Annotated in this window: 56 protein-coding genes and 1 pseudogene; 20 read left to right on the top strand and 37 right to left on the bottom strand. The window is 72.6% G+C overall.

Annotated elements, in window-relative coordinates:
* Positions 1-95 precede the first annotated feature (95 nt).
* Entirely contained in the window at positions 96-608 is a 513-nt protein-coding gene (locus tag LN042_RS01615) for a nucleotidyltransferase domain-containing protein (RefSeq protein ID WP_230048078.1), read from the bottom strand.
* Positions 609-695: 87 nt separating this feature from the next.
* On the opposite strand from LN042_RS01615, the gene LN042_RS01610 reads away from it, so the two are divergent.
* Complete coding sequence (locus LN042_RS01610) at positions 696-1,178, top strand: carboxymuconolactone decarboxylase family protein (RefSeq protein ID WP_230047897.1); 483 nt, start codon at positions 696-698, stop codon at positions 1,176-1,178.
* Positions 1,179-1,397: 219 nt separating this feature from the next.
* On the opposite strand, the gene LN042_RS01605 is transcribed toward LN042_RS01610, so the two are convergent.
* Complete coding sequence (locus tag LN042_RS01605; protein WP_230047896.1) at positions 1,398-2,219, bottom strand: PhzF family phenazine biosynthesis protein; 822 nt, start codon at positions 2,217-2,219, stop codon at positions 1,398-1,400.
* A 78-nt stretch (positions 2,220-2,297) separates the two neighbouring features.
* Positions 2,298-2,906 (bottom strand): TetR/AcrR family transcriptional regulator, encoded by a 609-nt coding sequence (locus tag LN042_RS01600; RefSeq protein ID WP_230047895.1) that lies wholly within the window; start codon positions 2,904-2,906, stop codon positions 2,298-2,300.
* A 90-nt stretch (positions 2,907-2,996) separates the two neighbouring features.
* On the opposite strand from LN042_RS01600, the gene LN042_RS01595 reads away from it, so the two are divergent.
* The gene (locus tag LN042_RS01595; protein ID WP_230047894.1) at positions 2,997-3,425 is read left to right on the top strand and encodes a DUF4345 domain-containing protein; all 429 of its coding nucleotides are present in this window, start codon (positions 2,997-2,999) and stop codon (positions 3,423-3,425) included.
* Between the two features lie 81 nt (positions 3,426-3,506).
* On the opposite strand, the gene LN042_RS01590 is transcribed toward LN042_RS01595, so the two are convergent.
* Both LN042_RS01590 and LN042_RS01585 read right to left on the bottom strand, forming a co-directional pair.
* The gene (locus LN042_RS01590; protein WP_230047893.1) at positions 3,507-3,905 is read right to left on the bottom strand and encodes a Cif family virulence factor; all 399 of its coding nucleotides are present in this window, start codon (positions 3,903-3,905) and stop codon (positions 3,507-3,509) included.
* A gap of 243 nt (positions 3,906-4,148) precedes the next feature.
* Positions 4,149-4,751: a TetR/AcrR family transcriptional regulator gene (locus LN042_RS01585; RefSeq protein WP_230047892.1), complete on the bottom strand. Its 603-nt coding sequence runs from the start codon at positions 4,749-4,751 to the stop codon at positions 4,149-4,151.
* 107 nt (positions 4,752-4,858) lie between these two features.
* Here LN042_RS01585 and LN042_RS01580 point away from each other — a divergent pair, with 107 nt between their 5' ends.
* Entirely contained in the window at positions 4,859-5,998 is a 1,140-nt protein-coding gene (locus tag LN042_RS01580; protein ID WP_230047891.1) for an acyl-CoA dehydrogenase family protein, read from the top strand.
* Positions 5,999-6,048: 50 nt separating this feature from the next.
* A complete protein-coding gene (locus tag LN042_RS01575; RefSeq protein WP_230047890.1) occupies positions 6,049-6,810 on the top strand; it encodes an SDR family NAD(P)-dependent oxidoreductase in 762 nt (253 codons plus the stop codon).
* A gap of 62 nt (positions 6,811-6,872) precedes the next feature.
* Here LN042_RS01575 and LN042_RS01570 read toward each other — a convergent pair whose 3' ends face one another.
* The 8 genes and pseudogenes from LN042_RS01570 to LN042_RS01535 form a co-directional block, all read right to left on the bottom strand.
* Positions 6,873-8,396 carry a S53 family peptidase gene (locus LN042_RS01570; RefSeq protein WP_230047889.1) on the bottom strand — a complete coding sequence of 508 codons (1,524 nt, stop codon included), beginning with the start codon at positions 8,394-8,396 and terminating at the stop codon, positions 6,873-6,875.
* Positions 8,397-8,482: 86 nt separating this feature from the next.
* Positions 8,483-9,355 (bottom strand): NAD-dependent epimerase/dehydratase family protein, encoded by an 873-nt coding sequence (locus LN042_RS01565; protein ID WP_230047888.1) that lies wholly within the window; start codon positions 9,353-9,355, stop codon positions 8,483-8,485.
* Between the two features lie 168 nt (positions 9,356-9,523).
* Complete coding sequence (locus LN042_RS01560) at positions 9,524-10,012, bottom strand: GNAT family N-acetyltransferase (protein ID WP_230047887.1); 489 nt, start codon at positions 10,010-10,012, stop codon at positions 9,524-9,526.
* A gap of 193 nt (positions 10,013-10,205) precedes the next feature.
* A pseudogene (locus LN042_RS01555) lies at positions 10,206-10,364 on the bottom strand (SAM-dependent methyltransferase); the annotation flags it as partial.
* Positions 10,365-10,468: 104 nt separating this feature from the next.
* Entirely contained in the window at positions 10,469-11,188 is a 720-nt protein-coding gene (locus LN042_RS01550) for a dienelactone hydrolase family protein (protein WP_230047886.1), read from the bottom strand.
* A gap of 302 nt (positions 11,189-11,490) precedes the next feature.
* Positions 11,491-11,937: a MarR family winged helix-turn-helix transcriptional regulator gene (locus tag LN042_RS01545; protein ID WP_230047885.1), complete on the bottom strand. Its 447-nt coding sequence runs from the start codon at positions 11,935-11,937 to the stop codon at positions 11,491-11,493.
* Positions 11,934-12,416 (bottom strand): MarR family winged helix-turn-helix transcriptional regulator, encoded by a 483-nt coding sequence (locus LN042_RS01540; RefSeq protein ID WP_230047884.1) that lies wholly within the window; start codon positions 12,414-12,416, stop codon positions 11,934-11,936. Before LN042_RS01540 ends, LN042_RS01545 begins: the two co-directional genes overlap by 4 nt.
* Positions 12,417-12,731: 315 nt before the next feature.
* The gene (locus LN042_RS01535; RefSeq protein ID WP_230047883.1) at positions 12,732-14,660 is read right to left on the bottom strand and encodes an alkaline phosphatase family protein; all 1,929 of its coding nucleotides are present in this window, start codon (positions 14,658-14,660) and stop codon (positions 12,732-12,734) included.
* Between the two features lie 372 nt (positions 14,661-15,032).
* On the opposite strand from LN042_RS01535, the gene LN042_RS01530 reads away from it, so the two are divergent.
* A complete protein-coding gene (locus tag LN042_RS01530) occupies positions 15,033-15,872 on the top strand; it encodes an SAM-dependent methyltransferase (protein WP_230047882.1) in 840 nt (279 codons plus the stop codon).
* A gap of 91 nt (positions 15,873-15,963) precedes the next feature.
* Here LN042_RS01530 and LN042_RS01525 read toward each other — a convergent pair whose 3' ends face one another.
* Positions 15,964-16,548 (bottom strand): helix-turn-helix domain-containing protein, encoded by a 585-nt coding sequence (locus tag LN042_RS01525; protein WP_230047881.1) that lies wholly within the window; start codon positions 16,546-16,548, stop codon positions 15,964-15,966.
* 54 nt (positions 16,549-16,602) lie between these two features.
* Between LN042_RS01525 and LN042_RS01520 the strand changes: the two genes are divergently transcribed.
* Both LN042_RS01520 and LN042_RS01515 read left to right on the top strand, forming a co-directional pair.
* On the top strand, positions 16,603-17,310 hold the full coding sequence (locus tag LN042_RS01520) for an AzlC family ABC transporter permease (protein WP_230047880.1): 708 nt from the start codon (positions 16,603-16,605) through the stop codon (positions 17,308-17,310).
* Positions 17,307-17,630, top strand: a complete 324-nt coding sequence (locus LN042_RS01515; protein WP_230047879.1) for an AzlD domain-containing protein — start codon at positions 17,307-17,309, stop codon at positions 17,628-17,630. Before LN042_RS01520 ends, LN042_RS01515 begins: the two co-directional genes overlap by 4 nt.
* Before the next feature lie 68 nt (positions 17,631-17,698).
* On the opposite strand, the gene LN042_RS37105 is transcribed toward LN042_RS01515, so the two are convergent.
* Both LN042_RS37105 and LN042_RS01510 read right to left on the bottom strand, forming a co-directional pair.
* A complete protein-coding gene (locus tag LN042_RS37105) occupies positions 17,699-17,833 on the bottom strand; it encodes a hypothetical protein (RefSeq protein WP_283843515.1) in 135 nt (44 codons plus the stop codon).
* Positions 17,834-17,857: 24 nt separating this feature from the next.
* A complete protein-coding gene (locus tag LN042_RS01510; RefSeq protein WP_230047878.1) occupies positions 17,858-19,264 on the bottom strand; it encodes an MFS transporter in 1,407 nt (468 codons plus the stop codon).
* 170 nt (positions 19,265-19,434) lie between these two features.
* On the opposite strand from LN042_RS01510, the gene LN042_RS01505 reads away from it, so the two are divergent.
* The 5 genes from LN042_RS01505 (at position 19,435) to LN042_RS01485 (ending at position 25,577) form a co-directional block, all read left to right on the top strand.
* Positions 19,435-20,304, top strand: coding sequence for a LysR family transcriptional regulator (locus LN042_RS01505; protein WP_230047877.1), 870 nt, complete (start codon positions 19,435-19,437; stop codon positions 20,302-20,304).
* Between the two features lie 252 nt (positions 20,305-20,556).
* Positions 20,557-22,218, top strand: coding sequence for an APC family permease (locus LN042_RS01500; protein ID WP_230047876.1), 1,662 nt, complete (start codon positions 20,557-20,559; stop codon positions 22,216-22,218).
* 207 nt (positions 22,219-22,425) lie between these two features.
* A complete protein-coding gene (locus LN042_RS01495; protein WP_230047875.1) occupies positions 22,426-23,466 on the top strand; it encodes a permease in 1,041 nt (346 codons plus the stop codon).
* Positions 23,463-24,185: a TIGR03943 family putative permease subunit gene (locus LN042_RS01490; RefSeq protein WP_230047874.1), complete on the top strand. Its 723-nt coding sequence runs from the start codon at positions 23,463-23,465 to the stop codon at positions 24,183-24,185. The genes LN042_RS01495 and LN042_RS01490 overlap by 4 nt, the downstream gene beginning before the upstream one ends.
* Before the next feature lie 141 nt (positions 24,186-24,326).
* Positions 24,327-25,577, top strand: a complete 1,251-nt coding sequence (locus tag LN042_RS01485) for a polysaccharide deacetylase family protein (protein ID WP_230047873.1) — start codon at positions 24,327-24,329, stop codon at positions 25,575-25,577.
* A 117-nt stretch (positions 25,578-25,694) separates the two neighbouring features.
* Here the strand turns inward: LN042_RS01485 and LN042_RS01480 are convergent, their stop codons facing one another.
* The 7 genes from LN042_RS01480 to LN042_RS01450 form a co-directional block, all read right to left on the bottom strand.
* Positions 25,695-27,677 carry a transglycosylase domain-containing protein gene (locus LN042_RS01480; RefSeq protein WP_230047872.1) on the bottom strand — a complete coding sequence of 661 codons (1,983 nt, stop codon included), beginning with the start codon at positions 27,675-27,677 and terminating at the stop codon, positions 25,695-25,697.
* A 238-nt stretch (positions 27,678-27,915) separates the two neighbouring features.
* On the bottom strand, positions 27,916-28,563 hold the full coding sequence (locus LN042_RS01475; protein ID WP_230047871.1) for a hemerythrin domain-containing protein: 648 nt from the start codon (positions 28,561-28,563) through the stop codon (positions 27,916-27,918).
* Positions 28,564-28,680: 117 nt separating this feature from the next.
* Complete coding sequence (locus LN042_RS01470) at positions 28,681-28,947, bottom strand: metal-sensitive transcriptional regulator (RefSeq protein ID WP_101383903.1); 267 nt, start codon at positions 28,945-28,947, stop codon at positions 28,681-28,683.
* Positions 28,948-29,103: 156 nt separating this feature from the next.
* On the bottom strand, positions 29,104-30,819 hold the full coding sequence (locus LN042_RS01465; RefSeq protein ID WP_230047870.1) for a GMC family oxidoreductase: 1,716 nt from the start codon (positions 30,817-30,819) through the stop codon (positions 29,104-29,106).
* Positions 30,783-31,409, bottom strand: coding sequence for a gluconate 2-dehydrogenase subunit 3 family protein (locus LN042_RS01460; protein WP_230047869.1), 627 nt, complete (start codon positions 31,407-31,409; stop codon positions 30,783-30,785). The genes LN042_RS01465 and LN042_RS01460 overlap by 37 nt, the downstream gene beginning before the upstream one ends.
* Before the next feature lie 2 nt (positions 31,410-31,411).
* Positions 31,412-31,837, bottom strand: coding sequence for a hypothetical protein (locus tag LN042_RS01455; RefSeq protein WP_230047868.1), 426 nt, complete (start codon positions 31,835-31,837; stop codon positions 31,412-31,414).
* On the bottom strand, positions 31,834-33,618 hold the full coding sequence (locus tag LN042_RS01450) for a thiamine pyrophosphate-requiring protein (RefSeq protein WP_230047867.1): 1,785 nt from the start codon (positions 33,616-33,618) through the stop codon (positions 31,834-31,836). The genes LN042_RS01455 and LN042_RS01450 overlap by 4 nt, the downstream gene beginning before the upstream one ends.
* A gap of 118 nt (positions 33,619-33,736) precedes the next feature.
* Here LN042_RS01450 and LN042_RS01445 point away from each other — a divergent pair, with 118 nt between their 5' ends.
* Together LN042_RS01445 and LN042_RS01440 are read left to right on the top strand one after the other, a co-directional pair.
* Positions 33,737-34,348, top strand: coding sequence for an endonuclease (locus LN042_RS01445; protein WP_230047866.1), 612 nt, complete (start codon positions 33,737-33,739; stop codon positions 34,346-34,348).
* 61 nt (positions 34,349-34,409) lie between these two features.
* Entirely contained in the window at positions 34,410-35,351 is a 942-nt protein-coding gene (locus tag LN042_RS01440) for a TIGR03557 family F420-dependent LLM class oxidoreductase (RefSeq protein WP_230047865.1), read from the top strand.
* A gap of 90 nt (positions 35,352-35,441) precedes the next feature.
* Here the strand turns inward: LN042_RS01440 and LN042_RS01435 are convergent, their stop codons facing one another.
* Complete coding sequence (locus tag LN042_RS01435) at positions 35,442-37,208, bottom strand: glycoside hydrolase family 15 protein (protein ID WP_230047864.1); 1,767 nt, start codon at positions 37,206-37,208, stop codon at positions 35,442-35,444.
* 200 nt (positions 37,209-37,408) lie between these two features.
* Between LN042_RS01435 and LN042_RS01430 the strand changes: the two genes are divergently transcribed.
* Positions 37,409-37,579, top strand: coding sequence for a hydrophobic protein (locus LN042_RS01430; RefSeq protein WP_230047863.1), 171 nt, complete (start codon positions 37,409-37,411; stop codon positions 37,577-37,579).
* 151 nt (positions 37,580-37,730) lie between these two features.
* Positions 37,731-38,282, top strand: coding sequence for a type 1 glutamine amidotransferase domain-containing protein (locus LN042_RS01425; protein ID WP_308191753.1), 552 nt, complete (start codon positions 37,731-37,733; stop codon positions 38,280-38,282).
* An 89-nt stretch (positions 38,283-38,371) separates the two neighbouring features.
* Here the strand turns inward: LN042_RS01425 and LN042_RS01420 are convergent, their stop codons facing one another.
* From LN042_RS01420 to LN042_RS01385, 8 genes are all read right to left on the bottom strand, one after another.
* Positions 38,372-40,111 carry a complex I subunit 5 family protein gene (locus LN042_RS01420; RefSeq protein ID WP_230048077.1) on the bottom strand — a complete coding sequence of 580 codons (1,740 nt, stop codon included), beginning with the start codon at positions 40,109-40,111 and terminating at the stop codon, positions 38,372-38,374.
* 192 nt (positions 40,112-40,303) lie between these two features.
* Positions 40,304-40,648, bottom strand: coding sequence for a sodium:proton antiporter (locus tag LN042_RS01415; RefSeq protein ID WP_230047861.1), 345 nt, complete (start codon positions 40,646-40,648; stop codon positions 40,304-40,306).
* Positions 40,645-41,373: an MnhB domain-containing protein gene (locus LN042_RS01410; protein ID WP_230047860.1), complete on the bottom strand. Its 729-nt coding sequence runs from the start codon at positions 41,371-41,373 to the stop codon at positions 40,645-40,647. Before LN042_RS01410 ends, LN042_RS01415 begins: the two co-directional genes overlap by 4 nt.
* Entirely contained in the window at positions 41,370-41,639 is a 270-nt protein-coding gene (locus LN042_RS01405; protein WP_230047859.1) for a Na(+)/H(+) antiporter subunit B, read from the bottom strand. Before LN042_RS01405 ends, LN042_RS01410 begins: the two co-directional genes overlap by 4 nt.
* Complete coding sequence (locus tag LN042_RS01400) at positions 41,636-41,941, bottom strand: cation:proton antiporter (protein ID WP_230047858.1); 306 nt, start codon at positions 41,939-41,941, stop codon at positions 41,636-41,638. Before LN042_RS01400 ends, LN042_RS01405 begins: the two co-directional genes overlap by 4 nt.
* Before the next feature lie 20 nt (positions 41,942-41,961).
* A complete protein-coding gene (locus LN042_RS37595) occupies positions 41,962-42,219 on the bottom strand; it encodes a monovalent cation/H+ antiporter complex subunit F (RefSeq protein ID WP_230047857.1) in 258 nt (85 codons plus the stop codon).
* Positions 42,216-42,662, bottom strand: coding sequence for a Na+/H+ antiporter subunit E (locus tag LN042_RS01390; RefSeq protein WP_308191746.1), 447 nt, complete (start codon positions 42,660-42,662; stop codon positions 42,216-42,218). The genes LN042_RS37595 and LN042_RS01390 overlap by 4 nt, the downstream gene beginning before the upstream one ends.
* 92 nt (positions 42,663-42,754) lie before the next feature.
* On the bottom strand, positions 42,755-43,228 hold the full coding sequence (locus LN042_RS01385; protein WP_230047855.1) for a hypothetical protein: 474 nt from the start codon (positions 43,226-43,228) through the stop codon (positions 42,755-42,757).
* A 104-nt stretch (positions 43,229-43,332) separates the two neighbouring features.
* Between LN042_RS01385 and LN042_RS01380 the strand changes: the two genes are divergently transcribed.
* Together LN042_RS01380 and LN042_RS01375 are read left to right on the top strand one after the other, a co-directional pair.
* On the top strand, positions 43,333-43,746 hold the full coding sequence (locus LN042_RS01380) for a hypothetical protein (protein WP_230047854.1): 414 nt from the start codon (positions 43,333-43,335) through the stop codon (positions 43,744-43,746).
* Positions 43,747-43,749: 3 nt separating this feature from the next.
* A complete protein-coding gene (locus LN042_RS01375) occupies positions 43,750-48,264 on the top strand; it encodes a cation-translocating P-type ATPase (RefSeq protein WP_230047853.1) in 4,515 nt (1,504 codons plus the stop codon).
* 153 nt (positions 48,265-48,417) lie between these two features.
* Here the strand turns inward: LN042_RS01375 and LN042_RS01370 are convergent, their stop codons facing one another.
* Entirely contained in the window at positions 48,418-48,876 is a 459-nt protein-coding gene (locus tag LN042_RS01370) for an SRPBCC family protein (RefSeq protein ID WP_230047852.1), read from the bottom strand.
* Positions 48,877-48,999: 123 nt separating this feature from the next.
* A complete protein-coding gene (locus LN042_RS01365) occupies positions 49,000-49,962 on the bottom strand; it encodes a TIGR03557 family F420-dependent LLM class oxidoreductase (protein WP_230047851.1) in 963 nt (320 codons plus the stop codon).
* Between the two features lie 160 nt (positions 49,963-50,122).
* Between LN042_RS01365 and LN042_RS01360 the strand changes: the two genes are divergently transcribed.
* A complete protein-coding gene (locus LN042_RS01360; protein ID WP_230047850.1) occupies positions 50,123-50,788 on the top strand; it encodes an HAD family hydrolase in 666 nt (221 codons plus the stop codon).
* A 54-nt stretch (positions 50,789-50,842) separates the two neighbouring features.
* Here LN042_RS01360 and LN042_RS01355 read toward each other — a convergent pair whose 3' ends face one another.
* From LN042_RS01355 to LN042_RS01345, 3 genes are all read right to left on the bottom strand, one after another.
* A complete protein-coding gene (locus LN042_RS01355) occupies positions 50,843-51,025 on the bottom strand; it encodes a hypothetical protein (protein WP_230047849.1) in 183 nt (60 codons plus the stop codon).
* A 56-nt stretch (positions 51,026-51,081) separates the two neighbouring features.
* A complete protein-coding gene (locus LN042_RS01350; RefSeq protein ID WP_230047848.1) occupies positions 51,082-51,663 on the bottom strand; it encodes a DUF1360 domain-containing protein in 582 nt (193 codons plus the stop codon).
* Between the two features lie 107 nt (positions 51,664-51,770).
* Positions 51,771-52,154, bottom strand: coding sequence for a hypothetical protein (locus LN042_RS01345; RefSeq protein ID WP_230047847.1), 384 nt, complete (start codon positions 52,152-52,154; stop codon positions 51,771-51,773).
* Positions 52,155-52,519: 365 nt separating this feature from the next.
* Here LN042_RS01345 and LN042_RS01340 point away from each other — a divergent pair, with 365 nt between their 5' ends.
* Entirely contained in the window at positions 52,520-54,676 is a 2,157-nt protein-coding gene (locus LN042_RS01340) for a catalase (RefSeq protein ID WP_230047846.1), read from the top strand.
* Positions 54,677-54,718: the final 42 nt, after the last annotated feature.

Genomic DNA, 54,718 nt, shown 5'->3' with positions numbered 1-54,718 from the left:
GGTGGTCGGCATCTTGTGTTCGTCCGACGCCCGTCGCACGGACGGCCGCTTCCACCCCGCCACCCCGAAGGAGCTGTCGCCACATGGTCGCCCGCTCACCGCCCCAACGAACTCCCCTGGTACTCCTGGGGAAGCGCCACCCCGAAGCGCTGGTGCAGCAGGGCCATGTCCCTGCGGTCCTTGTCGGTCGGCTCGTACCCGAGGTGGCACCGCAGCTGGGTCGCCGCATCGACGCACCGGACCTCGTGTCCGCCGATGCGGCCCGGCACCGGGGCCGGATAGTGGAACCGGCTGCCGTCGGGGAGCAGTTGGTCGCCGCCGCCGTCCGCAGCGGCCGTGATCGGGTGCAGGTCGATCTCCCGGCCCGCCGCATCGGCGACCGCGAGCGCGGTCGGCAGCCAGTCCCGCAACACGCGGTCGAAGCCGGCGCGGCTCAACGTCTGCCGTGCCACGTCGAGTTGGTCGGCAAGCACCACCAGATCGAGATCCGTGTGGGCCCGGGTGGTCTCCCCGACCAGCGCATCGACACCCCAACCGCCGTCAACCCACGCGGGGGTGCCCGCGTCCGTCAGCAGCTCCAGCACCTCGAGCACGTCGGTTTCACGCATCACGGACGCACGCTGCCACACCCGGTGGCGACCACGCCATCCGGTTTCACAACGGCGACATCCGCCATCACATGTGAGGACGAATCCATGGAAGCCCGGTTCAACCTGTTCGACAACCCGACCGCCGCCAAGGTCGGCAAGCGGTTCTACAGCACCGCACTGGCCCTTCAGGAGTCGACGCTCCCGAAGACCGTGCAGCACCTGGTGGAGCTGCGCGCCAGCCAGATCAACGGCTGCGGCTTCTGCGTCGACATCCACACCAAGGAGGCCGCGGCCGCCGGGGAGACGCCGCTGCGGCTCGGCCTGGTGGCCGCCTGGCGGCACACCACGGTGTTCACCGAGGCCGAGCGGGCCGCACTGGCCCTCACCGAGGAGGGCACCCGGATCGCCGACGGCAGCGCGGGCGTCTGTGACGGGACCTGGACCGAGGTGCGCAAGCACTTCGACGACGACCAGGTCGGTGCGCTGGTCTGCGTGGTCGCCCTGATCAACGCGGCCAACCGGATGAGCGTGATCGTGCACAGCCCGGGCGGCTCCTACCAGCCGGGCCAGTTCGCCGCGATGGAGTAGCGACCGGGGAGGCGCGACCCAGCAGCGCGCCTCGCGTACCGGACAACCGGAAGCTCAGCCCTGGATCACCGCTCCGCGGCCGGGCCCGGTCGCCGACGCCGTAGTGCTGCGGGGCGACCCTGGTGATCGCTGCACCGTGCGGATGAGGTGCGGCTGCTCTGCCCGCACGGCGCCTACGGGCTGGTCGAGGCTCGGCCAGGCCGCCCCGCGCTGAGCCGCTCAAGCGGGCAGGTCCAGCAGCACCGTCCGCCGCACCCTGGCCAACCCGCCGACGCGGACCAGCGGTTGGTCACCCGGCGGGGTGTCCACGACCTCGGCCGTGATGGTGGCCGGGCTGCCGAGGTGGTCGCCCATGTCGACGGCGACTCCGCCACGCTTCGGGTCGCCCGTGTGCAGCCAGGCGGCAAGGCAGGCGGTGCTGTTGGCATTGGCGACGTCCTCCGGGACGCCGATGGCGGGGGCGAACATCCGCGCGGCGAAGCCCTGTTCCCCGCGGGTGTAGAGGTAGCAGCCCAGCAGCCCGACTTGCCGGCAGGCGGCCGCCAGGGCCGGGAAGTCCGGTGTCAGGGCCAACAGTTGAGTGCGGTCCGGGACCGGGAGCAGCAACCGCGGCCGTCCCAGGGTCGCCATGCAGGCGCCGCTCGCCTCGACCCCGAGGCCCAAGGCGGCCAGTACCGCTGCCAGTTCGGAGCTGGAGGGTTCGCGCAGCCCGACCCGGCCGGCCTCGAACTCGGCCCTCACCAGGAGGCCCCGGGGGCGCGTCCGGGCCGGCATCCGGTGGCTGTCGGCGGTCCGCAGGGTCCAGTTGCGCTTCTCGGTGCCCGCGCGGTGGGCGAGCGCGGCGACCGTTCCGTGGCCGCAGGCGGGCAACTCCCCCTCGGCGGTGAAGAAGCGCAGCGTGGTGACATCCACCCCAGTGCCGACGAAGACCGCGTGCGAGGTGCCCAGCAGCCCCGGGATCCGGCGGCGCTGCTCATCGCTGAGCGTCGGGTCCTCGCCCAGCACGGCGGTGGGGCTGCCGCCGCGCCCGTCAGCCCGCACGCAGGCATCCACCAGCGTGACCGTGACCGGCCTCCCCGGCCGTTGTGTTGATCGCACGGCTGGAATGCCACTCACCGCCTACCGCGGCCAGTCCGGTGCTGGGTCGGTGGCCAGGAGCGGGCGGACGGCACCCAGGACGGCTCCGATGCAGACGTCACGCAGTTCGGTGCGACTGCAGGTCTCCCGAGTCAGCCAGTCGATGCAGAGCACTCGGACGAACACCAGCCAGCTCCTCAGGACGTCGGAGACGGCCTCCCGGCCCGCCTCGTCGGCGAGCGGCAACACGTTGAGCAGCCGGGAGCGCAACTCGTCGAGCTCATTGCTCATGATCGTCTGGACCACCGGGTCGCCGGCCAGCACCCGGTTGGCGGCGAGCACGGCCTGGCGGTTGGCGATGAAGTAGTCGAGGTGGGCGTCGATGCCCTCGGTCAGCTGCTCGACGAGGGTGTCGCCGGGGTCGAACCTGGTCCGTTCGAGGAGCCGGGCGGCCGCCTGTTCGTAGACGGCCGCGAACAGTGCCTGTTTGCTGGCGAAGTGACGGTAGAGCAGTGCCCGGGACACGCCGGCCTTGCTTGCCACGTCCTCCATCAGCACCTCTTCGTAGGGCTGGGCGGCGAAGAGTTCCGCACCGACGGCGAGGAGTTGGGCTCGGCGGTCGGCTGGGCGCAGGCGCTGACGGGCAGACATGAGCGCCAGAGTACTTGACACATGTCTACTTACGCACTCTACTGCTGCTCAAGTAGACACATGTCGAATAACCGTCAGCGCGGAGGGATCATGGCCAGGACTCTCAAGGTGCTCGCACAGCTCATGGGTTTCGCCTGCGTGGCGATCGGGCTGTTCCATGTGGTCGCGGGCGTCGCCGCGGTCCCGGGCAACGGCGGCGCCAATGCGACGGTCGACAATTGGAGCCGCTTCATGGGCGCGGTCTTCGCCGGCTACGGACTGGCCTGGCTCTGGGCCGCCCGCCAGGCCCCGATCCCGGCCCAGGCGATCCGCTGGCTGGCCGGGATCTTCCTGCTCGGCGGCCTGGCCCGCCTGCTGTCGGTGGCCGCGCACGGCTGGCCGCAGTGGTTCCAGGTGCTCCTGATGGTCGTCGAACTGACCCTGCCGCCCGTCTACTTCTGGCTGGCGAACGCCGATGAGCGGGCGGCGGCCGAGCGCCCTTCGGCACGGCGGACGCTGACCGAGCCCTCCGGCGACTGACGACCCGCCGATCGCGCCCTTCGGCACGGCGGACGTCGACCGAGCCCTCCGGCGACCGCCGAACCGCCGGGAGCGTCGATTTCAGGGCCGGTCGAACCAGGAGAAGGCGGCGATCCGCCAGCCGTCCGGGGTGCGGACGAAGTGGAAGTGCTTGGTGCCGCCGCCCTCGTACGGTTCGCCGTCGAGGAGGCCGGACTTGCGGTACTCGCCGATGCGGGTCGCGAGGTCGCCGACGATCTCGGTGCGCTCGGCGGTCTCCCACTCGGAGAACTCGACCAACCGGCCGTCGGACAGAAGGCGTTCGCGCGGTTCGATGAATTCCTCCACCGTGTAGACGGTGTAGGTCGGACGGGTCACGACGATCACGCCGCCCGGGACCATCAGGCGGCGGATCCGGTCCACGTCGGCGGGCTTGCCACCGCGGTTGTCGAAGGCGCCGAAGAACTCGGCGGTCACCGCGTCGATTTCACTCTTGGACACGGCATGGAACGTACCATGTCACAGGTCACCTTGCGCAGTGCGGCAACGAGCAGTGCGAGTTCGCCGTCAACGGCCTGACGGGCCGCCGCTGCGCGAGCATCAACGCCTCGCCACCACCGAGGAGGACCGCCTCCTGCACGGCTGAGCCCCGAATCGACGTCGCCTGGCCACCGATCAACGTCAGCCGACCGTCGCACAACATCAGCCGACCACCGAACAACGTCAGCCGATCGCCGAACGACCTCAACGGGTGAGCCCGCGCAGCAGCAGCTCGGCGAGCTGCGCATAGGCCTCCGCGTCGGCCAGACCGGTGGCGACGGCGACTTGGCGCTGCTGGATGCGGACCATCACCGAGCTGATGACCTCGGCGGCGAACGCGACGTGGACCTCGCGGAACACGCCCGCCGCCACGCCCTCCTCGATCAGCTGCTGGATCCGGCCCGCCGCCGCCCGGGTGTTGCGCTCATAGACCTCGGCGGCGGGCCGGAACGCTGCCACGTCGTCGAAGAAGACCGGTGCGACGGGCGCGAGTTCATCGGCCACCGCGCGCAGGTAGGCCGCGAGCCGGGCGGTCGGGTCGGTCTCGGCGGCCAGCGCGGCCTCCACCCGGGCGGTGGCGCGCCGGAAGAAGTGCACCGCCACGCGCCGGACCAGCTGCTCCTTGCTGTCCGCGAGGCCGTACAGGGTGCGCTTGGAGCAGTGCAGCCGGGCGGCCAGCTCATCCAGGGTGAACCCGGCGAAGCCCTCGGCGATCACCAGGGCCACCAACTCGTCGAACAGCTCCGACCGGCGGGCCGCGCCGCGGCCGGTCAGCCTGGGAGCGCCCACGGCGGAGGACTCGATCATGCGGCCAGTATTACAGGCCGCTTGCAGCGCCGCGTATCCGCAGGTCACCACGTGCGCTACGCTAAGCGGTACTGACGTACCTCCTTGAGTACCGCTTTGGAGTCGCCGTGGCCGTCGACCGCATGCTCCCCACCCAGGACGCAGAGGATCTGATCGCCCTCGTCCGCGAGATCGCCGATCGCGAGCTCGCCACTCGAGTCGAAGAGCACGAGAGCACCGAGAGCTACCCCGAGGGCCTGTTCGGCATCCTCGGCCAGGCCGGGCTGCTGAGCCTCCCCTATCCCGAGGAGTTCGGCGGCGGCGGCCAGCCGTACGAGGTCTACCTCCAGGTGCTGGAGGAGCTGGCCGCCCGCTGGGCCGCCATCGCGGTCGCCACCAGCGTGCACACCCTGGCCTGCCACCCGCTGTACGCCTTCGGCACCGACGAGCAGAAGCAGCGCTGGCTGCCCGACATGCTGGCCGGTGCCATGGTCGGCGGCTACAGCCTCTCCGAGCCGCAGGCCGGCTCCGACGCCGCCTCGGTCAACTGCAAGGCCGAGCCCACCCCGGACGGCTACCGGATCACCGGCACCAAGGCCTGGATCACCCACGGCGGCCGGGCCGACTTCTACTCGCTGTTCGCCCGCACCGCGCCCGGCGGCAAGGGCATCTCCTGCTTCCTGGCGCCCGGCGCCACCGAGGGCCTCACCTTCGGCGCCCCCGAGCGGAAGATGGGCCTGCAGGCGGTGCCCACCACCGCCGCCTACTGGGACGGCGCGGTGCTGGAGGCCGACCGGCTGATCGGCACCGAGGGCCAAGGGCTGCAGATCGCCTTCAGCGCCCTCGACGGCGGCCGCCTCGGCATCGCCGCCTGCGCCACCGGCCTGGCCCAGGCCGCTCTGGACGCCGCGGTCGACTACGCCAACGAGCGCACCACCTTCGGCAAGAAGATCATCGACCACCAGGGGCTCGGCTTCATGCTGGCCGACATGGCCGCCGCCGTCGACTCGGCCCGGGCCACCTACCTGGACGCGGCCCGGCGCCGCGACGCCGGCCGGCCGTTCAGCCGCCAGGCCAGCGTGGCCAAGCTGATCGCCACCGACGCCGCCATGAAGGTCACCACCGACGCCGTCCAGGTGCTCGGCGGCTACGGCTACACCCGGGACTTCCCGGTTGAACGTTATATGCGCGAAGCCAAGATCATGCAGATCTTCGAGGGAACCAACCAGATTCAGCGGCTCGTTATCAGCCGCGGGCTGTCCAGCTGACGGCCCGTCACCTCAGACGCCACCCCAGGAACTCCCCCAAGGAACCTCATATGGACCTCACCGGATCCGCTGCTCTGGTCACCGGCGCCGCCTCCGGCCTCGGTGCCGCCACCGCCGCCGCCCTGGCGGCCCGCGGTGCCACCGTCTACGGCCTCGACCTGGAGAAGGCGATCGAGGCCGCCGGCGAGCAACTCGACGGCGTCACCCTGCTCTCGGCCGACGTCACCCATGAGGCGCCGGTCCGCGAGGCGCTCGCCCGGATCGAAGCCGACGGCGCCCGGCTGCGCGTCGCCGTCAACTGCGCCGGCATCGCCCCCTCCGCCCGGATCCTCGGCCGCAAGGGCGCCCACGACCTCGACCTGTTCCGCACGGTGATCGACGTCAACCTGATCGGCACCTTCAACGTGATGCGGCTGGCCGCCGAGGCCATCGCGCGGCACGAGCCGGATGGCAACGGCCAGCGCGGCCTCATCGTCAACACCGCCTCGATCGCGGCCTTCGAGGGCCAGGTCGGCCAGATCGCCTACGCCGCCTCCAAGGCGGGCGTGGCCGGCATGACCATCACCGCCGCCCGCGACCTGGCGCAGTACGGCATCCGGGTCGTCACCATCGCGCCCGGCATCGTGGACACCCCGATGATGGCCGGCTTCGGCGACGAGGTGAAGGCCGGGCTCGCCGCCAGCGTCACCTTCCCGCAGCGGCTGGCCGACCCGACGGAGTACGCCCGCCTGGTCACCATGGTCGCCGAGCACGACTACCTGAACGGCGAGACCATCCGGATGGACGGCGCGCTGCGGATGTCGGCCCGCTGACGCCTCGCCCCAACGGCGCGGGCCCGCCCGGTGGTTCGGGCGGGCCCGCGGTCGCTCAGGGGTCAGCCGGCGTGCACCGCGCTGACCAGGTCGGGCAGCAGCGCGGCTGCGTCGGGGGTGCCGAGGCCGGTGATCGGGTCCCAGCCGGTGGTGGCGGGGTAGCCCGGGACCGTCGGGTCGGTGGTGTTGTTGCCGAGCGTCTGGTCGTTGAAGTCGGCGGCGTACTTGGCCGGGTCAGAACTCAACTTGTACAGCGCCGGATTGATCTGGCCCAGCCCGCCGCCGTTCAACTGGTCGGCGATCGAGATCAGGCCGGCCGTCTCCGGGCAGGCCAGCGAGGTTCCCCCGATGTCGTACCAGCCCGAGCTGCACGCCGTGGCACCGCACTTGAGGCCGGAGGAGCCGTCCGGCGGCAGCGACACGTAGACCAGCGCACCGGTACCGGGCGCGGCCTGCAGCGCGATGTCCGGGACGCCGCGCATGGCGCCGATCGCGGTGGAGCCGGCGGGCAGCGACGACTGGTAGTCGGGCTTGCCGAAGAACTGGCTGTAGCCGCCGCCGGATCCGCTCCAACCGACCTCGGCCGCACCGGGGTTGGACTGGCAGGCGGACGGGTTGTCACTGCTGTCCGCCGTCCGTCCGCTCACCGCGTTCGGGTCGGTGCACAGGAAGGTGCCGCCGACGCCGGTGACCAGCGGATCGGAGGCCGGCCAACCCACCGACGGGTAGGGCAGGGTGGTGCCGCCCGACTTCACCGGGGTCTTGGTGGAGCCGGCCGAGCCGCCGTCGCCGGACGAGCTGAGCACCGTGACGCCGTTCTGGGCCGCCGACTCGAAGGCGTGCCGCAAGTGCTCCAGGGGCGCCTCGCTGCCGAACGCCCCCTCGTCACTGGAGAAGGACTGCGAGATGACGTTCGCCAGGTGGTGGTCGACCACGTACTGCTCGGCGTCCATCATCTGCGGCAGGCCCTGGACGCCCAGGGTCTCGGCGGTGGGGGTGGTGACCAGCAGGATGTTGGCGCCGGGAGCCATCGCGTGCGCGGTCTCCACGTCGAGTGCGACCTCCAGGTCCCAACCCGCCTTGTCCTCCTGCCCGGTGCCCTGGCTGGTGGGCGGCGGTGCCACGGTGGCCGGCGAGCCCTGCAGGTGCAGCTCGCTGAAGTTCGGCATGCCCGGCCGGCAGGTCACGCCCTCCTCGCCGCACATCGCGGTGACGCCGAAGGCCTGGTCGAAGACGTGCAGATCGTGCGCCATGGTGTCGCTGCCGTAGGAGTCGACGATCGCGATGGTCTGGCCGCGGCCGTCGTTGCCGTTGGCGTACAAGGGGCCGACGTCGTAGGCCGCGCGGACCGCCTGCGGGCTGAAGCACCGCCGGCCGGCCGCCGCGCACTGGGCCTGGGTGGGGGGCGTGGTACCGGACGACAGCTGCAGGTAGTCGGCGACGGTGGGGTGCACGGCCGGATAGGCGGCGGACGCGGTGGCGCTGCCGACCGGGGCGGCGAGCACGCCGGTGGCTGCGAGGGCCAGGCTGCTGACACCCGCGAGCAGCAGGCGGCGCATGGTGGTGGCCTTCAAGTAGTCCTCCATGAGGGGTGGTTGGGGGACCTGCGGCGCGAGTGTACGAGTGTGGCCAGCCACCCCTCAATGGATCTGACGCGATCGTCAGCGAAGACTCAGCCTCGCGCGTCCGCCACCAGGGTGGTGAACGGGTGCGGACGGCTCGGCTGCCAGCCCAGCGCGGTGACGGTCCGCTGGGCGGAGACCACCTGGTTGAGGCCCAGCGCCTCGGCGAACAGCGCGCCGAACGCCGCGGTGGCGGCCTCGGCCGGCCACGGCTCGGCGCGGCCGGTGCCGCCCGCGGCGACGTCCGCCACCGCGGCGAGCGCGGCCACCGGCACCTCCTCCAACGCGACGCCGTGCAGCACACCGCCGGGCGCGTCCTTGCCCAGCGCCAGCGCGTACAGGTCGGCCAAGTCCTCGACGTGCACCACGGGCCAGCGGGTCCCGGCCGTACCCACGTACCGCCCGGTGCCGTGCTCGCGCGCCCAGCCGACCATCATCGCCGGGATCCCGCCGCCGTTGCCGTACACGATCCCCGGGCGCAACACCGTTGCCCGCACCCCGTCCGCCGCCGCGTCGAGCACCTGCTGCTCGATCCGCGGGCGGTAGCCGACGATGGGGATCGGGTTGGCGGCCGCCTCCTCGTCGACCGGCGCGTCGCCGGTGGCGCCGAGCACCCAGACCCCGCTGGTGTACACGAACGCCCGCCCGGTCCCGCGCAACGGCGCCAGCAGCGCGTCGATGGCCGCCGAGTCCGCCGCCTCGTCACCGGTGGGCGTGGCGATGTGCACCACCGCGTCGATGTCATCGGTCACGGCGGCGCCCAGCGACGCCGGGTCGCTCAGGTCGCCCACCCGGTGCGGGAGTTCGGGTGCGATCTTGGCGGAATCACGCACCAGGCGGATGATCTCGTGGCCGTCCTGGACGAGCCGGTCAACCGCGGCGGCGCCGATGTAGCCGGTGGCGCCGAGTACCAGGATCTTCATGATTGTCCCCTCCGTCTGCAGTCGTCTTGCCGTGATTACGCTACGCCAGACCCTCACTTGACTAAACGTCAGCCCCGCGAGAGGTCGCCGTCACGTCAAGTCCGGAAAACACCGGCGGCGGAGCCCGCCCGGAACGCCTCCCACTCCCCCCTGGTCAGCGCCGGCTCCTCAGAGCTCCAGCCGCATGATCCGGCTCGTGGTCCGGTACCCGAGAGCGCTGTAGAGGTTGTAGGCCGTGGTGTTGTCCTCGAAGACGTTGAGGGCCATCGACGCCGCCCCGAGCCGCCGGGCGGCCTCGGCCCCGGCGTCCATGACGGCGCGGCCGTAGCCCTTGCCCCGATGCGTCTCGTCCACCTCGACGTAGCAGACATAGGCCTCCGAGTGGGCCGCGGACGAGCGGATCTCGAGCCACAGCGTCCCGACCCGCTCACCCGTCACCCCGTCGCGCGCCACCCACACATGGTGCCCGGGCGTCGCGAGCCCCTTCGACAGGTACCGGTGGAAGTTCTCGCGGGACTTCGCCGGCGCTTCCTCCGGGGACCAGGCCCCCGCCCGGACCTTCGCCTCCGCATACCTCGCGATCTGCGGATCGGCCCAGGGGCCGAACTCGTCCTCGGTCATCGGTTCCAAGCGAACGGCGCGCATCAGCTTCGTCATGGCGATCGACCCTAGGACATCGGTCCGGCCGCGAGGAAGGGACACTCACCTGGTCTCAGCTGACCGCTCCTGTCGGACATCGGCTCCGCGGCCGCGGCCGCGGCCAGACTGCGCACCCGGCGCCACCTGAATCATTGCTTCCGCACAACGTCCGGGGCGGAGCGCCACCAGGAGGTCAACCAGGTAGCTCTTTGTCGGCGAGATGAACATCCAGCGAGACGACGCGGCTCCAGCGCACCTTCCGGCGCACGACCCGAAGCCCCGTCAGCCCCGCCAAGCGGATGGCGTCGCTGTCCGAAGGGCGCACCGCAGACCTCGGCTTCACCCCGCAGTGGCGTGCGATGCGCCGGTGTGCGTCTGCCGGCCATCGCTCGTCGAGGCGGGCCGGAGGGCTGTCCTCGACGAGCGGCGTCCTGGCCGGCGCCTACCGTCTGCCGCCGGGCTGACGGCCCGGCCTCACTTCAGGTGCCGGCCGTAGAACCGGACCCCGTCCTCCACTTCGAACCACGGGGTGCCGACATGGCCGCCCGGATTGGCGTGCAGCGTCTTGGCCTTGCTGCCGAAGGCGTCGAACAGGTCCAGGGCCCGCTGCCGGGGGTTGCCCTCGTCGTCCCACTGCAGCAGGAACAGCAGCGGAATGGTGACCTGCCGGGCCTCCTCCCGCTGGGCGCGGGGCACGTAACCACCGGCGAAGAAGCCGGCGGCCGCGATGCGCGGCTCGACCACTGCCAGCCGGATGCCGACGGCGGTCCACCCCGAGTACCCGACCGGGCCGTCGATTTCGGGCAGCGAGAGGAGGGCGTCCAGGGTGGTCCGCCATTCCGGGACCGCCTTTTCGACCAGCGGGCCGACGAAGGACTCGAAGATCTCATCGACCGGCCGGCCGGCCCGCATCGCTCGGCGGAGGTCGGCGCGGGCCTGCTCGTCGGCGGCGGAACGGGGCCGGTCACCGCAGCCGGGGGCGTCGATGGTGGCCACCGCGTAACCGCACGCCGCAGTGTGCCGGGCCCGGGCCACCAACCGGGGTTCGCCCTTGGGCAGGCCGTTGTTGTGGGCCATCAGGATCAGCGGAGCCGGTGCGGATCCAGGCGTCCACAGGGTGCCGGGGGTCTCCCCGAGGCTGAACTGGCGTTCGAGGACGCCGTCATCGAGGAGCAGTTCCGAGGTGAATTGCACGGTCGTGCCTTTCGGGAGTGCGCTTGAGCGGCGCTCCCGGACGACCTATCGCCCGACCGTGACCCCGGAGGAGAGCACCCATGTCGTTACTGCGTTCACGGGTACCACCTCCTCGTTCTCTCGCACGGCCACCGGCAAGCTAGCAGCCGCCGCGGTGGTACGCCAAACGGGTTTGCGCGCGCTCCGTGGCCGGACACCACGGAGCCACCCCATCGGCCGGTAGCGGGCCCGGACTGCACGAGGTCGCCGGGTCGCCCCCCGACGGGCGCCGCTGCCGGGTGCCACGGTCGGCCGCCGGCACCTCAGGCGCCGGCCAGCTCGGCGTTCGCCCGCTCCGTCACCAGGGTCAGCACGCGGCCCGCGACGGCGAGGTCCTCCTCCGGGATGCCGGCGTAGAGACGGGCGGTGATCTCGGCGCTCTCGGCGGCGGTGGTGTCGGCCAACTCCCTGCCCGCTTCGGCGAGCCGCAGCCGGCGCCCATCCGCCGGGTCGTCTTCCAGCAGCTTCGCGGCCGCCATCTGCCCGACGACGCCGCGCACGATCGACTCGTCGATCTTCAGCGAGCCGGTGACGTCGGCGATGAGCGCGTCCCGGCCGATGGCACCGCCCGCTTGCACGACGGCCCGGAGCGTCACGCTCTGGTGGAACGTGATGCCGTGCCGGGCCAGCACGCCCTCCAGGAGGGCGCGCGCGGCATTGTGCGCCAGGGCTATGATCCGGCCGTTGACCGTGGGTGAGCTGGTGGTCATGGTTGCTCCTCGTCGTTCTCGGTGTGCGGATCAAGGTTTACGTCGAGCAGGGCGGCCAGTTCGCGGGTGAACTTCCGGGTGCGCGGGCTGTCCTGTCCGCCGAGCGGCTCCAGCAGCTGGTCCAGTAGGCCCTGGACCAGCGTGATCGCGCGGCGGGTGACCTCGCTCCCCTGCTCGGTGAGCGACAGCCGCATGGCGCGCGGGTCGCTCGGGTCGCGGGTGCGGGCGACGAATCCGGCGGACTCCAGGGCACGGGCGAGCTTGGAGACGTACAGTGGTTCGAGCCCGGTGCGATCGGCGAGTTGACGCTGGCTGGGTTGCAGACCGGAGCGCCGCAGGCCGTGGAGCGACGCCATCAACGCGTACTGGGCATGGGTCAGGCCGAGCGGCGCGACCGCCCGGTCGACGGCCACCCGCCACTTCATCGACAGGCGCCAGACCAGAAATCCCGCCGTGGCGCGCTCAGTTGCTTGGCTCACAGCGAGATACAGTACATGGCTACTATGTCCATGGCTACTACTTATCGGCGTCTCACCCAGCATGACGGCCAGTCAGGACCAACACGCTGGTCCGACCCGGCCGTTGCCGCCTGGTCCGGCTGCACGCGCGCTACCGGCGCCGACCGAGTCGGCGGGCGGTCGAGCCCCAGCCGGTGAGTCGACGCATCACGTCACCGCTTCGATCGGCGGCTCCTCCGGGAACGGCCCCGGCCCTCTCCGGGAGCCACGGAGAGGGCCGGCTGCCAGGACCGGCGTCCCACTCCACGACCAGGCGCGGAGTGTCCGGGGAACCGGTCAGCGGCGGTTGGTCCAGATGCCCTCGATGGGCTCGGCGTAGAGGTCGTTCTTGGTCAGGCTGGGCAGGTCCAGTGCCGCCTCGATGGTGCGCAGCACGCTGTAGTGGGTGTAGCGGTCGGCGGCGGTGCTACCGGCCTTGACGCCCTGGGACCCGAGGATGATGGTCGGGATCCGCTGGAGCTGCTTCTGGCCGTCGGCCGCGTCCTCGTCCCAGGTGAGGACGAGGAGCGAGCGCTGGTTCCGCCAGGCCGGCGAGTCGAAGATGGTCGGCAGGGTCTTGGAGAGCCAGGTGTCGCCGGCCTTGACACCGCAACCCTCCATGTCGTCGCAGTCGTCGGCGCTGAGCCAGGAGAAGGTGGGGGTGGTGGCCGTCTGCTGCAGGTCGGTGCTCAGCTGGGTGAGCGGCTGCAGGTGTGCCGCGCAGTTGACCGGGCTGCTCTTGATGTCGTTGAAGAAGTAGAAGGGCAGGTCGTCAATGGTGTAGGCGCCGTGGGAGCCGGTGTCGCAGGGCCCGGCCGCGTTCTCCATGTAGCCGCGCCAGCTGCCCCCCGCGTTGTCGACCAGGTCGCCGATGTGCTGGGCGTTGACGGTGCTGTCGAACGGGGTGTTGCCGCTGACGTTGAAGAGGCTGCCGCCGGCCAGGGCCACGTAGTTGGGGTCGCTGGGGTGCGTCTCGCCAAGCGCGTCGGTGAGGTTCGCGCCCTTGGGCAGCAGGCTGTTGAGGTAGGGCGCCTGGCTCTTGTTGCCGATGATGCCGCTGTAGTCCTGGTTCTCCATCATGACGACGAACACGTGGTCATAGCCCGGGACCTGCGCCACCGGCGGCACCGGGCTCGCCGGGGCCGGGACGGGGGCGGAGATGCGCAGCGAGATGTCGTCGGCGTAGCCCTGGCCGTGGCCGGTGCGGTCGGTGGGCTGGTTGCCGTTGACCGTCAGCACGGTGCGGATCGAACGGGTGCGGGCGGGCACCTTGCCCAGGGACTGTTCGGGGGTCAGCTCGGTGGTGTTGTTGCGCAGCTGTGGGGTGACCGGCGTGAGCGAAGCGGTGCCCAACACCTTGCCCTTGGCGTCCAGGAAGGTGCTGGTGACACCGGCGTTGTCGGTGACCGAGCCGCTGCCGCCCAGCCAGGCCGTCAGGTTGTAGGTGACGCTGCCGGTGTCGATCTGCTTGGCGGCGGCCGACACGTCCGCGGTCTGGGTACCGGTACTGACGCCGCCACCACCACCGGAGAAGAAGTTCTGGCCGCGGTCCACCGGGCCGGGCGTGGTCAGCTTCGGATAGTCGCCCACACCCTCGCCTCCCGTCGCGCCGTAGGCCACCGAGTTGAGCAGGCCGGTGACCTTCCAGCCGGGCACGGTGTTGGTGTCGACGCCGTCCAGGGTGCCCTCACCTTGCTCGGCTCCGCCGTTGACGACGAGGTTGGGGCCGGTGCCGGTGTCCGGCTGCGGGGGAACGACGACCGGCGGTGCAGCCAGGACGGTGAGCGTGAGCGGGCCCGCCAGGACGCTGTAACCGTCGTTCGCGAAGAAGTAGACGCTCCACGTGCCCGCGGCCAGGCCGTGGGTGTCGAAGGTGACGGTTCCGCCGGCGTTGGGTGTGTACTGCCAGAGGGCCGAGGACTGCGACCCCGGGGTGTCCGAGGAGTGGTAGATCCCGACCCAGTTCTTGGCACTCAGGTCGGTCGCCGGAACGCTGTAGGCGAAGGTCACCTTGTCACCCAGGGTGACCGGGGTCGCAGTGGTCTGGGTGAGGGTCGACCCGCTGCTCTGGGCTGCCGAGGCGGCGGAGGGTCGAGGGGTCGGCGGGAGCGAGGACGCCTGGCCGGCGCCGGCGGCGAGCAGCGAACCGGCCACCGCGAGGACGACGCCGGAACGAACGGCCTTGCGAGCGCGCCACTCCGAGTGGCCTGTCAGTTGTATAGACATGATTGGGAGCCTGGTGAGATGCCGTGGCCTGCCGCCGTCCCTCAGATAGCGACACCATGGCCCGCCAGGAAACGTTTGCACATGAGCCGACCGCCTGTCAGGTGCATTGCGGGGCCTGCCCCGGAGCCCCGGGCGCTCGGCCATCCCCGTGGATCGGGCCACCAACCACGGCCGGACGTGGCACGCTTGAGCGGTGGCCGCGGCGCCCGCCGATCGGTGGGCGGTCGCTTCCCGCCGGGTGCCGGACGTGATCTGATGGGTGGCCGCGCGGGGGCACGGCCGGGGGCCGTCGGCCGCAGGGTGGCACCCGTGGCGGTTCCCGCGTGCGGGAGCAGGGAACGGGAACCAGGAAACGGGAACCAGGGGGACGCGATGACCGCAGACGATGCCCACTCGAGCGAGGCGAACGACGGGTTCAGCATCAATCTCGACATCCACGTACCGCACTCCGCCCGCATGTACGACTACTACCTCGGTGGCGTCACCAACTTCCCGGCCGACCGGGAGGCCGCCGGCCGTGCCCTGGCGGTGTTCCCGTACGCCAGGGCCGCGGCGCGCGCCAACCGGGCGTTCATGCACCGCTCGGTCAGGTTCCTCGCCCAGCGGGGCATCGACCAGTTCCTCGACATCGGCACCGGGATCCCCACCTCGCCGAACCTGCACGAGGTCGCCCAGGGCGTGAACCCGGCCGCCCGCATCGTCTACGCCGACAACGACCCGATCGTCCTCACCCACGCCGAGGCGCTGCTGCGCAGCACGCCCGAGGGCCGCACCGCGTACGTCCAGGGGGACGTCCGCGAGCCCGAGAAGGTGCTCACCGGAGCCCGCGAGGTGCTCGACTTCTCGCGGCCCGTCGGGCTCAGCATGAACGCGCTGCTCCACTTCATCGCCGACAAGCCGGACCGGACCGCCGCCGACCTCGCCGAGGTGTTCAAGTCCCATCTGTCACCCGGTAGTTCGCTGGCCATCAGCCACTTCACACCCGACTTCGCCGCCGCCGAGGCGCAGCGGCTGGTCCAGGTGTACCAGTCCTCCGGGACGGATCTCCAGGCCCGCACCCTGGCGGAGGTCGCCGCGCTTTTCGACGGCTGGGACCTGGTGGAGCCCGGCATCGTCTCCACCCCCCGCTGGCGCCCGAACCCGGAGTCGGACGGCGACCCGGTCACCGACGCCGAGTCCTCCTGCTACGCCGGGGTCGCCTTCCGGCGCTGAGCGCCCCCCGGAGGGCCCGTCAGTTCCGGTGGGCCCTCCGACCGGCGCCGCGAGGGCAGGAGTTCCCACCAGCTCGACCGCCCGGGGTCGGTCAGACGTTCTCCAGCAGCAGGACCGCCCAGGTGCCCGGTTCGAGCGCCCGGAACACGTGCGGCACGTCCGCGGGGTAGGCGGTGTAGTCACCGGGCAGGAGCTCGTGCGGCTCGTCCGCGATGCCGACCAGCGCTCGTCCCCGGCAGACGACGACGTGTTCCACGGCGCCGGCCAGGTGCGGGTCGGAGGTGCGCTGACTCCCCGGCTCGGCGGCGATGGTGTAGATGTCGCGGCGCGCGGCCGGCGGGCAGGCGGCGAGCAACGCGGCCTGGTAGGACGACTCCGAGGCCAGGACCGCCGGGCCCTCGCCGGCCCGGACCACCCGGACTCGCCTGGTGGGCAGGTCGATCAGCCGCGAGAACGGGATCCCGAGGGCGTTGCAGAGCGCCCAGAGGGTCTCCAGGCTGGGATTGCCGACGCCGGATTCCAGTTGGGAGAGCGTGGACTTGGAGACCCCGGCGCGCCGGGCCACCTCACTGAGCGTCAGGTCCGCGCGCCGCCGCTCGCGGCGCAGCGCCGCCGAGATGACCTGCATCGGCGCCACCGTGGCCGCCGGACCCTGACCCGCACCGTCCGCGTCCATCCGCCCACCGTCCCGGCTTGACCAACTCACTGAACGATGTTCATCATAATCGACATGCGTTCGATTTGGCGAACACTCGACCCGGGAATCCTCCGCGGGATCGCCCTGGTCTGCCTCTCCGTCGGTGCGATCGGGGTCTCCTACGGCGCGATCGCCGTCACCAAGGGCTTCCCGCTGTGGTTCCCGGTGCTCAGCGCACTGGTCGTGCTGGCCGGCGCCTCGGAGTTCCTGTTCGTCGGCATCATCGCGGCGGGCGGCAATCCGATCACCGCGGTGCTGGTCGGCCTGCTGGTCAACGCCCGCCATCTGCCGTACGGCCTGGCGCTGCCGCCCGGGGTGGTCCGGCCGGGTTGGCAGCGGTTCCTGGCGACCCACCTGATGAACGACGAGAGCGTCGTGCTCGCCCTCGCCGAACCGGACCTGCCCCGCCAACGCGCGGCCTACTGGACCTGCGGCCTCGGAATGCTGGTCTGCTGGCCGGCCGGCGCGCTGGTCGGCGCCCTGGCCGGGAACTTCGTCCACGACACCGACGCGCTCGGCCTGGACGCGATGTTCCCGGCCGTGATCCTCGCGCTCATCCTGCCGGCCATGAAGGACCTCGGCGTTCGCCACGCCGCTCTCGGCGGATGCGTGATCGCACTGGTCAGCGTCCCGTTCACGCCCCCCGGACTGCCCGAACTGCTGGCCCTGGGCGCGGTCGCGCTGAAGCTGCTGCCCACGCGCGACGACCGTACGCCGCGCCCCGAGGAGGCTGCCCCGTGACATCCCGCCCGACGGTCGTGATCGCCTTGCTGGTGCTCTCCGCGGGCACCTTCGCCTTCCGGTTCGCCGGCCCGGCGCTGCGCTCGAGGTTCAGCTTTCCCAAGCGCGCCGAGGACCTGCTCGGCGCCGCGGCCATCGTGCTGCTCGCCTCGCTGGTGGCGACCACCGCGCTGACCAGCGGGCACGGCTTCAGCGGATTCGCCCGCCCGGCCGGTGTGCTGGTCGGCGGCGTGCTGGCGGCCCGCAAGACGCCGTTCCTGGTGGTGGTCATCGCCGCGGCGGCGACCACCGCGATACTTCGGCTGCTGCACGTCTCCTGACGGATCGTCAGGGAACGCATCCGCCAGCCGCCATGAGGATGTCGTCCGCCGCCCGGAGCACGAACCGCTCAGGCGACCGCGACCCCGGTGGCGTGGTGGGCGGCGAGCATCACGGTCAGCACGGTGTCGCGGATCCGGGCGGGGCGTGCCGACTTCTGGGACAACGGTAGCCGGCGGCCGGTCTCGGCTCGGCCGGGTGGCACGGGGTGCCACCCGGCCGGCTGCCGTCACGCGTGGGTGCGGCCGCGCAGCGAGGTGCCGGCGACCACCACACCGGCCAGCAGCACCGCTCCTGCGACGAGCAGCGCGAGCCGGGTACCGGCCGGGTTGCCGGAGGCCTGGCCGAGCACCACCCCGAGCACCGCGACACCGAGCGAAGCACCCACCTGGCGGGCCGAGTTGAGAGCGCCCGCGCCGATTCCGGCGAACTCGGCCGGCACCGAGCCGGCCATCCCGGCGACCAGGGCGGGCATGGCGAACGAGACGCCGAACCCGAAGAGCGCCAGACCCACCACGGTCGCCGCCAGGGCCAGGCCCGAGGTGCCGGTGAACGGCGCCTGCAGCAGCGCTCCGGCGGCCATCAGGGCGAATCCGATGGTGGCCGGGCGGCGCGGCCCGATCCGGCCGACCAGCCGCCCGGTGAAGACCGGGTTGACGGCGGTGGGCACGGTCAGCGGCAGGAAGGCCAGGCCGGCGCTGAACGAGGAGTAGTGGCGGCCGTCCTGGAAGAACAGCGACAGCACGAACAGCAGTCCGGACAGCCCGAAGTTGGCGAGCAGCCCGGCCACCAGCGCGGCCGAGAACCCGCGGTTGCCGAACATCCGCGGCGGCAGCATCGCCGCATCGCCGGCCCGCCGTTCCGCCGCGACGAAGACCACCGCCCCGACCACCGCCACCGCGGACGCGGCCAGCACGTCGACGGCTCCCCAGCCGCCGGCCGGCCCCTCGATCAGGGCGTAGACCAGGGCGGCCAGCGACACGACGCCGCTGAGCTGGCCGGTCAGGTCGAGCCCGCCGCGCTGCTTGCGCGCGGTCTCCGGCGCCCGGCGGGCCGTGATGACCAGGCTGACCAGGGCCAGCGGCACATTGACCAGGAAGATCGCCCGCCAGCCGACGGTCTCGGTGAGCACACCGCCCACCACCGGGCCGGCGGCCAGCGCCGCGCCCGTGATCGCCGCCCAGGAGCCGACCGCCCTGGCCCGCCGGGCCGGGTCGACATAGGCGTTGGTGATCACCGCGAGCGAGGACGGCAGCAGCAGCGCACCGGGGATGCCCAGCGCCAGCCGCAGCACCACCAGCACGGTGAGGCCGTCCGCGGCGGCCGACAGACCGGAGAGCACCCCGAAGGCGACCAGTCCGCACAGGAAGACGCGGCGCCCGCCGAACCGGTCCGACAGCCAGCCGGCGGTGAGCAGCAGGGCGGCGAAGGTGACGGTGTACCCGTTGGTGACCCACTGCAGCCCGCTCAGGCCGACGTGCAGCGATGCGGAGATGGCGGGGAGCGCCACCGAGACGATCGTCATGTCCAGCAGGACCATGAAGTAGCCCAGCGAGAGCCCGATCAGCAGCACGCGGGACGGCCCGCTCGGGCTGGTCGGCTCGGCGACGGTTTCCGGCGCCGTCTGCGTTGCCATGGAGTTCTCCTAGCTCGAAGAAACGCTCGTACCGCCTGGCATCCGATTTCCCGGGCGGCGGTGCGATCCATTCAACCGCCGCCGGAAGCCGAATTGGCCGCGCCGGTTGCGGGAATAGCCGATGGCTGCCATCGGTTCAGCCGATGACCACTCAAGGAGGGCGAGAACCGGTGGAGTTGAGGCAGCTCAGGGCGTTCGAGACGGTCGCGCGGACGCTCAGCGTCACCCGGGCCGCCAAGGAACTGCATTACGCGCAATCAAGCGTCAGCGACCAAATCCTGTCGCTGGAACGCGAACTCGGAGTGAGTCTGCTCAACCGCTCGCAGCGCGGGGTGCGGCTGACTCCGGAGGGAGTGGTGCTCGCCGAGTACGCCGAGCGCATCTTCAAGCTGGTCGAGGAGGCCCGGTTCGCGGTCACCCGGCCCGGCCTGGAGCTGGCGGTCGGCACCCAGGAGGCGGTGAGCCAGCACCTGCTGCCGCCGGTGCTGAGCCACTACCGCGCCGAGTATCCGCAGGCGCGGGTCCGGGTGGGGTTGGGCAACCGCGGCGAGCTGTACCGGGCGGTGCTCCGGTCCGATCTGGACCTGTGCCTGGCGTTCGGCAGCGTGCCCGCCGACCCCGCGCTGCGCTCGGAGACGCTGGTCGAGGAGCCGCTGGTGGTGATCGTGCCACCGGGGCACCCGCTGGCCGGATCCGGCCGGGCCCGGCTGGCGGAGCTGGCCCCGGAGTCCTTCCTCGCCACCGAGAAGGGCTGCGGTTTCCGCGAGATGTTCGACACCGCCTTCGCAGGGGGGAAGGAGCCGGTCGCCGAGGTGTCCAGCATCGGCACCCTCGGCGCGTGCGTGGCGGCCGGGATGGGGAGTGCGCTGCTTCCGCTGGTCTCGGTGCGGGCCCAGGCGGACCGCGGCGAGGTGGCCGTGGTCGAGGTCGGGGACGCCGATCTGCGCGCCGCGGTGAGCATGACCTGGCTGGACCGCAACTCCGCGAACCCGAATCTGCGCGCCTTCCAGTCGGTGCTGCGCGAGCGGCTCGCCGGCTGAGCGGGTCTTGCGGCGCACCTCCCCGACCGCTGTGACGGCAGTCTCAGATACTTTCCGGCCCTGTTAGAAGCAACACAAAGAACCGCGAAATCCGGACACGAACGTACAACAATCGAACGATCTGAGCTTCTTCTGAGGTTTATGCCCCAATTCGGGGCCTAGTCTGCACCCCGGATTGCCTTGGCCCCGGCTGCGGCGGCCGCCAGGCCCCGCGATCGGACCGGGACGACCCGGAAGAGAGGACTAGACACGTTGAGTGCGCCTGAGTCGACCACGGCTTCGCATCACAACTACCGCCGCACCCTGGGCACGATCAGCCTGACCGCCGTCGGTCTCGGTTCGATCATCGGCTCCGGCTGGCTGTTCGGCGCCGAGCGCGCCGCCAAGCTGGCCGGCCCCGCCGCCCTGCTCGCCTGGGTGATCGGTGCGGCGGTGGCCCTGGTCATCGCACTGACCTACAGCGAGCTCGGCTCGATGTTCCCCAAGGCCGGCGGCATGGTCCGCTACGGCCAGTACTCGCACGGCTCGCTGGCCGGCTACCTGGCCGCCTGGGCCAACTGGATCGCGATCGTCTCCGTGATCCCCGGCGAGGCGACCGCCTCGGTGCAGTACATGAGCTCCTGGAACTTCGGCTGGGCCCACGGGCTGTACAACGGCGAGGAGCTCACCACCAGCGGTGTCGCGCTGGCCAGCGTGCTTCTGGTCATCTACTTCGTGCTCAACTGGTTCGCCATCACGCTCTTCGCGAAGACGAACACCGCCATCACGGTGTTCAAGGTGGTCGTTCCGGTGCTCACCGCCAGCGCCCTGCTGCTGTCGCACTTCGACAAGCACAACCTGACCGCCCAGGGCGGCTTCGCCCCGCACGGCTGGAACGCCGTCTTCACCGCCGTCGCCACCTCCGGCATCGTCTGGGCCTACAACGGCTTCCAGTCGCCGCTGAACCTGGCCGGCGAGGCGCGCAACCCGGGCAAGTCGCTGCCCAAGGCGGTGATCAGCTCGATCCTGATCGCGCTGGTGATCTACCTGGCGCTGCAGACCGCCTTCCTCGGCGCGCTTCCGCACGACGGCCTGGCGCACGGCTGGAGCGCGCTCAACTACAAGTCGCCGCTGGCCGACCTGGCCACCGCCTGGGGCCTGAACTGGCTGGCGCTGCTGCTCTACTCGGACGCCTTCATCTCGCCGAGCGGCACCGGCATGATCTACGCCGCGACCACCTCGCGCATGATCCACGGTGTCCAGGAGAACGGCCACCTGCCGTCGATCTTCGGCCGCGTCGACCAGAAGACCGGCGTGCCGCGTCCGGCACTGCTGCTCAACCTGTTCATCGCGTTCCTGTTCCTGGCCGTCTTCCGCGGCTGGGGCTCGCTGGCCTCGATCGTCTCGGTGGCCACCGTGATCTCGTACATCACCGGTCCGGTCGCCGTGATGGCGCTGCGCCGGCTCGCTCCCGAGCTGCCGCGCCCGGTGCGGCTGCGCGCCATGCCGGTGATCGCCCCGATCGCCATGGTCTTCGGCTCGCTGGTGCTCTACTGGGCCAAGTGGCCGCTCACCGGCAAGGTGATCGTCCTGATGGCCGCCGGCCTGCCGATCTGGGCCTGGTACGAACTGCGCAAGCCGTGGGAGGTGCTCAAGCCGCACCTCAAGGCGGGCGTCTGGATGGTCGCCTACCTGGTGGTGATGGCGGGCGTCTCCTGGGCCGGCAGCAAGCAGTACGGCGGTCACGGCTACCTGCGGGAGCCGCTGGACCTGGTGATCGTCGCGCTGCTCGGCCTGGCCTTCTACTTCTGGGGCGTGCGCAGCGCCTGGTCGAACCCCTCGCTCGACCAGGTGAAGGCCGAGCTGGCCGAGGCGGCCGGGGCCGAGCCGGCCGACGCCGAATCGGCCGACGCGGCGGAGCCGGCCAAGGCATGATCCCCGGCCCGCCGCCCGGCGGCGGGCACCCGCGGCGGCTGCCGGCCCGGCAGACGGAGGCGCTGCTCCGTCTGCCGGGCCGGCGGCCGTTTCCCAGGGCCCGGACCGCGCCGACCCCCACCTGACTGCTCGCCCGTCGAACTCACGGTCTATCGTCCGGGCAGACGGTGCACATCGATCGGTGGTCCCAGGGGGCGGCGGAGAGTCATGGCGGAGCAGAGCCAGAGCATGATCACCTCGGACCGGCCGGCCCAGGCCGGGCCGGCGGACGGCGCGGGGCCACCACCGACGCGGCGCGGGCGGATCGGTTCGCTGGAACTGCTGGTGGTCGGTCTGGTGGTTCTGATGGCCGGGCGGCAGTGGCTGGCCGGCTGGTTCACGGCACCCGGAGTGCAGGCCTGGGCCACGGTCTTCGTGGCCATCTGCGTGCAGGCGGTCCCGTTCCTGGTGCTGGGCACGCTGCTGTCGGCGGCGATCACCGCGCTGGTGCCGGCCTCCTTCCTGCAGCGGGCGCTGCCCCGGCGGCCGGTGCTCGCGGTGCCTGCGGCGGGGCTGGCCGGCGCGGTGCTGCCGGGGTGCGAGTGCGCCTCGGTGCCGGTGGCGGACGGGCTGATGGCACGCGGGGTGGCGCCGGCCGCCGCGCTGGCCTTCCTGCTCTCCGCGCCGGCGATCAACCCGGTGGTGCTCACCGCGACGGCGGTCGCGTTTCCCGGCCGCCCGGAGGTGGTGCTGGCCCGGTTCGCCGCCTCGCTGGTGACCGCCGTGGTGGTGGGCTGGCTGTGGGCGCGGTTCGGGCGGCCCGAGTGGCTGCGGCCCTCGGCGCGGCGGGAGCGGCCGGACGGTGAGGGCCGGTGGACGGCGTTCCGGGGGGCGTTCGTGCACGAGTTCCTGCACGCCTCCGGCTTCCTGGTGATCGGCGGCATCACCGCGGCCACGTTGAACGTGGTGGTGCCGCGGCAGTGGCTCGGCCGGCTCGCCGGGCTGCCCGGCGTCTCGGTGCTGGTGCTGGCGCTGCTGGCGGTGGTGCTGGCGGTCTGCTCGGAGGCGGACGCGTTCGTGGCGGCCAGCCTCAGCGCCTTCCCGCTCGCGGCCCGGCTGGCCTTCATGGTGGTCGGCCCGATGGTGGACGTGAAGCTGGTGGCGATGCAGGCGGGAACCTTCGGCTGGTCCTTCGCCTGGCGGTTCTCCGCCACCACCCTCACGGTCGCGGTGGCGGCCTCGGCGCTGGCCGGGTGGTGGCTGCTGTGAAGCGCGAGGTGCAGGCGATCCTGCTGGTGCTGCTCGGATCCGCGGTGCTGCGGATCTCGCTGTTCAGCGACACGTATCTGCGCTACGTCCGGGCGGCGTTGCGGCCGTACCTGATCACCGCCGGGGTGCTGGTGGTGGCGCTGGGGGTGCTCACCGCCGTGGCCGCGCTGCGCGGCCGGCAGCCGGCGGAGCACGACGGCCACGGCCACGACCACGGCCACAGCCATGCCCACGGCCCGCGGATCGCCTGGCTGCTGGCGCTCCCGGCGGTCGTCATCCTGCTGGTCGCGCCGCCCGCGCTGGGCTCGTACACCGCCCAGCGCGCGGGCAACACCGTGGCCAAGCCGGACGGCGCGACCGGGTTCCCGCCGCTGCCCGCCGGCGATCCGCTGTCGCTGCCGCTGTCCGAGTTCGAGGTGCGGGCCGACTGGGACCCAGCCAAGCCGCTGCGGGACCGCCGGGTCCAGCTGCTCGGCTTCGTCACGCCGAAGAGCGGCGGCGGCTGGTACGTCACCCGACTGGTGATCAGCTGCTGCGCGGCCGACGCGGTGACCTACAAGGTCGAGATCCGGGGAGCCCAGATGCCGCCCGCGAACAGCTGGGTGACGGTGACCGGGGTCTGGCAGCCCGAGGCCGACGCCGGCCGGTCCGACGCGGTGCCGGTCCTCAACGCCTCCCAGGTGGTGCCGGTTCCCCAACCGCGCGATCCCTATGCGTGATCATCCTCACCGTCCGTGTGGAGCAACGGATTCGGCCTCCGTCCACGTCCCTCTCCACAGGGGAGATCAGACGCTTCGTCACCCAGTCGCACCGGCCGGCCGAGCCGGGTGCGGCGTGTTTGTGAAACGAGAACCAGTTTGATGGTGAAGACCACTCGGCGTACGACCGTGCTGCTGACCGGCGGCATAGGGGTCGCCGCCGCACTCGCGCTCATCCCCATGGCACCGGGCGGTGGCGGCAAGGTGACCGCGTCCGCGCCGAGCGGCTCCCCGAGCAGCAGCCCCGGGGTGGGCAGGCCGTCGGGGTCGCCGACGCCCTGGGACGGCAAGGTCCGGGTGATCGGCGACGGCTCGACCTCCGACACCGGCCCGGAGCCCAAGCAGCTGGTGCCGCAGAAGCTCAAGCCGGGTCAGAAGCCGCCGCAGTTCGTGGTGTTCTCCTGGGACGGCGGCCTGGAGGGCGACGAGCACCTGTTCTCGCACTTCCGCGAGGTGGCCAAGGAGAGCAACGCCCAGATGACGTTCTTCCTGACCGGCATCTACCTGCTGCCCAACTCCAAGCGCTACCTCTACCAGCCGCCGCAGCACCCGGTGGGAACCTCGGCCATCGACTTCCCGACCGACCAGCACATCAAGGACACCCTGGAGCAGCTGCGGCAGGCCTGGGCGGACGGCGACGAGATCGGCACCCACTTCAACGGCCACTTCTGCGGGTCCGGCGGCGGCGGCGACTGGAGCAGCGCCGACTGGCTCAAGGAGACCCAGCAGGCGTACTCCTTCGTCGAGAACTGGAAGACCAACACCGGTTACACGGACATCCCGCCGCTGCCCTTCGACTACCAGAAGGAACTGGTCGGCGGCCGGGCGCCGTGCCTGGAGGGGCAGAAGACCCTGCTGCCGGTCGAGAAGCAGCTCGGCTGGCGCTACGACGCCAGCTCCCCCGGCGACTTCCAGATCTGGCCGGCCAAGACCGACGGGATCTGGAACTTCCCGCTGCAGGAACTCCCCTATCCCGGCCAGAACTTCCAGGTCCTGTCGATGGACTTCAACTTCCTGGCGAACCAGTCCAACGGCGACCCGAACGGCGATCCGTCCAAGTACGCCCAGTGGGAGAAGACCGCCCGGGACGGCTACCTGAACGGTTTCGAGCGCGCCTACAACGGCAGCCGGGCACCGCTGTTCATCGGGAACCACTTCGAGACCTGGAACGGCGGCATCTACATGAAGGCCGTCGAGGACGTGATGCGGACCGTCTGCACCAAGCCCGAGGTGCAGTGCGTCTCCTTCAAGGAGCTCGCCGACTGGCTGGACGCCCAGGACCCCAATGTGCTCGCCCAGTTGCGCACGCTCGACCCGGGCCAGGCCCCGGACTGGTCCACCTTCATCAAATGACCGGCCGCGCCCGGTGACCTGGTTCCCCGGTGACCCGCGTCACCGGGGAAGCAGGCCGCGGGCGACCCGCTCCACCGAGGAGCCCGCTTCCCCGAAGGGCCTGCCGACCGCCGGAGTTCAGCCGGTCGGCAGGCCCTTGAGGTAGCTGCTCCAGATGTCCAGCGGATAGGCGGTGGCGGCCGCGGACTTGGCCGGGTCCCCCTGGCCGTCCAGCGGCAGGGTCTGCACGCTCTTCGCGTCGAGCCGGAACACCGTGACGGCCGTGGAGACCTGGCCGCTGTAGCCGACGAACCAGCCGGCGGTGTTGTCCTGCGTGGTCCCGGTCTTGCCCGCCGCCGGCCGGCCCGGCACCCGGGCCGCCTGCGCGCTGCCGTGCTGCACCGCTTCGGTCAGCGCCGCGTCCACCTGCTGCGCCACGGTGGCGCTCAACGCCCGGCTGGCGGCCGGCTTGGTCACGGTGACACCGGCGCCGTTCCGGGTGATCCGCACCACCGAGTAGGGCTCGGTGTGCATGCCGCCGGCGTCGAACGTCGCGTAGGCGTCGGCCATCCGGATCGCGCTCGGGGTGGAGTTGCCGAGTGAGAACGCCGGCACCTGCGCGCCCATGCTCTCGGGGAGCAGCCCCAAGCCGACCGCGGTCTGCCGGACCCGGTCCAGGCCCACGTCCAGGCCGAGTTGCTCCATCGGACTGTTCACCGACTGCGCCACCGCCTGTTGCAGACTGATCGTCCCCCAGGACTTGCCGCCGTCGTTGACGCCCTTGACGATCTTTCCGTTGCGGTCCCAGTACGGGCCCACCGGGGTCATCAACTGCGCCTGGTCGTTGCCGTTGTAGGCGCTTTCGGGGGTGACCGGGGTGCGGCCGCCGTCCACCTGCTTCTGCACGCCCTGGCTCAGCGCCGCGGCGTAGACGAACGGCGTGAAGGCGGTACCGGCGGGCACGATCGCGGCATTGGCGTTGTCATAGCCCTGTTTCAGGTAGTCGGGACCGCCGTAGACGGCGAGCACCCGGCCGTCGGTGGCCACCGAGGCCGCCCCCACCCGCAGTTGGTCGTCGGCCTTCAGCCGGCCGGCCGCGTCCCGCACCGAGGCGGCCAGCGCCTGCTCCTTCGGCTTCTCGAAGGTGGTGTAGATCTGGTAGCCGCCGAGGTCGAACTGGGCGTCGGTGATGCCGGTGTGCGAGGTCACGTACTGCCTGGCCATGTCCACCAGGTAGCCGGTCTGACCGGCGAGACCGGGCTGCTTCGGCGGGGGCAGCGGCTCGGGGAAGGTGGTGTAGGTGGCCCGCTCGGCCGGGGTGAGCCGGCCGATGTCGACCATCCGGTCCAGGATCCAGTTCCACCGGTCCACCGCACGCTGGTGGTTCTCCGGGCCGCCGGCCGGGTCGTACAGCCCGGCGCCCTTGAGCAGTGAGGCCAGGAACGCGCCCTGGCTGGGGTTGAGCTGGGAGGCGTCCACGCCGTAGTACGCCTGCGCGGCGCGCTCGATCCCGTAGGCGCCGCGGCCGTACCAGCTGGTGTTGAGGTAGCCCTCCAGGATCTGCTGCTTGCTCAGCTTCTGGTCGAGCTTGACGGCCATGAATATCTCGGTGAGCTTTCGGCTCACCGTCTGCTGCTGATTCAGGTAGGCGTTCTTCACGTACTGCTGGGTGATGGTGGAACCACCCTGGGTCTCCTGACCGGCGGCCATGTTGTAGACGGCCCGGACCATGCCCTGCGGCGAGACGCCGGCGTCGGTGTAGAAGCTCTCGTTCTCGGCGGCCAGCGTCGCCCACTGCACGCCCTGGGGTATCTGGTTCAGCGGGATGTCCTCCCGGTTGATCTCCCCGGTGCGGGCCATCTCGGTGCCGTCGGCCCAGTAGAAGATGTTGTTCTGCTGGGTGGCGAAGGCCTTGAGATCGGTGGGTATCTTGGTCTGCCAGTAAAGGAAGGCCACCAGGCCGACCAGGCAGGCGGTGCCGAGCAGCACGATCCGCACCATGTGGCGCCAGGACGGCAGCCAGCGGCGCAGACCGGTGCGGTCCGGGCGCGGGTAACCCCGGGGGCGCCCCCGCCGGTGCCTGTGCTTGTGCGAAGCGGGGGTGCCCCGGAACGGTGTCATACGCCGCAGCCGCCCGACCGCTCTGCGCGAGCCTCGGCCACCGGTCAGGTTCCGACTGCTCGCCGGCATGCATCCCCTCCGCGTTCTAAGGTCGTCCGATCTTAAACCCGTCGATCGAACTACTTTCTTATGAACGCCACCATGGGGTGTTCCGGTTGCATATCGAAGGTGGGAATTCCGCCCGCCGCCGCGGTCCCTCAGCTCGTGGCCGGCGCGCTGCTCGGTTTCGGTGTCAGCCTCACTGCCGCTGGTCGCCGGCGCGGCTGAACTGCTTGCGGATCCGCTGGATCGGGCCGCCCTGGGGCGCCGGAACCATCGAGTCGGGTTGGCGGTAGCCCTCGCTCGACCGGTGGAAGAACTCGCGCACCCGCTTGGCCGGTCCGCGCTCGGGCGCCAGCAGGTCGTCCGGCGGCAGCAGCACGCGGTGGCCCGGCCTGGGCGCGGTCGGGGCGCGGTCGTGCAGCCGGTCGGCCGGTGGCCCCAGCTCCACCAGCTCGCGCCCCGGGACGGCCGCCCGGACCCGGGAGTAGACCCTGGCCTCCTCCTCCCCGAGGTGCCCGGTGATCAGTTCCACCAGCTGCGCCGCCTGGCGGTTGAACTCCGGCGACGTCACCGACACCCCGGCCAGGCTGCTGAGCAGCGCCTCCAGCGAGGCGTGCGTGGACAGTGCGAGGTCCGCCAGTTCCACACCGCCCGGCAGGCGCCGGACCAGCGGGTACAGGACCTCCTCCTCGGTCCGCAGGTGCCGCACCAGCTCGGCGGACAGCTCGTCCAGCGCCGTCCGGCGGCGCTCATCACCCAGTTGCAGGCCGGTGAGTGCGCTGGCCTGGTCCCGCAGGCGGTCGTGTTGTGCGGTCAGCCGGTCTATGAGGTCGTTGCGAGGCACCGGGTCACTCCTTCTCTCCCCCCGGCAGCGCGTCACTCCTTCCCCTCGGATACCCCGCCACGCCGATTCGGATACCCGGCACGGCGACTTGTCCGGGGCCCGGCCCCGGCCCCGGGCTCAGGCGAGGGCGAGGAACAGCTTCTCCAGCTCCTCCTCGCTCATCGGAGCAGCTCCCTCCTCCGACTCGGCCAGGCACTGCCGCATGCCGCTGGCCACGATCTTGAACCCGGCCCGGTCCAGCGCCCGGGAGACGGCGGCGAGCTGGGTCACCACGTCCTTGCAGTCACGGCCGGCCTCGATCATCGCGATGACTCCGGCCAGCTGACCCTGCGCACGGCGCAGCCGGTTCAGCACGGGCGTCACGGCCGCCTCGTCCACCTGCATGTCTGCCTCCTTCGACCGGCAACTGTACCCCTCGGGGTATCCATGCGGGACGGCTCGGCAGCACGAGACCACGGACGGGCTCAGGCTGCTGCCGGGCCGGCGCTCACGCGCCCAGGCGGCCACGCGCTCAGGTGGCCACTCGCAGGCGGCCAGCGCTCAGGCCACGCTCCAGCTGCGGCCGGTGCGGGAGATCAGCCGCTGGGCGGCCCGGTCGACCAAGGCCATGATGGTCAGCGCGGGATTGGCCGAGCCCTGGGTGGGCAGCACGCTGCCGTCGGTGACCAGCAGGTTGGGGATGGCGAAGGAGCGCAGATCGGCGTCGACCACGCCGGACTGCGGGTCGGCGCCCATCCGGCAGCCCCCGACCAGGTGGGCGTAGCGGCCGATGGTAAGCACCTCGGTGGCACCGGCCGCGCACAGGATGTCCTCCATGACGGTGCGCGCGGCCTTGATCACGGCTCGGTCGTTGTCGCACTGCGAATAGCTGAACTCGGCCACCGGCAGGCCGTAGCGGTCCCGTTCCGCGGCCAGGGTGACCCGGTTGTCCGCCTGCGGCAGCAGCTCGCACAACGCCCCCAGGGTCGCCCAGTGCACGTAGTCCTGCAGGTAGCGCCGCAGGTCGTGGCCCCAGTGTCCCTGGGCGGCGATGTGCTCGGCCCAGGTGATCGGCAGTGGTGCGACGTTCTGCACGGCGAAGCCGCGCCGGTACGGTCGGGCGGGGTCGGTCTCGTAGAACTCCTCCGTCGTCACTTCGGGCGGCGGAGCCTTGTAGGCCCGCACCTCCTCGGCGAACCGGCCCGAGGTCTGCGGGGCGCCCTGCACCATGACGTAGCGGCCGACCAGGTCGTGGTCGTTGCACAGGCCCTGCGGGAAGCGGCGGTTGGCGGAGTTCAGCAGCAGCCGGGGCGTCTCGATGGCGTAGCCGGCCACTGCGACCATGCGGGCCCGCTGGCGGTGCTCGCGCCCGTTCCGCAGGTAGCGCACGCCGGTGGCCCGGCGCCCCTCGGGGTCGGTCTCCACGGCGGTCACCATCGCCTCGGTGCGGATCTCGGCGCCGTGCGCCAGCGCGTCCGGCACATGGGTGATCAGCGTCGAGGCCTTGGCGTTGACCTTGCAGCCCTGCAGGCAGAAGCCCCGGTAGACGCAGTGCGGCCGGTTGCCGAACCGGCCGTTGGTGATCGCCACCGGGCCGACCCTGGCCGGGATGCCGAGCGCGGCGGCGCCGCGCAGGAAGACCTCGCCGTTGCCGCCGACCGGATGCGGCGCGTGCGGGTACGGGTGCGGGTCGCCCCACGGCCAGAACTGGCCGGCCACCGGCAGCTCCTCCTCGATCCGCTCGAAGTACGGCCGCAGCTCCCGGTAGTCGAGCGGCCAGTCGGCGCCGACCCCGTCCAGGCTGCGGGTCCGGAAGTCCGATGGGTGGAAGCGCGGCGCGTAGCCGGCGAAGTGCACCGTCGAACCGCCCACGCCCCGGCCGGAGTTGTTGGATCCCAGCGGCACCGGGTCGCTGCCCGAGATCACCCGCGGCTCGGTCCAGTACAGGTGGTGCGAGCCGCCCTCGTCGCTGACCCAGTGGGTGTCCGGATCCCAGAACGGGCCGGCCTCCAGGCAGACCACCGACCAGCCGGCGTGCGCCAGGCGCTGGGCGAGCACCGCCCCGCCGGCACCGCAGCCGACGATCGCGATGTCCACCTCGTCCTCGTCGCGGTAGCGGCGCATCCGCTCCAGCAGGCCGTGGTCGAACCGCCGGTCGTCCTCCGGCAGCAGCCAGGCCGAGGCGTTGCGGTCCCGGATCGCCTGCTGCGAGCCGGCTGTCAGACGCAGGTACTTGCCGATCACGGCGCCTCCGGTGCGCGGTCGGGGTGCTCCCACCGCTCCCGCACCCCCACGCCGAGGCGCAGGTAGCCGCGCGGGTAGGCGGGACCGGGGAAGCCGATCTCGTTCCAGGCCCACGGGTGGGCGTAGAACGCGGTGCAGGCGTACCTGGTCCACAGGCTCCAGACCCGGTCGGCGGGCAGGTCGTGCCAGCGCTCGCCGGAAAGGTCCTGCACGCGCTGGACCAGCGCCCGCTGCCGGTCGGCCGTCAGCTCGGCGAAGCAGGTGCCGTGCCGCTCCCGGGCGTCCTGGTCGAGCGCGTGCAGGCTGCGCCGCCAGGCCTCGCCGTCCTCCGGCATGTCCTGGTAGTGCCAGCCGTCCGTCTGCCCCTCGGCCAGCCGGGAGTCCACCATCTGCAGCACCGGCACCCGGGGCTGCTCGGGCGGTCCCTCCTGGGCCAGCAGCAGGTCGAACAGGGCGCTCGCGACGGCCTCCTCGGCCGGCCCGAAGAACCGCAGGTCGGGTTGGAGCGCCAGCCGGTCGAAGACCACGGCGGAGGTCACCGGATCCCAGGCGCGGGCCTGGTCGAGCGCGTCGAAATCGGGGAACCGGTGACCGGAGTCACCGGAGGGCACGGTGCGCGCCACCGTCACCGCTCCCTTCGCAGCACCGCCGCCAGCAGCCCCATGCCGCCCACCATGGTGACCAGCAGCGGGGCGAACAGCGGCGGGCCCAACTCGATGTTGTACCGGGCCATTTCCCAGCCGCCGGGCTTGCGGGCGATCCCGCGCACGTGCAGCCAGGTGCCCTGCAGCCCGTTGGCGATGATCAGCGCCGAGGCGAACGGCAGCACGGTGTGGGCGGCCCGTTCACTCGCGAAGCCGGCCACCCCGGCCGCCGCTCCCACCGGGCCGAGCACCACCGGCCACCACATCACGCGGTTGCCGAAGCTCGCCCGGTCGTGCTCCAGGTAGATCTCGGCGGCGGTGATCAGCGCCCCGGCCGCCGTCAGCAGCGAAAGCGAACGTTCCAGCCGGCCCTCCCTGAGGTTGCGCAGCGGGCGCATGGCGCTCATCCCTTCCCGCTGCCCGGCAGCATCTCCTGCACCTTGGACTTGACGCCCTGGCGGATCATGCCCGCCCAGTCGCTGTCGCCGTGCAGCATGGACGCGGCGGTCGCCTTCAGCTGGTCCAGATCGGCGTGCGGCGGGATCGGCGGCACGGCCGGGTCGGTGCGGAAGTCCAGCACGAACGGGCGGTCGGCGGTCAGGGCCTGCTGCCAGGCCGGCTCCACGCCGGCGACCTCCTCGATCCGCCGGCCGTCCAGCCCTATCCCGGCGGCGAAGTCGGCGTACCGCACGTCCGGGATGTGCTGCGACTCCTCGAACTGCGGTGCGCCCTGCATCGACCGCATCTCCCAGGTCACCTGGTTGAGGTCGTGGTTGTTCAGCACGGCGACCACCAGCCGCGGATCCGTCCACTGGTGGTAGTATTTGGCGGCCGTGATCAGCTCCGCCATGCCGTTCATCTGCATCGCGCCGTCGCCCACGATCGCCACCACGGGCCGGTCGGGGTGGGCGAACTTGGCGCCGATCGCATACGGCACCCCGGGGCCCATGGTGGCCAGCGTGCCGGAGAGCGAGCCGCGCATCCGTCCGCGCATCCGCAGGTGCCGGGCGTACCAGTTGGCGGCCGATCCGGAGTCGGCGGTCACGATCACGTCCTGCGGCAGCAGGTCGTCCAGCGCGTGCACCACGTGCTCGGGGTTGAGCGGATCGGCCTTCAGGCCGGCCCGCCGGCCCATCACGTCCCACCAGCGCCCGGTGTTCTGCTCCACCTGCTCCCGCCAGCGCCGGTCGCTCTTGCGCTCCAGCAGCGGGATCAGCCGCCGCAGGGTCTCGCCCGCGTCGCCCACGATGTTCAGCTCGAACGGGTAGCGCAGCCCGATCATCTCCGGATCGATGTCGATCTGCACGGCGCGCGCCGTGCCGAACTCGGGCAGGAACTGGCTGTACGGGAAGCTGGAGCCCACCACCAGCAGGGTGTCGCAGTCACGCATCAGCTCGTACGAGGGACGGGTGCCCAGCAGGCCGATGGCGCCGGTCACCCAGGGCTCGGTGTCGGGCAGCACGTCCTTGCCGAGCAGCGCCTTCGCCACCCCCGCGCCGAGCAGGTCGGCCACCTCGCGCACCTCGGCGGCAGCCTGCCGGGCGCCCTGCCCGACCAGCATGGCCACGCGTTCCCCGGCGTTCAACAACTCGGCGCAGCGCGTCAGTTCGTCATCGCCCGGCACCGGCACGGCCCAGCCCAACCCGAGGCTGGAGGGCACCATCTTGAAGGCGTGCTCGGGCTCCTCGTAGTCCAGGCCCTGCACGTCGTTGGGGATCACCACCGCGGCGACGGTGCGCCGGGCCGCCGCCGTGCGCATCGCCCGGTCCAGCACGTTGGGCAGCTGCTGCGGGACCGTCACCATCTCGCAGAACCCGGCCACGTCCTTGTACAGCGAGATCAGGTCGACTTCCTGCTGGTAGGCGCCGCCCATGGCGGTCCGGTCGGTCTGCCCGACCAGGGCGACCACCGGCACGTGGTCGAGCTTGGCGTCGTAGAGGCCGTTCAGCAGGTGGATGGCGCCTGGTCCCGACGTTGCCGCGCACACTCCCGTGCGGCCGGAGAACTTGGCGTACCCGACCGCTTCGAAGGCGGCCATCTCCTCGTGCCGGGCCTGCACGAACTGCGGGCGGTTGTCGGCGCGGCCCCAGGCCGCCAGCAGTCCGTTGATGCCGTCGCCGGGGTAGGCGAAGACGTGCTCCACCTCCCACTGACGCAGCCGTTGCAGGACGAAGTCCGCGACCTTCATGGCAGTGTGTCCCCTTTCGGTGCGCTTTGGCTGCACGCCTTACCCGCAGGGCGCGGGCGAAACGTGCCGGTTGAACCGCTGCGGGACGGGCAGGCGCGCCGACGACCGAGGAGGTGCGATGACTGCCCAGGACACCGCGCAGGAGGTGCTGCGCGAACACGGCGACACCTATGCTTCCGAGGCCGGGATCACGCTGCGGAACACCCCGGCGCCGCTCTTCCAGCTGCTGGTGCTGGCGCTGCTGTGCTCGACCCGGATCAAGGCCGAGATCGCGGTGGCCGCCGCCCGTGAACTCTTCCGGGACGGCCGGCGCACTCCGCGCGCGATGGCCGACGCCCCCTGGCAGTCGCTGGTCGACGCGTTGGGCCGGGCCCACTACCGGCGGTACGACGAGAGCACCGCCACCGCGCTGCACGACGCCGGCGAACTGGTGCTGGACCGCTGGCACGGCGACCTGCGGCGGCTGCGCGCCGAGGCCGACGGCTCCCCGACCGCGGTGCACCGGCTGCTCCAGGAGGTGCCCCGGATCGGCCCCACCGGCGCCGACATCTACTGCCGCGAGGCCCAGGCCGTCTGGCCCGAGCTGCGCCCGTGGTTCGACCGGGCCGCCCGCGCGCAGGCGAAGTCGCTCGGACTGCCGAGCTCGCCGGAGCGGCTGGCCGAACTGGTGCGGGACGATCAGCTCGCCCGGCTGGCGTCCGGCCTGGTGCGGGCCAAGCTGGCGGCCTGACCCGGCGGCCCGGGGGCGGCCCGGGGCGTTTTGCCACGCCCTGCGCGGGCAGCCGCCCGGCATGGTGAGAATCGGCTACACGATGATGACCGAGCAGCGCGCTCCGTCCGATCTGGTCGACGACCTGGTGCGGGCGGAACGGGCGGGCTTCGACTTCTCGGTCTGCTCCGACCACTACTTTCCCTGGCTGGAGACCCAGGGACACTCGCCCGCGGCCTGGCCGGTCCTCGGCGCGGCCGCCCGGGCGACCTCCCGGATCCCACTGATGACCTATGTGACCTGCCCGACCATGCGTTACCACCCCGCCGTGGTCGCCCAGCAGGCCGCCACCCTGCAGCTGCTGTCCGGCGGCCGGTTCCGACTCGGCCTGGGCAGCGGCGAGAACCTCAATGAGCATGTCGTGGGCGGTGATTGGCCTTCGGTCGAGATCCGGCACGAGATGTTGGCCGAGGCCGTGGAGATCATCCGCGAGCTCTTCGCCGGCGGCTTCGTCAGCCACCGCGGGCCGCACTTCGACGTGGAGTCCGCCAAGTTGTGGGATCTGCCCGAGCAGCCGCCCGGCATCGGTGTGGCCGTTTCCGGCCCGGCCTCGGTGGCGCTCGCCAACCGGTCGGCGGACTTCGTGATCGCGGTCGAACCGGCGGCCGACCTGGTCCGGGGCCGACCCGCGGTCGGCCAACTGCCGCTCTGCTACCACCCGGTGCGCTCAACCGCGATCGACCGGGCGCACCGCGAGTTCCGCTGGTTCGGCGGCGGCTGGAAGGTCAACTCGGAACTGCCGGGCCCCGCCTCGTTCGCCGCGGCCTCGCAGTTCGTGCGTCCGGAGGACGTCGCCGAGGCCATCCCGTGCGGCGACCGGGTGGAACCGGTGGCCGCCGCCGTCCAGGCCTTCACCGACGCGGGCTTCGCCGAGGTGGCCCTGATCCAGATCGGCGGTGACAGCCAACCGGAGTTCATCGACTGGGCGGAGCGGGAGCTGCTGCCCGCCCTTCGCCGCATCTGACGCTGCAACGACCGTACCTGACGCCGTGTCAGATCGGTGCGGAGCGGGAGCTGTCCGCCGCGGAGCGGAGCTGCTCAGCGGGGAGAGGGGTCAGAGGGGCTTGGGCACCCGCGGATCGGTCCCAAGGGTCGCCGCGGCCTCCAGCATCAGCGCGTGCACGAAAGCCTGCGGCAGATTGCCCCGGAGCTGGCGCTGCGCCACGTCGTACTCCTCGGCGAACAGCCCCGGCGGGCCGCAGGCCGCACGGTTGCGCTCGAACCAGCGGACCGCGGCGAGCGGGTGACCCTGCTGCAGTTCGGCCAGGGCGACCACGAATCCGCAGAGCAGGAAGGCGCCTTCGGCGTCGGCGAGCGGCCGGTCGTCGTGGCGGAAGCGGTAGGCGAAGTGGTCCTGGCACAGCTCGTCGAGGACGGCCCGCAGGGTGGCCCGGGAGCGCGGATCGTCGGCCGGCACGCCACCGCGCAGCGCCGGGAGCAGCAGGGCGGCGTCCACCCGGGAGTCGCCCGGTGCGCGTTGCCAACGCCCGCTCGGGTGAAGGCAGTCCGCCGTCGAGGTGACGATGCGGTCAGCCAGCGCGGACCACTGGGCGCCGGTGCCACCGCGCCCCAGATCGGTCACGGCGGCCGTGCGGAGTCCGGCCGCGCAGATCAGCCTGCTGTGGGCCCAGCGGTCCGGGTGGAGCTCCCAGATGCCGGCGTCCGGCTCGCCGTGGCGGGCGGCGATGGCGTCGGCGGCGATCCGGGCGGCGGCGCGCGCGTCGGCGTCCAGCCGGTTGTGGCGGGCCGCCGCGGCGAACAGCAGCAGGCTCTCGCCGAACGTGTCCAGTTGGAACTGCTCGCGCACCTTGTTGCCCACCACGTCGTACCCGCCCGGGTAGCCGGGCAGGTCGAGCACGCGCTGTTCGGGGGGCAGATCACCGCCGGTGCTGGTGTAGGCCGGGCGCAGATCGGCCCCGTGGTCGAGCAGCCGGGCGGTCAGGTAGCGCACCGTGTCGTCCAGCAGCGGCAGCGGACCGCAGGCCGCGACCGCCTGTCCCACGTAGCAGTGGTCGCGGATCCAGACGTAGCGGTAGTCGTAGTTGCGGCCCTCCGCGGCCCGTTCGGGCAGCGAGGTGGTCGCGGCCGTCACGGTGCCGCCGCCGTGCCCGGTCAACCCGCGCAGCACCGCGTAGGCGTGCTGGGCGTCGCGCGGGCCGAGCACGTGGCTGAGGTCGGGCGTCTCGGCCCGCCAGGCCTCGCGGGTGGCGCGCCAGAGCTGCTCTGCCGGCTCCGGATCAGGGAGTTGGCCGTCGGTCAGTTCCAGCACCAGGTCGTGCCGCTGTCCGGCCGACACGTCCAGCCGGAGCCGCAGCTCGCCGCCCGGCCCGACCGACGCGTCGGCCGCGCCGGACCAGCGCATCCGCAGGCCGGCGCCGTGCGCCGTCCAGGTGCCGTCCTCGTTGCGGTGGGGCGGCCGCAGTCGGCGGCGGCCGAAACCGGGGGCGAGGCGGAGCGCCACGGTGGCGGCCGCCGGCCCGTCGACCGCGCTGATCCGGTGCAGCAGCACCAGGCGGTGCGGATCGCCGGGGAAGGCCAGTGCCTGGTGGCATTCCGCGATCCCGTGGGTGCTGACCCAGCGGCCCCGCCAGATCAGACTGCCCGGCTCGTAGTAGCCGCTGGTCACCGCCGTTTCGGCCGGGCCGACCTGGTACCAGCCGGGCCCGCCGATCAGTGCTGCGCAGACCGCCTCGTCGTGCCAGCCCGGAGCGCAGAGCCAGGCCACGGCGCCGTCCGAACCGACCAGCGCGCCGCGTTCGCCGTCAGCCAGCAGTGCGTAGTCGCGCAGCACCCGCGGGGCGGGAGGAGTGCTGTCAGGCATGGCGGGCTCCGGTGTGGCGTGCCTCCTCCGCCTCCCGAGCCGGCTCCGACTGCCCGGGAGCTCGCGAGTCTTCCGGTCGCATGATGACCTCCTCCGCTCGGGCCGCGCCTACCCGCTCAACCATGCCGAACACACTTGTTCACCCTTCGTCGCATTGTCCGCGCCGAACTGGGCAGGCGCACGAAGAGGAGGTGAGTCCCATGGTGCTGCTGCTTCTGGTGTTCATCATTGTGGTGATCCTCGGTGGCCTGGGGTTCGCCGTTCACGTGCTCTGGTGGGTGGCCCTGGTGCTGTTCGTCCTCTGGCTGCTCGGCTTCCTGCTGCGCAGGCCGACGCACACCGGCGCACGCGGACGCTGGTACCGATGGTGAGGCCTCGTGAACCCATGCTGCGGTGATCGCCGCGGATGCGACGACGGAGCGGGCGGCGCAGGAGGAGACGAGCGCAGAGCGCGACGACCGAGGAGAGAGAGCCGGAGAGCGCGCCGGCGGAAAGGGTGATGACATGACCGACCTTGAGAGAGTGACCGTGGCCTTCCTGGTGGCGCCGCAGGGCGCCGAGCAGGAGGAACTGACCTCACCGTGGCAGGCCGTGAAGACGGCCGGCGGGCAGCCCAGGCTGGTCTCCACTGAGCAGGGTCACGTGCAGGCGTTCCGGCACCTGGACCGCGGTGACCGCTTCCCGGTGGACGCCGTCGTTCCGGAGGTGTCCAGTGCCGACTTCGACGCGCTGGTGCTGCCCGGCGGCGTCGCCAACCCGGACTTCCTGCGGATGAACGAGGACGCGGTGGAGTTCGTCCGCGGCTTCTTCGAGCAGGGCAAGCCGGTCGCGGTGATCTGCCACGGGCCGTGGACGCTGATCGAGGCCAAGGCGGTGGCGGGCCGCACCGTCACCTCGTGGCCCAGCCTGCGGACCGACCTGGCCAACGCCGGCGCGCAGTGGGTCGACCGGGAGGTGCAGATCTGCGAGGACGGCCCCAACGTGCTGATCTCCAGCCGGAAGCCGGACGATCTGCCCGCCTTCAACAACGCCCTGCTGGAGCACTTCGCGCGAGCGGCCGCGCCCAGCCGATGACCGGCCGCCGCACCCGGCCGGGTGCCCGGGCACCCGGGCCGGCCATCGGCCGGGCGCCGCGGTGCCCGGCCGATGGCCGGACGGCCCGGTCACCGCTGCGCCACGAACGCGACCAGTAGCGCCGCCAATCCGACGGCCAGCCAGGTCACGTAGTCGCCGACCAGCCCCGAGTGCAGGCGGCGCAGCGGCAGCACCAGCCGGCGGTTGAGCGCCGCGCCCGGCCCCCGGTGCACGAAGTGGACGGCCAGCAGGGCCAGCGCCACGGCGAGCGCGGCGGAGAGCAGTCCCAGCAGGGCCCCGCTCACCGTCCAGTCGCTCGCCGGAACCGGCTGCGGCGCCGGCGGCACCGGCCCCTGGTAGGCTGCGGCCAAGTAGCCCACTCGGTCGGTGAACAGCCGTGCTGCCTGGGCGAGTTGACGTCCGACCGAGGGCGCAGCGCCGATCACCAGGGCCCCCAGCAGCAACGCGGCCGGGACCGCCGTCAGCGGCGCGGGCAGCCGCCGGGACGGCGAGTGCACCTCGGGTTCCTCGCCCTCGCCGCTGGTCTCCGGTTCGCCGGGACGGTCGCCGGGGGTGGGTCCGGCGCCACGGAACACCCGCAGCCAGGCCCGCAGCACGGCCCCGCCGGTGACCGCCGACACCACCACGAAGAGAGCCGGCAGCAGCCCCGGCAGGTATCGCCCGCCGGCCTCCTCCGCGAGGGATTTGCCCAGCCCGGTGCCGAACGGCGGCAGCCCGGCCAGCGCCAGCCCGCCGACCGCGAACAGCGCACCGGGTAGGGCGAGTTCGCGGGCCCGGCCGTGCAGTCCGTGCTCGTCGACCGAGCCGTACTGATCGAGTAGCAGCCCGCACAGGCCGAACAGTGCGGCCTTCACTCCGGCGTGCCCGGCGACGTAGACGGCGGTGCCGACCAGGCCCTCCGGGGTCAGCAGCGCCACGCCGACCAGGAACAGGCCGATGTGCCCGATCGTGGAGAACGCCAGCATCCGCTTGAGGTGCCGCTGCTGCCAGCACATCACGGCACCGGTGAGCGCGGTGACGGCGCCGAGCACCAGCACGGTGTCGCGGAACGCGTGGGCCGGCACCCCGCCCGGTCCGGCGAAGGCCACCCAGTAGATCCGGGCCGTGCCGTAGACGCCGAGTTCCACCATCACCCCGGACAGCAGCATGCAGACCGGGCTGGGCGCGACCGCGTGCGCGTCCGGCAGCCAGAAGTGGAACGGCGCGGCGGCCGCCTTCACCAGCGGGCCGGCCAGCACCAGCACGAAGCCGCAGACCACCAGCAGGTCCGGTGGCCGGGTGTCCAGGGCCTGTCCCAGCTGGGCCAGCCCGAGCTGTCCGGTGCGCGCGTACAGCAGCCCGATTCCGAGCAGCGAGCCGTACGCCGCCAGCGAGTTGACGATCCCGAAGGCCAGCGCGCCGTGCAGCGGCCGCGGGTCCTCGATCCGGTAGCCGGTGAGCGCGTAGGCCACGGCTCCCATCAACTCGAAGAAGACGAAGGCGTCGAAGAGGTCGCCGGTCAGCGCGAAGCCGCACATCCCGGCCGCGAAGAGCAGGAGCAGCGCCGGGAACACCCCGCCGTGCTCGCCGACCGGCTCGTCGAAGTAGCGCCAGGAGTAGGCCAGTACCGCCACCGTCAGGACGGTGACCAGCAGCGCCATCCCGATGCCCAGCCGGTCGGCGACCAACACGATGCCGACGCTCTGCGAGCCGTGCGCCGGCGACCCGCCCGGCGGCCCCCAGCCGCCCATCCAGCTCACCGCCCGCCCGTCGTCGGTCCGGGCCCACAGCAGCGCCAGGCAGGCCAGTTCGGCGGCCGCACAGACCATCGTGAGCGCGTCCCTGGCCGGCCGTGGCAGCCAGCGGCCGGCCACCACCAGCAGCACCGCGCCGAGCAGCGGCACCGCCACGGCCAGCGGCAGCAGCTGCGCGGTACCGGGCAGCGCCACGGCCAGCGGCAGCTGCGCGGTGCCCGGCAGCGCCACGGTCGGCGGCGGGGGCCCCACGGCGGGGTCCACCCGTCAGCCCCGCAGGCCGGTGAGCCGCTCCGGGTCCACCGTGCCGTGCCGCTTGCGCAGTTGGATCACCAGGGCGAGCAGCAGCGCGGTCACGGTGGCGCCCACCACCACATCGGTCAGCGCCAGCGCCTGCACCACCGGGTCGACCACCGGCGCACCCACCGGCAAGTCGGCGAAGACCGGGGCGGTGGCGCCGCGACGGTAGCCGACCGCCAGCAGCAGCACGTACGTGGACGACTGGGCCACCGCCAGGCAGCCGACCGACTGGATCAGGTCGCGGCTGGTCGCCAGCCCGTAGATGCCGGCCAGCAGGACCCAGCCCGCCACCAGGTAGGGGAACACGCTCACCGGTCGACCACCTCCACGGCCTGGTCCAGGAACTGTGCGAGCAGCACGATCACCCCGCTGGCCACCTCCACGCCCACCACCGCGTTGATCACCGGGACCAGGCCGCCGGAGGAGAGCGTGTTGAAGGTGCCCAGCGGCAGGGTGTTGCTCAGGAACGCCGCCCCGGCCACCAGCCCGACCAGGCCGAGCACGCTGAACGCACCGGCCGCCAGGGCGTCGGCCACATCGAGCACCGCCAGCGGCCGCACCTGGCGCAGCGCCAGGTAGTCCGCGGCGACATAGGCGAGGTGCAGCCCGGTGGCCAGCACCACCCCGCCCTGGAACCCGCCGCCCGGGCTCAACTGCCCGTGCGCGACCAGGTAGCCGCCGGTGAGCAGGGTGACCGGGAGCAGCAGCGCGCCGAACAGCCGGGTGCTCGGCAGCACCCGGGCCGGTTCCGGCTCCTGCCGGTCCTCGTCCCGGGCCGGCCGCAGCACGATGACGGTCCCGAGCACCGACGCGAACAGGATCGACTCCTCGCCCAGCGTGTCGAAGGCCCGCTGGTCGAAGTTGACCGAGGAGACCACGTTGGCGGTGTGGCGGGCGAGCGCGGCCGCCACCGCCCGCTCGCCGTAGGGGTGGTCGGGCGAGCCGAAGGGCGGCAGTTCGGCGCAGCCGGCGGCGAAGACCACGGCGATCACCAGGCCGGCCCCGGCGAGCAGCAGCAGCCGGACCCGTCGGCTCACGCCCCGGGCTCCTGGTCCCCGCCGCGCCGCGGCGAGCGGCGCACCTTGCGGACGGTCAGCAGGATCAGCAGCGGTGTCACCGCCGTCCCGACGCCGAGCTGGGAGAGCGCCACGTCGGGGGCCTGCAGCACGGTGAAGAGCAGTGCCAGGCTGAGCCCCAGCACCGACAGCACCACCGCCTGCCGGGCCGGGTCCGGGGTCAGTACGGCGCCGGTGGCGCAGGCGGCCACGGCGAGCAGGGCGAGCACGATCAGGGTGTCGGTCACCGCTGGTTCCCCCGCAGCAGCCCGGGTCGCTCGCGGCGCACCGTGGTGCGGCCGACCGCCATGGTGGTGACCGTGCCGCCGACGGCCAGCAGCGAGCCGATCACCAGCAGCTTGACGGCGCCGCGCCCCGGGCCGGTCTGCACCGCCAGGGCCAGCACCACCAGCGGCGCCCCCAGCGTGGAGGCGAGTGACAGGGCGTGCAGCCGCAGGAACGGCGGGGGCAGCCGCAGCACCGCCAGGCCGGCCAGGACCAGCGCGGCCGTGCCCGCGGTCAGCAGGGCGAGGGCGATCTGGTGGCGCATCGGTGGCTCCCTCCTCGCCGTCAACCGCGCTCGCCGGCCAGGAACCGGGTGAAGACGAGGGTGCCGGCCGGCGCCAGCACGGCCAGGATCAGGGCCAGGTCCTGGTAGGAGGTGCGCGAGTACCCCTGGGCGAGCAGCAGGAAGACGACGGGCATGCCGGTGCCGGCCAGGTCGGCCCCGACCAGGCGGCGGTGCGAGGGGCCGTGCAGGGCCACCGCGATGGCCGGCCCGATGGTGCCCACCAGCAGTGCGGCGGCCGCGAGCAGCCAGGCGTTCACCGTTCCCGCACCGCCCGTTCCAGTGCCGAGGAGTGCCGGTCCAGGCCGTGGAGGAGCATCCGGCGCGGCTCATCGGTCGGCGGGTCGACCGACACCGCGTAGCTGCCGGGCGTCGCGGAGATCAGCGTGCAGGCCCACGCCGCCCCCGTCCCGCCCGCCAACTCCACGGCGCGGAAGCCCGCTTCGGCACTGCCGGGCCGCAGCACGACGCGGGCCAGCCGGGCGAGATCGGCCAGCAGTGTGGCGGGGAACGACCAGAGCGCCGCCGCCCAGTGGGCAGCACCGCCGAACCGGGCCTGGCCGGCGCGGCGGGCGAACCGCGCGGTCACCGCGCCCAGCAGCGCCAAGGCGGCGCCGACCAGCACTTCCAGCAGGCTGACGGTGCTGATGAAGACCAGGTCGAGAACGGTGAGCAGCACCCACCACAGCGCTGTCTCTGCCACGACCCGGACCAATGCGCACCTCCCATGCCGCAGCCAGGTCTACCGGGCCGGTGCCTCGGCGCCCGGCACCGGACCTGCCGGGTGGCACGGTTTCACCCGTTCGGCGCACGGGGAGGGCGGCGCGGACCGATCCGCAGCCGCAGGGACAGATTGGGGCCCTGTTCGTCCCGGCCCGACTCCTGGACGCGGAAGAGCTCGCCCAGGGTGTGCGTCAGGGCGCCGACGTCGGCGACCAGGCCGAGGACGTCTGCGGTGGCCTCGCCGGGCAGCGGGACGGGCCGGCGGCGCTGTGCCGCGGTGCGGACGTCGAAGGCCTGGGAGGAGCTCATCCCGGGGGGTGCGGAGGGGACGGTGGAGGCGCCGTCGGCGGCGGGTCCGGCGACCGACCGGGTGCCCTGCGGGGTCACCGTGGGCGGGTCCTCCCACGCGTTGCCGATCCGGGCGTGGCCTCGTCCGGTGTGCGTCGGGAAGGCGCCCTCCAGGGCGTCGAGCACGGCGTCCGCCGAGCGCTGGTCGCCGTCGCCGATCCGCACCAGCACGTGGCCGGCGGCAAGGGGCAGGCTCATCGGTGCTCCCTCCGGTCGCTCCACCGGGAACCCCCGTACCTCCAGCTTGCTCGGTTTGTCCCGGTGGAGCCGGGTATGCGCAGCTGCGGGAGATGAGACGCATCATGACCGAGACCAGGCGAGCAGGCCCCGCTTCCGCCACGGAGCAGCTGCTCCACCCGATCGACACCGCCCGGACGGCGCTGGGCCGCCTTCCGGGCGCCGCCACCGTTCGAGGGGCGTTCGACACCGTCCTGGACACCGCCGGGGTGGTCTCACCGCGCTCGTGGCGGATCGCGGCCTATGCCGGAGCCGGACTCCTCGGCGCGGTAGGCGCGGTGGAGTGGCCGGTGGCCGCCGCGGGTGCCGCGGCGGTGTGGCTGACCCAACCTCGGCCCGGCGAAGCCGGTCAGGCGGCCCCCGGCCGCCCGGCGCCGCCTCGGACCGCGCGGACCGGAGCCGGTCAGGCGGGCGCGGACCGCCCGGCCACGCCGCGCACCGTGCGGGAGGCGGCTGAGTCGCACACCGCGGAGAGGTGAGAGATGATCCTTCGTTCATTGAGCCGCTTGCCGTTGGCGGGCGCGAACCTGGCCCTGGGGGTGCCCTCGCATGCGGCCCACCGCGCGGTGCGCCTGGCGGTCGGCGCGACGGAAGTGGGCGTGCACACCACGGTGCGCGGCGCGACGGCTGCGTCCAGGACGGCGGTGCGGGTCGGCCGGGTCGGCTTGAACGCGATGACGCCCGGCCGGGGGTACTGGCACGCCGGGTCCAGGTTGCACCTGCCGCTGCGCCCGGCCCCGGGTTCGTCGGTGCGCGAAGTCGAGGCGGCGGCCAAGCGGGTGGCGGCCGGCCTCGCGCAGCACCCGGACGTGCTGACCGCCTACTGGGACGGCGGGCTGGCCCGGCTGGTGGTCCAGATGACCGAGGACGCCGCGACCGACCAGGTGGTGGGCCGGGCGACCGAGCTGGCCTCCCAGCAGTGGCTGGAGCGTCCGGACGAGGAGGTGCTGGAGCAGGCACACCCGGGGCACCCGGGCGGCATCCGCACCGGGCTGCTGGCACTGGGCTGCGACGCGGCCGGGATCACCACCGCCGTCGCCGCCCGGTCGGTGCGCCTGCGGAGCACGCCGCACCTGGTCACCGCCGGCATCACGCTGTTGCGGGAGGACCCGCGGCTCCGGGCCGGACTGCGACGGAGGCTGGGCCACAGCGCCACGGACCTGGTGCTGGCGGCCGCCAACGCGGCCGCCGCCGGCTTCGGGCAGTCGCCCACCGCGCTGCTGGTGGACGCGGCGCTGCGGGCCGGGCAGCTGGCCGAGACCGTCGCCCGGGCCGCCGCGTTCGACACCGCACATGACACGGTCTGCTCACCGGAGCGGCTGAGCCTGGGCGGCGCGGACGTCTGCCGACCGCGGATCCACCGCTATCCCGGTGAGGACTTCCGGCAGCAGGCGGTCAGCGGGACCCTGTTCGGCGCGGCGGGCACGCTGCTGTTCACCCGCGATGTGCACGAGGTCGCGGAGGCCCTGCTGGCCGGCAACCCCAAGGCCGTCCGCTACGGACCGGCCGCCTTCGCCGCGGCCCTGGGCACCGAGCTGGCCCGCGAGGGCGTGCTGGTCCGCAACATCGACCGGCTCCGCCAGTTGGAGCTCGTGGACACGGTGGTGCTGGACCCGCGGGCGCTGCGCAGCACCCGGCGGACCATCTTGGACGTCGACTCCAATGTCTCCGACTGGGACCACGACCGGTTGTGGCAGGCCGCCACCGCGGCACTGGAGTCCAGCGGAGCGGTCGAGCTGCGCCCGGTGCCCGACGAGGGCGAGTCGCGGACCGGGCTGATGATCGCCGCGGCCGACGGCCGGGACGTCGGCACGGTGCTGGTCGGCTGGGAGATCGACCCGCTGGCCGAGGCCGCGCTGGACGCGGCCCGCCGGGCGGGGCTGCACGTCGTGGTGCAGGACGACGGCTCACTCGGCGACTTCGGTGCATTGGCGGACGAACTCATCGGCGCCGACCGGTCGTTGCCGGACGTGGTGAGCGAACTGCGGCGCTCCGGAAAGGTGGTGATGACGCTGGCCCGGGTGCCGCGCGGCGAGGCCACGACGGAACGCCAACTGCCCGAGGAGAGCCGGGAGGTGCTGGCCGCACTGCTGCGCAGCGACCTGGCCGTCTCGGTCACCGACGAGCAGGGCGCGGTGGTCTGGGGCGCGGACGTGTTGCTGCTGCACGGGCTGGAAGGCGCCTGGCGGCTGCTGGCCGCGATCCCCGCCGCGCGGACCGTCGGCGCGCACTCCAAGATCTTCGCCGAGGCGGGGGCGGCGCTCGCCGGACTGCTCGTGGTGACCCGGGACACCCGGTCGAAGCGCGGCGGACTCCCACTGAACGTGCGGATCAACCCGGTTGACGCCGCCGCGGCCGCCGCACTCGTCTCCGGCTGGCGGGCCGCCCTTCGGATCAGTACCGGCCGCACGCCGCACCCGCCGCCACGGGTGCCCTGGCACGCCCTGCAGCCGCAGGAGGCCCTGAACCGGCTGGGGGCCCGTGCCCGGGCCGCGGAGCCGACGGTGCCGTCGCGCGTCCGGGAGGCCGCGGAGCGGCTGGCACGCCATCCGCTGTTCCTTCCCGAGCAGCTGACGTACCGTCTGGTGCGCGCCGTGCATGCGGAGTTGCACGATCCGCTCACACCGGTCCTGCTCGTCGGCGCGACCGCGTCGGCGCTGCTCGCCTCCCCGGTGGACGCGTTGATGGTCCTCGGTGCCATGGGTGTGAATGCCCTGGTCGGCGGTGTGCAACGGGTGCGGGCCGAGCGGGCGCTCGCCGGCCTGAAGCTGGAGCAGCGCCAACAGGCCCGGCGCGTGGCCGACTTCGGAGCCGGACGGACCGGGACCGTGGCGGCCGGGCGGCTGACCGCGGGCGAGGTGATCGAGCTCTACACCGGCGACGTCGTCCCGGCCGACGCCCGGCTGCTGGCGGTCGACGACCTGGAGGTCGACGAGTCCTCACTGACCGGTGAGTCGCTGCCGACCGCCAAGCAGGTGGACGCCACCCCGCAGGCCTCGCTCGCCGACCGCCGCTGCATGGTCTTCGAGGGCACCACGGTGGTCGCCGGCCACGGCCGGGCCGTGGTGGTGGGCACCGGTGACGAGACCGAGGCGGGCCGGGCGGCGCACCTGGCCTCCCGGGCCCAGCCGGCGCCCGGCGTGCAGGCCCGGCTGCACCAACTCACCAGCCAGATGCTGCCGTTCACATTGCTGGGCGGCGCCGCCGTGACCGTCCTTTCGCTGCTGCGCCGCCGACCGGTGCGGGAGGCGGTCCGCGGCGGGCTGGCGGTCGCGGTGGCCGCCGTGCCGGAGGGGCTGCCGCTGGTGGCGACCGTCGCGCAACTGGCCGCCGCGCGCAGGCTCAGCCGGATCGGCATCCTGGTCCGCACCCCGCGAGCGCTGGAGGCGCTCGGCCGGATGGACACCGTCTGCTTCGACAAGACCGGCACGCTGACCGAGAACCGGCTGCGGGTGAAGCGCGTGGCCGCCCCGGACGGCACCCAGTACCCTGTCGACTCCGCCGACGCCGCGCCGGTGCTCCAGGCCGCCGCGCTGACCTGCCGCACTCCCGGCCAGGAGGCCGGCATCCACGCCCACTCGACCGACGAGGCGATCCTGGAGGCGGCGCCACCCGACCCGCCCTGGACGGCCGTCGAGGTGCAGCCCTTCGAAGCCAGCCGCGGGTACGCCGCGACCGTCGGCGCCGGCGACCACGCTCGCACGCTCCTGGTGAAGGGCGCTCCCGAGGTCGTGCTGGCTGCCTGCCCGGACGCCCACGACGACGACGCCGCACAGGAGTTGGCCGAGGACGGCCTGCGGGTGCTGGCGGTCGCCGCCCGCCCGCTCACCCGCGCCGAGGACCCCGCCGAGGCCCTCGACCGGCCGCTGGCCGACCTGGAACTGCTCGGCTTCGTCGCCCTGGCCGACACACCGCGCCCGAGTTCCGCGCCGTTGGTTGCCGACCTGCGCCGAGCCGGAGTGCGGCCGGTCATGCTGACCGGCGACCATCCGCGCACCGCCCGTGCGGTGGCCGTCCGACTCGGCTGGCCCGAGGACGTGCTGGTGGCGACCGGGGACGAGCTGGCGGCCAGTGACCGCGCCGGCCGGGCCCGCCTGCTGCGGGACTGCGGTGTGGTCGCCCGGGTCGCGCCCGAGCAGAAGCTGCATGTGATCGAGGCGCTGCAGGAGGCCGGGCAGGTGGTCGCGATGGTCGGCGACGGCGCCAACGACGCCGCCGCGATCCGCGCCGCCGACATCGGGGTCGGCATCGCGGTGCGCGGCTCGGCCGCCGCCAGGAACGCGGCCGACCTGGTGATCGCCAGTGACGACCTGTCGATGCTGGTCGGTGCCGTGGCCGAGGGCCGAGCGCTGTGGCGCAGCGTGGCGGACGCGATCAGCGTGCTGATCGGCGGCAACGCGGGTGAGACCGGCTTCTCGGTGCTCGGCACCCTGCTGTCCGGTTCCTCGCCGCTGTCCACTCGGCAGATCCTGCTGGTCAACCTGCTCACCGACATGTTCCCGGCGATGGCCGTCTCGGTCACGCCGCGTGACGAGACGGCGGAGCAGCCGGTGGGCGGCGAGCCTGCTGCCCTGAGCGACAGCGTCCCCGTGGGCGTCGCCGCCCTCGGTGACCCGCTGACCCGGCAGATCAGGCAGCGCGGCATCGTCACCACGCTCGGCGCGACCACGGCCTGGCTGCTCGGGACCGTCACACCGGGCTCCGCACGGCGCACCAGCACGATGGCCCTGTGTGGCGTGGTCGGCGCCCAGCTCACCCAGACCGTCGTCGGACGTCGGCACAGTCCACTCGTGCTGGGGACCGCCCTCGGCTCGGCGGCCGTGCTGGTCGCCCTGATCGAGACGCCGCTGGTCAGCCGGTTCTTCGGCTGCACCCCGCTCGGCCCGGTGGCCTGGGCCGGGGTCGCCACGGCGATGGTCGTCGCCGCGCTCGGCCCGCGTCTGGTGCCGAGGCTGGAGCACCTCATGGAGCGGGTGGAGCGGGACGGTCACGGCTGACTCCGGAGCGGCCGGCCTCTGGTGGATGACCTGGTGAGCCTCTCGATGACCCGGTGAGTGGTGAGTGAGGCGATGACCCGGTGAGTGGTGAGTGAGTGAGGCAGGACGGCCATCGGCCGTCCTGCCTCACTCACACCAGCCCCTGTCAGCCGGTCACCCCGGCGAGAGCCGCCCGCGCCAGGAGCCCGTCTCATGGCCGCGCTCCTCGATGAACCCCTTGAAGCGCTGCAGGTCGCCCTTGACCCGCCGGTCGAGCACGCCGACCAGGTCGGCGGTCGCCTCCACCGCTCCCTCGGGCTTGTAGTCCATGGCGACCTTGACCCGGGTGTGGTCGGCGTCCAGCCGTTGGAACGTCACGACGCCCTTGTGCGTCGTGTCGCCGGACACCGTTCGCCAGGAGACCCGCTCGTCCGGCAGCTGGTCGACGATCTCGGTGTTGAACTCCCGCTTCACACCGGCGATGTTCGTCTTCCAGTGGTTGTGCCGGTCGTCGATCTGGCGGACCTCCTCGACGCCCTCCATGAACTGCGGGAACTCCTCGAACTGGGTCCACTGGTTGTACGCCGTGTGCAACGGCACGCCGACGTCGATCGATTCGGTCACCATACTCATCAGACACCTCCACGAAGGCAGCCGGAACCTGACGGGCGGTGGTGGTCAGCGGCAACGGCCCTGGTCACCACCACCGTCACAGCGACTGCGTCTGCCCGCACCCACGGGCAGCAAACACCCGGCCTACCCGGCGCCGGCCAGCTCGGGCAGCACCTGCTCCCGGTAGCCGGCGAAGAAGTCGTCGTGCTCCGCGCCGATCTGACCGACGTAGACCTCGTCGAAGCCGGCCTCGGCGTAGGAGCGGATCGTGGCGAGGTGTGCGGCCGGATCGTCGCCGCAGGTCACGGCGGAGTCCACCATCGCCTCCGTGACCAACTCGCTCGCCTGCTCGAAATGGGCCGGGGTGGGCAGCACTTGGTTCAGTTCGCCGGGCAGCAGCTCGGTCGGCCAGAGCCGGTGCACCCGCTTCACCGCGCGCGCCCGGTCGGTGTCCCAGCAGACCTTGACCCCGCCGATCACCGGCTTGCCGGGGCCCGCGGCCTGCCGGAACCCGCCGATCAGCTCACGGTCCGGCGTCATGGTGACGAAGCCGTCGCCGAGGTCGGCGGCCAGCTGCGCCGCCTTGGGACCGAACCCGGAGACCAGGATCGGCGGCGGCTGCGGCGGCGGGGTGTAGAGCCGGGCGTTCTCCACCGTGTAGTACCGGCCGCGGTGCGAGAGCGGCGCACCGGTGAACAGCGCCCGCATGATCCCGACCGCCTCGGCGAGCATCTCGGCCCGTTCGGCGAACGGCGGCCACCGGTCGCCCAGGATGTGCTCGTTGAGCGCCTCGCCGGTGCCGACGCCGAACGCGAAGCCGCCGCCCAGCAGCACACTGCTGGTCGCCGCCGCCTGGGCGGTGACGGCCGGATGCAGCCGCATGGTCGGGCAGGTCACCAGCGTGGTCACCGGCAGGTCGGTGACCTGCGACAGCGCACCGATCATCGACCAGACGAACGGGCTGCTGCCCTGCGCGTCGTTCCAGGGGTGGAAGTGGTCGGAGATCGCCAGCCGGGTGAATCCGGCGTCGGCCGCCGCCCGGGCCTGGGCGAGCAGCTCGTCGGGGGCGAACTCCTCACAGGAGAGGAAGTATCCGTACTCGGTCATCAGCGCCCTCCTCGGTTCCGGGACCTTCCGGGCCACCGGGGCGGCTACCCGATCGCTGCCGCCTGACGCGGGTTTCCGGACCCCACCGCGGGGCAGGCGCGCGGCTGCGGGGGAGTTGAGGCATCAACGGGGACGAGGGGGACGAGGAGAGGAGACGCCCATGACCGCCGCCGCGCTCTTCGACGTCGACGGCACCCTGCTCGACACGACCTACCTGCACGCGCTCGCCTGGAGCGACGCCCTGGAGCAGTACGGTCACCGCCTGCCGATGGCGCGGATCCACGGCGCCGTGGGCATGGGTGGCGACCAGCTGCTGGAGCACCTGCTGCCCGCCGACCGGGACCGGGACGACGACGCCCGGATCAGTGCGGCCCACCAGGCCCTCTACGCACGCTTCTGGCCCCGGCTGCGCCCCTTCGACGGAGCGGCCGAACTGCTGCGCCGGTGCGCCTCCCTCGGGCAGCGGGTGGTGCTGGCAAGCTCGGCCTCGGGCCGCGACCTGTCCGTGATGCGCCGGGTGCTCGACGCCGATCCGGCGATCTGGGCAGCCACCAGCGCCGACGACGTGGCGGCGAGCAAGCCGGCCCCCGACCTGGTGCAGGCGGCCCTGGCGAAGGCTGAAGTGCCGTGCACACAAGCGGTGTTCATCGGCGACACCAAGTGGGACGTCGAGGCGGCCGTCCGCGCCGAGGTGCCCTGCATCGCGGTGCGCACCGGCGGGGCGGCGCCCTGCGCCCTGCGCTCGGCGGGCGCCGTCGAGGTGCACGAGGATGTCGCCGCGCTGCTGGCCGGGCTGGCGGACAGCATGCTCGGGCGGATCTCCTGACGATCCGTCAGCAGACCCGCCCCGGCGCCCTGTGCGCCTGCGTCATCCCCTTCGTCATCCGTCGCCCTGCGCGCCTCTCCCCTCGTCGTCGTCATCGCCGACTACGGCGAACTCCGGACCGTTCGCCCGGTCCTTCTCCCGCTCGTCGGGCGGTGGCCCGCCCTCGCCCGTCATCCGGGACTCCGGCGTCTCCACCGGTCGGGCATCCGGGTGTTCGGGCCTGTCCTGCTCGGTCATCGCTCACTCCGTTCTCTCTTCGCGCACGGTTGCCGGGAGTCGGCTCCCGAAGCCGCTCACTCCAGCCGCACCCGCAGGAACTGCAGCAGATCGGCGACGGTGATCGCGGTCAGCGTCGCACTGACCACCCGGGTGAGGTCCGGGGCGAGGACCTGGCCGGCGGTCAGGCCGGTGGCCACCCACAGCGTCGTGCAGAACGGGCAGCTGACCAGCTCCCCGATCGCGCGGCGGGCCCCGGTGCCGCGCGGCTCCTCGTTCACCTCGGACGGTCCGGCCGGCCCCTGGTAACGGGTGAAGGGGGCCCGCAGCGGACTGGTCACCGCGTCCTTGGCGGCCAGCCGGGCCAGCCGGTGCACCGCGCCGGCCTGCAGCAGCACGTCCCAAGGCCCGGGCCGGGGAAGCGGCCGCCGCAGCACCCGGGCGCCGACGGCCACCGCCGACACCGACACCGCGTAGCCGCCGAGCAGGGTGAGGTAGCCGCCGAGTGGCCGGTCAGCCGTACCGGAGTACTCCTCGGCGACGGCCCTGGCGGCCTGGCCGGGCCGGTCGTCCGGGGTGTCGCCGGCCCACGTCGGGGTCGGGGCGACGCCGGGTGCCTGCCCCACGGGTTGGGATGCCCTTGAGTGTTCCGCTCGCATGGTGACCTCCTCCGACGCTGCCGCGTCTACCCGTTCGGCCGGGGCGGACACACCGCGGGCCGGGCCCGGGGCGCCATACCGGGCTGCGGTGTCGGGAGCGCGGCTCCTCAACCCTGCGGTTGCCTGGGCTCTTTGCCGTCCGGGCCCTTCTCGGCGGCTCGGCGGCGGACCAGCCGCCGCTCGACGGCCGTGCCGGCGGCGAGCAGGACGAAGATGAGGGCCGCCACGGCCAAGTACACCGTGGTCTCCGGGGCTGTCACCGTCGCGGCGGCGAGCACCGCGAGGACCAGCGCGGTGAACGCGAAGACACCGGCGAACACATTGGCCGTGAAGCGGCGCAGCGGCGCGTCGTCGCGGGCCCGGCCGCTCCCGGAACCGTCGCGGTCGTCGCGGCCGTCGCCGTCCCGGCCGGTCCGGCCGTCGGCGAGCCGCCAGCGGTCGAGGAAAGCGCCGTCTCCGTGCACCCGGTGGGCTTGGTGTCGACCTGCCATGACGTCCTCCGCATCCCGAGCAGCCGTGTAAGGCCTCCCGCTCAGTACGGGAGGGGGCGACCCGACGGTGTCCGCAGATCGAGTGGCGAGCGCGGGCGTCGCGGCGCGGGGTGCTTGATCACCTTGATCCCAGCCATCTCCGCCACCTCCTCGGTGAACTCGACAGGGCGTCTGCCCACGCTGCCGTGCTTCTATCCGCCCCACGGGTCCGCCTCACCCGCCGGTGAACGGCCGCGCCCACCGGCCACGGTTCTCCGGCGCTGATTCCGCCCCGGAGCCCGGTTTGCCGCACCAGGCACCGGGCAGCCGCCCGGCGACGGCAACCGGGGCACGACCCACGCCTGCCCCAGGACGGAGCACGTGACATGACCAATCCCGGACCTCCCGAAGAACGCCCGCACGCACCCGTGGCCCCCGGGACCGGCAACCCCGGCCCGCCCTCGAAGCCCGAGCGTGACGACAAGGACATCGCCCTGGACGCCCACCGGGCCCCCGACCCGGACGGCGCGCTCACCACCGACCAGGGGGTGCGCGTCGACGACACCGACAACTCCCTGACCGTCGACGACCGCGGGCCCACCCTGCTGGAGGACTTCCAGCTGCGCGAGAAGCTCACCCGCTTCGACCACGAGCGCATTCCCGAGCGGGTGGTGCACGCCCGTGGCTCGGGTGCGTACGGCTACTTCGAACCCTACGAGTCACTGGCCGAGTACACCTGCGCGGACTTCCTGCAGACGCCCGGGCACCGCACCCCGGTGTTCGTCCGCTTCTCCACCGTGCAGGGCCCGCGCGGCTCCGCCGACACCGTGCGCGACGTGCGCGGCTTCGCCACCAAGTTCTACACCAGGCACGGCAATTACGACCTGGTCGGCAACAACATGCCGGTCTTCTTCATCCAGGACGCGATCAAATTTCCCGACTTCGTGCACGCCGTCAAGCCGGAGCCGCCGGACGAGATGCCCACCGGCGCGAGCGCGCACGACACCTTCTGGGACTTCTGCTCGCTGCAACCCGAGTCCACGCACATGCTGATGTGGCTGATGTCCGACCGGGCGATCCCGCGCAGCTTCCGGATGATGCAGGGGTTCGGCGTGCACACCTTCCGGCTGGTCAACGCCGAAGGGGTCGGCACCTTCGTGAAGTTCCACTGGAGGCCGAAGCTCGGGGTCTGCTCGCAGGTGTGGGACGAGGCACAGATCACCGCGGGGCGCGATCCGGACTTCCACCGCCGCGACCTGTGGGAGGCGATCGAGGCCGGTGACTTCCCCGAGTGGGAGCTCGGCGTCCAACTGATACCGGAGCGCGACGAGTTCGCCTACCCCTTCGACCTGCTGGACCCGACGAAGATCGTGCCGGAGGAACTGGTGCCGGTGCGACCGGTGGGCCGGATGGTCCTGAACCGCAATCCGCAGAACTTCTTCGCGGAGACCGAGCAGGTCGCCTTCCACACGGCCAACGTCGTCCCCGGCATCGACTTCACCAACGATCCGCTGCTCCAGGGCCGCAACTTCTCCTACCTGGACACCCAGCTGATCCGCCTCGGCGGCCCCAACTTCGCGCAGCTGCCGGTCAACCGGCCGCTGGCCGATGTGCGGAACAACCAACGCGACGGCTACGGCCAGCAGTTGATCCACCCCGGCACCAGCTACGCGCCGAACTCGGTGGGCGGCGGCTGCCCGGCGACGATGGGCGGCGGACGGCTGCCCGAGGGCGTCTTCGAGCACTACCAGGAGAGGATCGACGGCGCGGCGATCCGTCGGCGCAGCCCCAGCTTCGCCGACCACTACAGCCAGGCCGCGCTGTTCTGGCACAGCATGGCCGAGTGGGAACAGCAGCACATCATCGCCGCCTTCGCCTTCGAACTCGGCAAGGTGGCCGACCGGGAGGTGCGCCGCCGCATGGTGGTCAACCTGATGCACGTGGATCAGGGCCTGGCGGCCGAGGTCGCCCGGCGCATCGGCGTGGCGCCGCCGGATCCCCAGGACCATCCGGTCGCCGGCGTCGGCCCGGCCGACGAGCCGCGGGTCTCCCCCGCCCTGAGCCTGGAGAACCTGTGGGCCGCCGGTATCCGCACCCGCAAGGTCGCGGTGCTGGCCGTGCCCGGCGTGGACGGCGGTCAGGTGCGAGCGGCTCATGAGCGGCTGGGCGCCGAGGGTGCCGTGGTGGAGACGGTCGCCCCGCACGACGGCCACGTGCTGGCCCAGGACGGTGAGCACCTGCCGGTCGACCGCGCGCTGCCCACCACTGCCTCGGTGCTCTACGACGCCGTCGTGGTGCCGGACGGCGGCGGCCGGACGCTGACCGCGGAACCGGACGCGGTGCGCTTCGCCACCGAGGCGCTGCGGCACGGCAAGCCGGTGGCGGCGCTCGGCGATGGCACCGCCCTGCTGCGGGCTGCCGGGGCCGACGAGCCCGAGCAGGTCGCCGGGGTCGCGGTCAGCACCTCTGGCGGGCAGCCCGGTACGTCGTTCTGGGAAGGCTTCGTCCAGCTGATCGAGCAACACCGGTTCCCGCAGCGCTGAGCCCGGGGGTGACCGTCCGTCGCGGACCGGCCGTGGATGTCG

Origin of the sequence: Kitasatospora humi (assembly GCF_020907985.1) — a bacterium.
Classification (GTDB): Bacteria; Actinomycetota; Actinomycetes; order Streptomycetales; family Streptomycetaceae; genus Kitasatospora; species Kitasatospora humi.
The sequence above is the reverse complement of the archived record's forward strand: the minus strand, read 5'-3'. Positions and strand labels throughout refer to the sequence as shown.

Excerpts from the sequence above, each read along its gene's own strand:
- LN042_RS01530 (WP_230047882.1), top strand. The coding sequence starts at position 15,033 with ATGACCGCAGACGATGCCCACTCGAGCGAGGCGAACGACGGGTTCAGC.
- LN042_RS01420 (WP_230048077.1), bottom strand. The coding sequence starts at position 40,111 with ATGGTCTGTGCGGCCGCCGAACTGGCCTGCCTGGCGCTGCTGTGGGCC.
- LN042_RS01400 (WP_230047858.1), bottom strand. The coding sequence starts at position 41,941 with ATGCGCCACCAGATCGCCCTCGCCCTGCTGACCGCGGGCACGGCCGCG.
- LN042_RS01385 (WP_230047855.1), bottom strand. The coding sequence starts at position 43,228 with ATGAGCCTGCCCCTTGCCGCCGGCCACGTGCTGGTGCGGATCGGCGAC.
- LN042_RS01495 (WP_230047875.1), top strand. The coding sequence starts at position 22,426 with ATGGCGGAGCAGAGCCAGAGCATGATCACCTCGGACCGGCCGGCCCAG.
- LN042_RS01480 (WP_230047872.1), bottom strand. The coding sequence starts at position 27,677 with ATGACACCGTTCCGGGGCACCCCCGCTTCGCACAAGCACAGGCACCGG.
- LN042_RS01450 (WP_230047867.1), bottom strand. The coding sequence starts at position 33,618 with ATGAAGGTCGCGGACTTCGTCCTGCAACGGCTGCGTCAGTGGGAGGTG.
- LN042_RS01525 (WP_230047881.1), bottom strand. The coding sequence starts at position 16,548 with ATGGACGCGGACGGTGCGGGTCAGGGTCCGGCGGCCACGGTGGCGCCG.
- LN042_RS01355 (WP_230047849.1), bottom strand. The coding sequence starts at position 51,025 with ATGACCGAGCAGGACAGGCCCGAACACCCGGATGCCCGACCGGTGGAG.
- LN042_RS01430 (WP_230047863.1), top strand. The coding sequence starts at position 37,409 with ATGGTGCTGCTGCTTCTGGTGTTCATCATTGTGGTGATCCTCGGTGGC.
- LN042_RS01375 (WP_230047853.1), top strand. The coding sequence starts at position 43,750 with ATGATCCTTCGTTCATTGAGCCGCTTGCCGTTGGCGGGCGCGAACCTG.
- LN042_RS01520 (WP_230047880.1), top strand. The coding sequence starts at position 16,603 with ATGCGTTCGATTTGGCGAACACTCGACCCGGGAATCCTCCGCGGGATC.
- LN042_RS01380 (WP_230047854.1), top strand. The coding sequence starts at position 43,333 with ATGACCGAGACCAGGCGAGCAGGCCCCGCTTCCGCCACGGAGCAGCTG.
- LN042_RS01470 (WP_101383903.1), bottom strand. The coding sequence starts at position 28,947 with ATGCAGGTGGACGAGGCGGCCGTGACGCCCGTGCTGAACCGGCTGCGC.
- LN042_RS01560 (WP_230047887.1), bottom strand. The coding sequence starts at position 10,012 with ATGACGAAGCTGATGCGCGCCGTTCGCTTGGAACCGATGACCGAGGAC.
- LN042_RS01565 (WP_230047888.1), bottom strand. The coding sequence starts at position 9,355 with ATGAAGATCCTGGTACTCGGCGCCACCGGCTACATCGGCGCCGCCGCG.
- LN042_RS01510 (WP_230047878.1), bottom strand. The coding sequence starts at position 19,264 with ATGGCAACGCAGACGGCGCCGGAAACCGTCGCCGAGCCGACCAGCCCG.
- LN042_RS01570 (WP_230047889.1), bottom strand. The coding sequence starts at position 8,396 with ATGGAGGACTACTTGAAGGCCACCACCATGCGCCGCCTGCTGCTCGCG.
- LN042_RS01350 (WP_230047848.1), bottom strand. The coding sequence starts at position 51,663 with ATGCGAGCGGAACACTCAAGGGCATCCCAACCCGTGGGGCAGGCACCC.
- LN042_RS01615 (WP_230048078.1), bottom strand. The coding sequence starts at position 608 with ATGCGTGAAACCGACGTGCTCGAGGTGCTGGAGCTGCTGACGGACGCG.
- LN042_RS01610 (WP_230047897.1), top strand. The coding sequence starts at position 696 with ATGGAAGCCCGGTTCAACCTGTTCGACAACCCGACCGCCGCCAAGGTC.
- LN042_RS01345 (WP_230047847.1), bottom strand. The coding sequence starts at position 52,154 with ATGGCAGGTCGACACCAAGCCCACCGGGTGCACGGAGACGGCGCTTTC.
- LN042_RS01340 (WP_230047846.1), top strand. The coding sequence starts at position 52,520 with ATGACCAATCCCGGACCTCCCGAAGAACGCCCGCACGCACCCGTGGCC.
- LN042_RS01600 (WP_230047895.1), bottom strand. The coding sequence starts at position 2,906 with ATGTCTGCCCGTCAGCGCCTGCGCCCAGCCGACCGCCGAGCCCAACTC.
- LN042_RS01545 (WP_230047885.1), bottom strand. The coding sequence starts at position 11,937 with ATGACCACCAGCTCACCCACGGTCAACGGCCGGATCATAGCCCTGGCG.
- LN042_RS01595 (WP_230047894.1), top strand. The coding sequence starts at position 2,997 with ATGGCCAGGACTCTCAAGGTGCTCGCACAGCTCATGGGTTTCGCCTGC.
- LN042_RS01365 (WP_230047851.1), bottom strand. The coding sequence starts at position 49,962 with ATGACCGAGTACGGATACTTCCTCTCCTGTGAGGAGTTCGCCCCCGAC.
- LN042_RS01360 (WP_230047850.1), top strand. The coding sequence starts at position 50,123 with ATGACCGCCGCCGCGCTCTTCGACGTCGACGGCACCCTGCTCGACACG.
- LN042_RS01370 (WP_230047852.1), bottom strand. The coding sequence starts at position 48,876 with ATGAGTATGGTGACCGAATCGATCGACGTCGGCGTGCCGTTGCACACG.
- LN042_RS01440 (WP_230047865.1), top strand. The coding sequence starts at position 34,410 with ATGGTGAGAATCGGCTACACGATGATGACCGAGCAGCGCGCTCCGTCC.
- LN042_RS01445 (WP_230047866.1), top strand. The coding sequence starts at position 33,737 with ATGACTGCCCAGGACACCGCGCAGGAGGTGCTGCGCGAACACGGCGAC.
- LN042_RS01585 (WP_230047892.1), bottom strand. The coding sequence starts at position 4,751 with ATGATCGAGTCCTCCGCCGTGGGCGCTCCCAGGCTGACCGGCCGCGGC.
- LN042_RS01435 (WP_230047864.1), bottom strand. The coding sequence starts at position 37,208 with ATGCCTGACAGCACTCCTCCCGCCCCGCGGGTGCTGCGCGACTACGCA.
- LN042_RS01575 (WP_230047890.1), top strand. The coding sequence starts at position 6,049 with ATGGACCTCACCGGATCCGCTGCTCTGGTCACCGGCGCCGCCTCCGGC.
- LN042_RS01535 (WP_230047883.1), bottom strand. The coding sequence starts at position 14,660 with ATGTCTATACAACTGACAGGCCACTCGGAGTGGCGCGCTCGCAAGGCC.
- LN042_RS01455 (WP_230047868.1), bottom strand. The coding sequence starts at position 31,837 with ATGAGCGCCATGCGCCCGCTGCGCAACCTCAGGGAGGGCCGGCTGGAA.
- LN042_RS01485 (WP_230047873.1), top strand. The coding sequence starts at position 24,327 with ATGGTGAAGACCACTCGGCGTACGACCGTGCTGCTGACCGGCGGCATA.